Source organism: Pseudomonas sp. DF5, from assembly GCF_058148225.1.
Map to the genome: position 1 here is coordinate 1 of NZ_JBYVYM010000027.1, position 54,657 is coordinate 54,657.

Annotated in this window: 59 protein-coding genes (1 of these 59 only partly in view); 35 read left to right on the forward strand and 24 right to left on the reverse strand. The window is 58.8% G+C overall.

Annotation, left to right across the window (positions count from 1 at the left end; genetic code table 11):
- Positions 1-82 precede the first annotated feature (82 nt).
- Positions 83-1,303, reverse strand: a complete 1,221-nt coding sequence (locus AC30D7_RS22340; RefSeq protein ID WP_490135507.1) for a CaiB/BaiF CoA transferase family protein — start codon at positions 1,301-1,303, stop codon at positions 83-85.
- A gap of 13 nt (positions 1,304-1,316) precedes the next feature.
- Positions 1,317-2,498, reverse strand: coding sequence for an acyl-CoA dehydrogenase (locus AC30D7_RS22345; protein ID WP_490135508.1), 1,182 nt, complete (start codon positions 2,496-2,498; stop codon positions 1,317-1,319).
- 157 nt (positions 2,499-2,655) lie between these two features.
- Between AC30D7_RS22345 and AC30D7_RS22350 the strand changes: the two genes are divergently transcribed.
- The 10 genes from AC30D7_RS22350 (at position 2,656) to AC30D7_RS22395 (ending at position 12,511) form a co-directional block, all read left to right on the forward strand.
- Complete coding sequence (locus tag AC30D7_RS22350) at positions 2,656-3,555, forward strand: LysR family transcriptional regulator (protein ID WP_490135509.1); 900 nt, start codon at positions 2,656-2,658, stop codon at positions 3,553-3,555.
- 435 nt (positions 3,556-3,990) lie between these two features.
- Complete coding sequence (locus tag AC30D7_RS22355) at positions 3,991-5,112, forward strand: Re/Si-specific NAD(P)(+) transhydrogenase subunit alpha (protein ID WP_490135510.1); 1,122 nt, start codon at positions 3,991-3,993, stop codon at positions 5,110-5,112.
- 15 nt (positions 5,113-5,127) lie between these two features.
- Entirely contained in the window at positions 5,128-5,451 is a 324-nt protein-coding gene (locus AC30D7_RS22360) for an NAD(P) transhydrogenase subunit alpha part 2 (protein ID WP_490135511.1), read from the forward strand.
- Positions 5,451-6,899 (forward strand): NAD(P)(+) transhydrogenase (Re/Si-specific) subunit beta, encoded by a 1,449-nt coding sequence (locus tag AC30D7_RS22365; protein ID WP_490135512.1) that lies wholly within the window; start codon positions 5,451-5,453, stop codon positions 6,897-6,899. The genes AC30D7_RS22360 and AC30D7_RS22365 overlap by 1 nt, the downstream gene beginning before the upstream one ends.
- Positions 6,900-7,087: 188 nt before the next feature.
- On the forward strand, positions 7,088-8,581 hold the full coding sequence (gene scpC / locus AC30D7_RS22370) for a succinyl-CoA:acetate CoA-transferase ScpC (RefSeq protein WP_490135513.1): 1,494 nt from the start codon (positions 7,088-7,090) through the stop codon (positions 8,579-8,581).
- Between the two features lie 325 nt (positions 8,582-8,906).
- On the forward strand, positions 8,907-9,122 hold the full coding sequence (locus tag AC30D7_RS22375; RefSeq protein ID WP_007902752.1) for a DUF1127 domain-containing protein: 216 nt from the start codon (positions 8,907-8,909) through the stop codon (positions 9,120-9,122).
- Between the two features lie 340 nt (positions 9,123-9,462).
- Complete coding sequence (locus AC30D7_RS22380; protein ID WP_028940050.1) at positions 9,463-9,780, forward strand: DUF2388 domain-containing protein; 318 nt, start codon at positions 9,463-9,465, stop codon at positions 9,778-9,780.
- Between the two features lie 107 nt (positions 9,781-9,887).
- Entirely contained in the window at positions 9,888-10,205 is a 318-nt protein-coding gene (locus AC30D7_RS22385) for a DUF2388 domain-containing protein (RefSeq protein WP_018927233.1), read from the forward strand.
- Between the two features lie 27 nt (positions 10,206-10,232).
- Positions 10,233-10,553 carry a DUF2388 domain-containing protein gene (locus tag AC30D7_RS22390; RefSeq protein ID WP_018927234.1) on the forward strand — a complete coding sequence of 107 codons (321 nt, stop codon included), beginning with the start codon at positions 10,233-10,235 and terminating at the stop codon, positions 10,551-10,553.
- Entirely contained in the window at positions 10,550-12,511 is a 1,962-nt protein-coding gene (locus AC30D7_RS22395; RefSeq protein WP_019651181.1) for an Lnb N-terminal periplasmic domain-containing protein, read from the forward strand. The genes AC30D7_RS22390 and AC30D7_RS22395 overlap by 4 nt, the downstream gene beginning before the upstream one ends.
- A gap of 84 nt (positions 12,512-12,595) precedes the next feature.
- On the opposite strand, the gene trpA is transcribed toward AC30D7_RS22395, so the two are convergent.
- Positions 12,596-13,408: a tryptophan synthase subunit alpha gene (gene trpA / locus AC30D7_RS22400; RefSeq protein ID WP_258671839.1), complete on the reverse strand. Its 813-nt coding sequence runs from the start codon at positions 13,406-13,408 to the stop codon at positions 12,596-12,598.
- On the reverse strand, positions 13,408-14,643 hold the full coding sequence (gene trpB / locus AC30D7_RS22405) for a tryptophan synthase subunit beta (RefSeq protein ID WP_007940749.1): 1,236 nt from the start codon (positions 14,641-14,643) through the stop codon (positions 13,408-13,410). Before trpB ends, trpA begins: the two co-directional genes overlap by 1 nt.
- Positions 14,644-14,755: 112 nt before the next feature.
- Here trpB and AC30D7_RS22410 point away from each other — a divergent pair, with 112 nt between their 5' ends.
- Positions 14,756-15,649, forward strand: a complete 894-nt coding sequence (locus AC30D7_RS22410) for a LysR family transcriptional regulator (protein ID WP_490135514.1) — start codon at positions 14,756-14,758, stop codon at positions 15,647-15,649.
- Here AC30D7_RS22410 and AC30D7_RS22415 read toward each other — a convergent pair.
- Positions 15,646-15,972 (reverse strand): ElaB/YgaM/YqjD family protein, encoded by a 327-nt coding sequence (locus AC30D7_RS22415; protein ID WP_019651183.1) that lies wholly within the window; start codon positions 15,970-15,972, stop codon positions 15,646-15,648. The genes AC30D7_RS22410 and AC30D7_RS22415 overlap by 4 nt on opposite strands.
- A gap of 156 nt (positions 15,973-16,128) precedes the next feature.
- On the opposite strand from AC30D7_RS22415, the gene AC30D7_RS22420 reads away from it, so the two are divergent.
- Together AC30D7_RS22420 and AC30D7_RS22425 are read left to right on the forward strand one after the other, a co-directional pair.
- Positions 16,129-16,344: a dodecin gene (locus AC30D7_RS22420; protein WP_018927240.1), complete on the forward strand. Its 216-nt coding sequence runs from the start codon at positions 16,129-16,131 to the stop codon at positions 16,342-16,344.
- Between the two features lie 130 nt (positions 16,345-16,474).
- Positions 16,475-16,699: a DUF1161 domain-containing protein gene (locus tag AC30D7_RS22425; RefSeq protein WP_018927241.1), complete on the forward strand. Its 225-nt coding sequence runs from the start codon at positions 16,475-16,477 to the stop codon at positions 16,697-16,699.
- Positions 16,700-16,761: 62 nt separating this feature from the next.
- Here AC30D7_RS22425 and AC30D7_RS22430 read toward each other — a convergent pair whose 3' ends face one another.
- A complete protein-coding gene (locus AC30D7_RS22430) occupies positions 16,762-17,763 on the reverse strand; it encodes an LLM class flavin-dependent oxidoreductase (protein WP_064615703.1) in 1,002 nt (333 codons plus the stop codon).
- Between the two features lie 237 nt (positions 17,764-18,000).
- Here AC30D7_RS22430 and AC30D7_RS22435 point away from each other — a divergent pair, with 237 nt between their 5' ends.
- Positions 18,001-18,432 (forward strand): OsmC family protein, encoded by a 432-nt coding sequence (locus AC30D7_RS22435; RefSeq protein ID WP_490135515.1) that lies wholly within the window; start codon positions 18,001-18,003, stop codon positions 18,430-18,432.
- A 174-nt stretch (positions 18,433-18,606) separates the two neighbouring features.
- The gene (locus AC30D7_RS22440; RefSeq protein WP_007940741.1) at positions 18,607-18,840 is read left to right on the forward strand and encodes a DUF1161 domain-containing protein; all 234 of its coding nucleotides are present in this window, start codon (positions 18,607-18,609) and stop codon (positions 18,838-18,840) included.
- A 6-nt stretch (positions 18,841-18,846) separates the two neighbouring features.
- Here AC30D7_RS22440 and AC30D7_RS22445 read toward each other — a convergent pair whose 3' ends face one another.
- Positions 18,847-19,266 (reverse strand): PA0061/PA0062 family lipoprotein, encoded by a 420-nt coding sequence (locus AC30D7_RS22445; RefSeq protein WP_490135516.1) that lies wholly within the window; start codon positions 19,264-19,266, stop codon positions 18,847-18,849.
- Positions 19,267-19,306: 40 nt separating this feature from the next.
- The gene (locus AC30D7_RS22450) at positions 19,307-19,723 is read right to left on the reverse strand and encodes a PA0061/PA0062 family lipoprotein (RefSeq protein ID WP_490135517.1); all 417 of its coding nucleotides are present in this window, start codon (positions 19,721-19,723) and stop codon (positions 19,307-19,309) included.
- Between the two features lie 59 nt (positions 19,724-19,782).
- On the opposite strand from AC30D7_RS22450, the gene AC30D7_RS22455 reads away from it, so the two are divergent.
- Entirely contained in the window at positions 19,783-20,874 is a 1,092-nt protein-coding gene (locus AC30D7_RS22455; protein ID WP_490135518.1) for an aminopeptidase, read from the forward strand.
- Between the two features lie 87 nt (positions 20,875-20,961).
- Here AC30D7_RS22455 and AC30D7_RS22460 read toward each other — a convergent pair whose 3' ends face one another.
- Both AC30D7_RS22460 and AC30D7_RS22465 read right to left on the reverse strand, forming a co-directional pair.
- Complete coding sequence (locus AC30D7_RS22460) at positions 20,962-21,612, reverse strand: HAD family hydrolase (RefSeq protein ID WP_490135519.1); 651 nt, start codon at positions 21,610-21,612, stop codon at positions 20,962-20,964.
- Between the two features lie 45 nt (positions 21,613-21,657).
- On the reverse strand, positions 21,658-22,203 hold the full coding sequence (locus AC30D7_RS22465) for a gamma carbonic anhydrase family protein (RefSeq protein WP_007902790.1): 546 nt from the start codon (positions 22,201-22,203) through the stop codon (positions 21,658-21,660).
- Positions 22,204-22,265: 62 nt separating this feature from the next.
- On the opposite strand from AC30D7_RS22465, the gene prlC reads away from it, so the two are divergent.
- From prlC to AC30D7_RS22480, 3 genes are all read left to right on the forward strand, one after another.
- The gene (prlC, locus tag AC30D7_RS22470) at positions 22,266-24,356 is read left to right on the forward strand and encodes an oligopeptidase A (protein WP_490135520.1); all 2,091 of its coding nucleotides are present in this window, start codon (positions 22,266-22,268) and stop codon (positions 24,354-24,356) included.
- A complete protein-coding gene (locus tag AC30D7_RS22475) occupies positions 24,353-24,640 on the forward strand; it encodes a YheV family putative zinc ribbon protein (protein WP_490135521.1) in 288 nt (95 codons plus the stop codon). The genes prlC and AC30D7_RS22475 overlap by 4 nt, the downstream gene beginning before the upstream one ends.
- Positions 24,641-24,748: 108 nt before the next feature.
- A complete protein-coding gene (locus AC30D7_RS22480) occupies positions 24,749-26,797 on the forward strand; it encodes a M3 family metallopeptidase (RefSeq protein WP_490135522.1) in 2,049 nt (682 codons plus the stop codon).
- On the opposite strand, the gene AC30D7_RS22485 is transcribed toward AC30D7_RS22480, so the two are convergent.
- Both AC30D7_RS22485 and AC30D7_RS22490 read right to left on the reverse strand, forming a co-directional pair.
- Positions 26,775-27,422, reverse strand: a complete 648-nt coding sequence (locus tag AC30D7_RS22485; RefSeq protein ID WP_490135523.1) for a dual specificity protein phosphatase family protein — start codon at positions 27,420-27,422, stop codon at positions 26,775-26,777. The two genes, AC30D7_RS22480 and AC30D7_RS22485, sit on opposite strands and share 23 nt — an antisense overlap.
- Before the next feature lie 255 nt (positions 27,423-27,677).
- Entirely contained in the window at positions 27,678-27,983 is a 306-nt protein-coding gene (locus tag AC30D7_RS22490) for a hypothetical protein (protein WP_490135524.1), read from the reverse strand.
- A 241-nt stretch (positions 27,984-28,224) separates the two neighbouring features.
- On the opposite strand from AC30D7_RS22490, the gene AC30D7_RS22495 reads away from it, so the two are divergent.
- The 3 genes from AC30D7_RS22495 to AC30D7_RS22505 all read left to right on the forward strand — a co-directional run bounded on the left by AC30D7_RS22495 (position 28,225) and on the right by AC30D7_RS22505 (position 31,904).
- Positions 28,225-29,283, forward strand: coding sequence for a PA0069 family radical SAM protein (locus AC30D7_RS22495; RefSeq protein ID WP_490135525.1), 1,059 nt, complete (start codon positions 28,225-28,227; stop codon positions 29,281-29,283).
- A gap of 241 nt (positions 29,284-29,524) precedes the next feature.
- Positions 29,525-30,256 (forward strand): carbonic anhydrase, encoded by a 732-nt coding sequence (locus AC30D7_RS22500; protein ID WP_018927254.1) that lies wholly within the window; start codon positions 29,525-29,527, stop codon positions 30,254-30,256.
- Positions 30,257-30,377: 121 nt separating this feature from the next.
- Complete coding sequence (locus AC30D7_RS22505; RefSeq protein WP_490135526.1) at positions 30,378-31,904, forward strand: SulP family inorganic anion transporter; 1,527 nt, start codon at positions 30,378-30,380, stop codon at positions 31,902-31,904.
- 120 nt (positions 31,905-32,024) lie between these two features.
- On the opposite strand, the gene AC30D7_RS22510 is transcribed toward AC30D7_RS22505, so the two are convergent.
- On the reverse strand, positions 32,025-32,675 hold the full coding sequence (locus AC30D7_RS22510; RefSeq protein ID WP_490135527.1) for a hypothetical protein: 651 nt from the start codon (positions 32,673-32,675) through the stop codon (positions 32,025-32,027).
- Positions 32,676-33,047: 372 nt separating this feature from the next.
- Between AC30D7_RS22510 and coxB the strand changes: the two genes are divergently transcribed.
- From coxB to AC30D7_RS22530, 4 genes are all read left to right on the forward strand, one after another.
- Entirely contained in the window at positions 33,048-34,175 is a 1,128-nt protein-coding gene (gene coxB, locus AC30D7_RS22515) for a cytochrome c oxidase subunit II (protein WP_490135528.1), read from the forward strand.
- A gap of 82 nt (positions 34,176-34,257) precedes the next feature.
- Entirely contained in the window at positions 34,258-35,850 is a 1,593-nt protein-coding gene (ctaD, locus tag AC30D7_RS22520; RefSeq protein ID WP_064615680.1) for a cytochrome c oxidase subunit I, read from the forward strand.
- Positions 35,851-35,967: 117 nt separating this feature from the next.
- On the forward strand, positions 35,968-36,525 hold the full coding sequence (locus tag AC30D7_RS22525) for a cytochrome c oxidase assembly protein (protein WP_490135529.1): 558 nt from the start codon (positions 35,968-35,970) through the stop codon (positions 36,523-36,525).
- A gap of 33 nt (positions 36,526-36,558) precedes the next feature.
- The gene (locus tag AC30D7_RS22530; protein ID WP_490135530.1) at positions 36,559-37,446 is read left to right on the forward strand and encodes a cytochrome c oxidase subunit 3; all 888 of its coding nucleotides are present in this window, start codon (positions 36,559-36,561) and stop codon (positions 37,444-37,446) included.
- 16 nt (positions 37,447-37,462) lie between these two features.
- Here AC30D7_RS22530 and AC30D7_RS22535 read toward each other — a convergent pair whose 3' ends face one another.
- Positions 37,463-37,666 carry a twin transmembrane helix small protein gene (locus tag AC30D7_RS22535; protein WP_007940724.1) on the reverse strand — a complete coding sequence of 68 codons (204 nt, stop codon included), beginning with the start codon at positions 37,664-37,666 and terminating at the stop codon, positions 37,463-37,465.
- A 70-nt stretch (positions 37,667-37,736) separates the two neighbouring features.
- Between AC30D7_RS22535 and AC30D7_RS22540 the strand changes: the two genes are divergently transcribed.
- The 5 genes from AC30D7_RS22540 to AC30D7_RS22560 are packed head-to-tail and all read left to right on the forward strand — an operon-like array spanning position 37,737 to position 41,645.
- Entirely contained in the window at positions 37,737-38,477 is a 741-nt protein-coding gene (locus tag AC30D7_RS22540; protein ID WP_490135531.1) for an SURF1 family protein, read from the forward strand.
- Positions 38,443-39,036, forward strand: coding sequence for a hypothetical protein (locus AC30D7_RS22545; RefSeq protein ID WP_490135532.1), 594 nt, complete (start codon positions 38,443-38,445; stop codon positions 39,034-39,036). Before AC30D7_RS22540 ends, AC30D7_RS22545 begins: the two co-directional genes overlap by 35 nt.
- A 10-nt stretch (positions 39,037-39,046) precedes the next feature.
- Entirely contained in the window at positions 39,047-40,126 is a 1,080-nt protein-coding gene (locus tag AC30D7_RS22550) for a COX15/CtaA family protein (protein ID WP_018927264.1), read from the forward strand.
- Positions 40,114-41,013, forward strand: a complete 900-nt coding sequence (cyoE, locus tag AC30D7_RS22555; RefSeq protein ID WP_018927265.1) for a heme o synthase — start codon at positions 40,114-40,116, stop codon at positions 41,011-41,013. Before AC30D7_RS22550 ends, cyoE begins: the two co-directional genes overlap by 13 nt.
- Positions 41,010-41,645 (forward strand): SCO family protein, encoded by a 636-nt coding sequence (locus tag AC30D7_RS22560; protein ID WP_490135533.1) that lies wholly within the window; start codon positions 41,010-41,012, stop codon positions 41,643-41,645. The genes cyoE and AC30D7_RS22560 overlap by 4 nt, the downstream gene beginning before the upstream one ends.
- A 169-nt stretch (positions 41,646-41,814) precedes the next feature.
- Here the strand turns inward: AC30D7_RS22560 and AC30D7_RS22565 are convergent, their stop codons facing one another.
- The 7 genes from AC30D7_RS22565 to zur all read right to left on the reverse strand — a co-directional run bounded on the left by AC30D7_RS22565 (position 41,815) and on the right by zur (position 47,397).
- The gene (locus AC30D7_RS22565) at positions 41,815-42,588 is read right to left on the reverse strand and encodes a MetQ/NlpA family ABC transporter substrate-binding protein (protein ID WP_490135534.1); all 774 of its coding nucleotides are present in this window, start codon (positions 42,586-42,588) and stop codon (positions 41,815-41,817) included.
- A gap of 80 nt (positions 42,589-42,668) precedes the next feature.
- Complete coding sequence (locus tag AC30D7_RS22570) at positions 42,669-43,343, reverse strand: methionine ABC transporter permease (protein WP_018927268.1); 675 nt, start codon at positions 43,341-43,343, stop codon at positions 42,669-42,671.
- A complete protein-coding gene (locus AC30D7_RS22575) occupies positions 43,343-44,350 on the reverse strand; it encodes a methionine ABC transporter ATP-binding protein (RefSeq protein WP_490135535.1) in 1,008 nt (335 codons plus the stop codon). Before AC30D7_RS22575 ends, AC30D7_RS22570 begins: the two co-directional genes overlap by 1 nt.
- A 244-nt stretch (positions 44,351-44,594) precedes the next feature.
- The gene (locus tag AC30D7_RS22580; protein WP_490135536.1) at positions 44,595-45,311 is read right to left on the reverse strand and encodes a PA5502 family lipoprotein; all 717 of its coding nucleotides are present in this window, start codon (positions 45,309-45,311) and stop codon (positions 44,595-44,597) included.
- A 37-nt stretch (positions 45,312-45,348) separates the two neighbouring features.
- Entirely contained in the window at positions 45,349-46,137 is a 789-nt protein-coding gene (gene znuB, locus AC30D7_RS22585; protein WP_019580298.1) for a zinc ABC transporter permease subunit ZnuB, read from the reverse strand.
- Positions 46,130-46,915 (reverse strand): zinc ABC transporter ATP-binding protein ZnuC, encoded by a 786-nt coding sequence (gene znuC, locus AC30D7_RS22590; protein ID WP_490135537.1) that lies wholly within the window; start codon positions 46,913-46,915, stop codon positions 46,130-46,132. Before znuC ends, znuB begins: the two co-directional genes overlap by 8 nt.
- Positions 46,915-47,397 (reverse strand): zinc uptake transcriptional repressor Zur, encoded by a 483-nt coding sequence (zur, locus tag AC30D7_RS22595; protein ID WP_026286509.1) that lies wholly within the window; start codon positions 47,395-47,397, stop codon positions 46,915-46,917. The genes znuC and zur overlap by 1 nt, the downstream gene beginning before the upstream one ends.
- Before the next feature lie 66 nt (positions 47,398-47,463).
- Here zur and AC30D7_RS22600 point away from each other — a divergent pair, with 66 nt between their 5' ends.
- Entirely contained in the window at positions 47,464-48,384 is a 921-nt protein-coding gene (locus tag AC30D7_RS22600) for a zinc ABC transporter substrate-binding protein (protein ID WP_490135538.1), read from the forward strand.
- A gap of 93 nt (positions 48,385-48,477) precedes the next feature.
- Here the strand turns inward: AC30D7_RS22600 and AC30D7_RS22605 are convergent, their stop codons facing one another.
- Both AC30D7_RS22605 and AC30D7_RS22610 read right to left on the reverse strand, forming a co-directional pair.
- Positions 48,478-49,428 carry a homoserine kinase gene (locus tag AC30D7_RS22605; protein WP_490135539.1) on the reverse strand — a complete coding sequence of 317 codons (951 nt, stop codon included), beginning with the start codon at positions 49,426-49,428 and terminating at the stop codon, positions 48,478-48,480.
- A gap of 58 nt (positions 49,429-49,486) precedes the next feature.
- A complete protein-coding gene (locus AC30D7_RS22610; protein ID WP_111453131.1) occupies positions 49,487-49,777 on the reverse strand; it encodes a DUF2782 domain-containing protein in 291 nt (96 codons plus the stop codon).
- Between the two features lie 74 nt (positions 49,778-49,851).
- Here AC30D7_RS22610 and polA point away from each other — a divergent pair, with 74 nt between their 5' ends.
- Positions 49,852-52,620: a DNA polymerase I gene (gene polA / locus AC30D7_RS22615; RefSeq protein WP_490135540.1), complete on the forward strand. Its 2,769-nt coding sequence runs from the start codon at positions 49,852-49,854 to the stop codon at positions 52,618-52,620.
- Positions 52,621-52,918: 298 nt separating this feature from the next.
- Here polA and yihA read toward each other — a convergent pair whose 3' ends face one another.
- Positions 52,919-53,560: a ribosome biogenesis GTP-binding protein YihA/YsxC gene (gene yihA, locus AC30D7_RS22620; protein WP_007940707.1), complete on the reverse strand. Its 642-nt coding sequence runs from the start codon at positions 53,558-53,560 to the stop codon at positions 52,919-52,921.
- Positions 53,561-53,751: 191 nt separating this feature from the next.
- On the opposite strand from yihA, the gene AC30D7_RS22625 reads away from it, so the two are divergent.
- Together AC30D7_RS22625 and AC30D7_RS22630 are read left to right on the forward strand one after the other, a co-directional pair.
- The gene (locus tag AC30D7_RS22625; RefSeq protein ID WP_003196231.1) at positions 53,752-54,042 is read left to right on the forward strand and encodes a c-type cytochrome; all 291 of its coding nucleotides are present in this window, start codon (positions 53,752-53,754) and stop codon (positions 54,040-54,042) included.
- A gap of 46 nt (positions 54,043-54,088) precedes the next feature.
- Positions 54,089-54,657: the 5' portion of a c-type cytochrome gene (locus tag AC30D7_RS22630; protein ID WP_490135541.1), read on the forward strand. Its footprint extends 43 nt past the window's final position; 569 of the gene's 612 nt are visible here — the first part of the coding sequence; its start codon is at positions 54,089-54,091; its stop codon lies off the right edge, out of view.

Here is a 54,657-nt window from a genome sequence, read left to right on the forward strand (position 1 = left end):
ATAGCTTGCAGAAAGCCGGAAAAACACCCGTTTTCCTTCTATATAAGAGAGCAAAGGCACTCCCTTATATAGAAGAGGGACTTCAGAGCACCCCCGTCTCTTTGAAAGCAGCGACTGCGTCGGCATCCAGACCCAATACTCGCTGCAGCACCTCCAGCGTGTGCTCACCCAATAAAGGGGGGGCGCTACGGTACTCCACCGGCGTATCGGACAGACGTATCGGGCTCGCAACCTGCGGCACCATCCCGGCCAAAGCATGGGGCAACTCAATAGCCAACCCACGAGCCCTAACCTGAGGATCGGCAAACACCTGCGCCAGATCATTGATCGGCCCACACGGCACGCCTGCCCGCTCCAGTTGCATCACCCACTCAGCGGTGGTCTTGAACACAGTCGCCTGACGGATCAGTGGAATCAGCACCGCCCGATTTGCCACCCTTAACTTATTGGTCGCAAAACGCGGATCATCTGCCCACTGTGGCTGCCCAGCCACTTCCGCAAACTTGCGGAACTGCCCATCGTTACCCACGGTGAGGATGAAGTCGCCATCAGCCGTAGGAAAATCCTGATAAGGCACGATATTCGGGTGTGCGTTGCCCAGCCGTTTAGGCGCAACGCCTGTAGTCAGGTAGTTCATCGCCTGGTTGGCCAGACACGCCACCTGAACGTCCAGCAATGCCATATCGATATGCTGACCGCGACCGCCATGATCCCGATGTGCCAGCGCAGCCAGGATCGCCACCGTTGAATAGAGCCCAGTCAAGATATCTGTCAGCGCCACGCCGACTTTCACCGGGCCTGCACCTTCATCTCCTTCGGGGCGACCGGTCAAACTCATCAGACCGCCCAAGCCCTGGATCATGAAGTCATAACCCGCACGCTTGGCGTACGGACCGGTCTGACCGAAGCCGGTGATCGAGCAATAGATCAGCTTCGGATTGGCCACCTTGAGCGACTCATAGTCCAGCCCATAAGCCGCAAGACCACCGACCTTGAAGTTCTCGATGAGGATGTCCGACTTCGCCGCCAGCTCACGCACCAGTTGCTGCCCCTCGGGCCGCGTGAAGTCGATAGTCACCGATTGCTTGTTGCGGTTGGCGGACAAGTAATAGGCCGCCTCGCTAGTGTTTTCGCCATAGGCGTCTTTAAGGAACGGAGGCCCCCAGGCGCGCGTGTCATCACCATTGCCCGGGCGCTCGACCTTGATGACTTCGGCGCCAAGGTCCGCCAGGATCTGCCCAGCCCAAGGCCCGGCAAGCACTCGCGATAAATCCAGTACCCGTAGATGCGAAAGCGCGCCCATGGCCGTTCTCCTATTAATAGAACGCCTGGAGGCCGGTCTGCGCGCGACCGAGAATCAGCGCATGGACGTCATGCGTACCTTCATAGGTATTCACCACTTCCAGATTGACCAGGTGGCGAGCTACACCGAACTCATCGGAGATACCGTTGCCACCCAACATGTCGCGCGCCATACGGGCGATGTCGAGAGACTTGCCGCAGGAGTTGCGCTTCATCATCGAAGTGATCTCGACCGCGGCAGTACCTTCATCCTTCATACGACCCAGACGCAGGCAGCTTTGCAGCGCCAGAGTGATTTCGGTCTGCATGTCAGCCAGCTTCTTCTGGATCAACTGAGTGGCCGCCAGTGGACGACCGAACTGCTGACGATCCAGGGTGTACTGGCGAGCGGTGTGCCAGCAAAACTCGGCAGCGCCCAGCGCGCCCCAGGAAATGCCGTAACGCGCCGAGTTAAGGCAGGTAAAAGGACCCTTCAAACCACGGACATCCGGGAAGATGTTCTCTTCAGGAACAAACACGCTGTCCATGACGATCTCGCCGGTGATGGATGCACGCAGGCCAACCTTGCCGTGAATCGCCGGAGCGCTCAGACCTTTCCAGCCCTTCTCCAGCACAAAGCCACGAATATCGCCCGCATCGTCCTTGGCCCAAACCACGAATACATCAGCGATCGGGCTATTGGTGATCCACATCTTACTGCCGGTGAGGCTGTAGCCACCTTCCACCTTGCGTGCACGAGTAATCATCGCGCCCGGGTCGGAACCGTGGTTGGGCTCGGTCAGACCGAAGCAACCGATCCATTCGCCCGAGGCCAGTTTCGGCAGGTACTTCTGCTTCTGGGCTTCGGTACCGAATTCGTTGATCGGCACCATGACCAGCGAGGACTGCACACTCATCATCGAGCGATAGCCGGAGTCGACACGCTCCACCTCACGGGCAATCAGACCGTAGCTGACGTAGTTCAGGCCGCTGCCACCGTATTGCTCAGGGATGGTCGCACCCAGCAGCCCCACCTCCCCCATCTCACGGAAGATCGCCGGGTCAGTCTTCTCATGACGGAAAGCTTCGAGAACACGCGGCGCGAGCTTCTGCTGAGCGAATTGCGCAGCCGTGTCGCGAATCATGCGTTCTTCTTCAGTGAGCTGTTGATCCAGCAGCAGGGGATCGATCCAGTTGAAGCTAGCTTTACCGCCCATGAGTGAGTCCTCTCGAATCGGGTCAAATAACGTGGGTTGATCCTAGGCCGGGTTCGGCGCCCCGGCAAACGAGGATTATGCATACTGTTGTGCTAATTTCTCACTTCGAAACGTTGCAAAATCGCCTTTATACGAAGCATTAGTGAGGTTGACGTACATGCGCAGAAAGATCCCCAGCACAACAGCACTGATCAGCTTCGAAGCGGCAGCACGCCACGAGAGCTTTACCAAGGCCGCCCAGGAGCTTTCTCTCACTCAGGGAGCGATTTGCCGACAGATTGCCAGCCTTGAGGAGTTCCTCAATGTCGAACTGTTCCGACGTTCGCGGCGCGGAGTGAAACTGACAGAAACCGGGCTTTCCTACAGCCGCAGGGTAGCCACTCAACTCGACGCGGTTGAACGGGACACCTTGTCGGTGATGGGCCAACAAGGCGCCAATGCGATCGAACTGGCGGTGGTTCCGACCTTCGGCACGCAATGGCTGCTGCCACGACTCAAGGACTTCCAGCACAAACACCCGGAAGTAACGGTCAACCTCACCAACCGTACGCGCCCCTTCCTGTTTGCCGATACCGACTTCGATGCCGCCATTTATTTTGGCGACGCCGACTGGCCGGGTACCGAATCCCACAGGCTAATGGGCGAGAATCCGATGCCGGTGTGCAGCCCCACGCTGCTGGGCCAAAAAACCAACCTGAGCCCCAGTGAAATCGCCGAGTTGCCCTTGCTGCAACAGACCACCCGCCCCTATGCCTGGCGCCAATGGTTCAACTCGCAGAACCTGAATATCCCGCGAGACATGACAGGACCGCGTTACGAGCTATTCTCCATGCTCGCCCAAGCGGCAATGCATGACATGGGGATCGCGCTGATTCCTCCATTCCTGATTCAGCGCGAATTGGCGGAGAAGCGCCTGGTTATTGCCAATGCTCAAGCACTAGCAAGCATCAAGGCCTACTACCTGATGATTCCTGATCGAAAGGTCGAATCAGCCTCTTTGAAGGCATTTCGCGATTGGCTGATAAATCAGGCACACAGCTACAACCTAGAAGGATAAAGGCTCACACCAATTAACTGATCTCGTAGTCAACAAAACAAAAGCACTACAGATATAAGTATTTGTCGCATATTGACAGACTGTACCGAAAAGCAGCACAAACGTCCCACAAGCGTTTGAGTACGTGGCTTTGAGCCTCTATTGGCAAGCAATGACAACCTATTCACCGTGCGGATGTGTAAATTCTTGAATTTCGGCAAAAATCCTTAGAAGCCACGGCCTGCAAGGGACTTAACGGAAAGGTGCGACATTCGGTCACGGGGTGACTTGTAGTTAATTTTCCGTCACCCGTCATAATCCCTTGAAGGGCATAAAGTTCGCCTGCAAAATGCCGCGCCCCGCCCTGATTCGGCGGGATCGTGCTGATCGGCCGCCCCCAGTCGCACCATCCGAAGTGCCTGGGTTTACTCAATAAGATCAAGCAGGAGATTTGACGTGCACATTGGTGTTCCTCTCGAAACCCAGACGGGTGAAACACGGGTTGCTGCAACCCCGGAAACCATCAAGAAGCTGATCGGCCAGGGTCATAAGGTCACTGTACAAAGCGGTGCCGGCGTTAATGCCAGCATTGTCGACAGTGCTTATGAAGCGGCAGGCGCAACCATTGGCAGCGCCAACGACGCGTTTGGTGCCGAGCTGATTCTCAAGGTGGTCGCCCCCAGCGACAGCGAACTGGCGCTGATCAAGAGCGGCACCGTCGTGGTGGGCATGCTCAACCCGTTCAGCAATGAAACCATCGCCAAACTGGCCGAATGCGGCATTACCGCGTTTGCGCTGGAAGCTGCGCCACGTACTTCCCGCGCCCAGAGCCTGGATGTGCTGTCCTCCCAAGCGAACATCGCCGGCTATAAGTCCGTGCTGCTGGCCGCTCACTACTACCCACGCTTCATGCCGATGCTGATGACCGCCGCGGGTACCGTGAAAGCGGCGCGCGTGCTGATTCTCGGTGCCGGTGTTGCCGGTTTGCAGGCGATTGCCACGGCAAAACGTCTGGGTGCCGTGATCGAAGCGTCCGATGTGCGCCCTGCGGTGAAGGAACAAATCGAATCCCTGGGTGCGAAATTCGTCGACGTGCCGTACGAAACCGATGAAGAGCGCGAATGCGCCGTCGGTGTCGGCGGTTATGCGCGCCCCATGCCGGCCAGCTGGATGCAGCGCCAGGCCCTGGCCGTTCACGAGCGCGCCAAGCAGGCTGACATCGTCATCACCACCGCACTGATCCCGGGCCGCAAGGCGCCGACGCTGCTCAGCGCCGAAACCGTGGCGCAGATGAAGCCAGGCTCGGTGGTTATCGACCTCGCTGCAGCCCAGGGCGGCAACTGCCCGCTGACCGTGGCGGACCAGGTCGTGGTCTCGAATGGCGTGACTATTGTCGGCCCGACCAATCTGGCCGGTGCGGTGGCGGCAGACGCTTCGGCGCTGTACGCACGCAACCTGCTGGACTTCCTGAAGCTGGTCTTCAACAAGGAAGGCCAGTTCGAAGTGAACCTAGAAGACGACATCGTCGCTGCGTGCCTGATGTGCCGCGACGGCCAAGTCATCCGCAAAAACGCCTAAGCAGGGATTCAGACGATGGAAGAGCTTATCTCCCCCGGTATCTACAACCTGATCATCTTCGTGCTGGCGATTTATGTCGGTTATCACGTGGTCTGGAACGTTACACCTGCACTGCACACGCCATTGATGGCGGTGACCAACGCCATTTCGGCGATTGTGATCGTCGGCGCGATGCTGGCGGCCGCCTTGACCATAACACCATTGGGCAAAACCATGGGCACCCTGGCGGTGGCTCTGGCGGCCGTGAACGTGTTCGGTGGTTTCCTGGTCACCCGTCGCATGCTTGAGATGTTCAAGAAAAAAGCCCCGAAAGCCGTACAAGAAGAGGCGCCCAAGTAATGAGCATGAATCTGGTAACGACGCTGTACCTGATCGCGTCGATCTGCTTCATCCAGGCCCTCAAAGGCCTGTCGCACCCGACCACGTCGCGGCGCGGCAACGTGTACGGCATGCTCGGCATGGCCTTGGCGATCCTCACCACCATCGGTCTCATCTATAAGCTGGCGGCGCTCTCCATTGAGCAAGGCGGTGCTACCGCCGGCATCGGCTACGTCATCGTCGGTCTGCTGGCCGGCGGTACCGCCGGTTCGATCATGGCCAAGCGCGTTGAAATGACCAAAATGCCGGAGCTGGTCGCCTTCATGCACAGCATGATCGGTCTGGCAGCGGTGTTCATCGCCATTGCAGCCGTCGTCGAGCCGCAATCGTTGGGCATCGTTAAACATCTGGGCGATTCGATTCCGGCGGGCAACCGTCTGGAGCTGTTCCTCGGCGCGGCCATCGGTGCAATCACCTTCTCCGGTTCGGTGATCGCGTTTGGCAAGCTATCGGGCAAGTACAAGTTCCGCCTGTTCCAGGGCGCACCAGTACAGTTCAGCGGTCAGCACAAACTGAACCTGCTGCTGGGTCTGGCGACGCTGGCACTGGGTGTCACGTTCATGCTGACCGGTAACTTCAGCGCCTTTGCCCTGATGCTGATCCTGGCCTTCGTAATGGGCGTGCTGATCATCATCCCGATCGGCGGCGCCGACATGCCCGTCGTGGTGTCGATGCTCAACAGCTACTCCGGTTGGGCGGCAGCGGGTATCGGCTTCTCGCTGAACAACTCGATGCTGATCATTGCCGGCTCGCTGGTGGGCTCAAGCGGTGCGATCCTCTCGTACATCATGTGCAAGGCGATGAACCGTTCTTTCTTCAATGTGCTACTCGGCGGTTTCGGCAACACCGCGGACGCTGGCCCGGCAGGCGCCAAAGAAGCCCGTCCGGTGAAATCCGGTTCGGCGGACGATGCCACCTTCCTGCTGACCAACGCCGACACCGTAATCATCGTTCCAGGCTATGGCCTGGCGGTGGCTCGCGCGCAGCACGCCTTGAAGGAGCTGACCGAGAAGCTGAGCCACCGCGGCGTGACCGTGAAGTATGCGATTCACCCGGTTGCCGGCCGGATGCCGGGCCACATGAACGTATTACTGGCCGAGGCCGAAGTGCCTTACGACCAGGTGTTCGAGATGGAAGACATCAACTCCGAGTTCGGCCAGGCCGACGTGGTGCTGGTGCTCGGCGCCAACGACGTGGTGAACCCGGCAGCCAAGAACGACCCGAAATCGCCGATTGCCGGCATGCCGATTCTCGAAGCGTTCAAGGCCAAGACCATCATCGTCAACAAGCGCTCGATGGCCAGCGGCTATGCCGGTCTGGACAACGAGTTGTTCTATCTGGACAAGACCATGATGGTTTTCGGCGACGCCAAGAAAGTCATCGAAGACATGGTTAAAGCCGTCGAGTAAACCCCTTCGGCAACCTGAACGCCCCGACTCGTCGGGGCGTTTTTGTTTGCGTCTGTTACCGATCCTGTAAAGGTGTTTTGCCTGAAAGCACCGGAATAGACGCCCCGAATGCGACCTTGGTAGCGGGACGGGCACCGCTCGAATTCACTAGACTGCGCACCTTGCTTCCGTTGCCCGAGATAACAATCATGTACCGTGACCGTATTCGCTTGCCTTCATTGTTGGACAAGGTAATGAGCGCCGCCGACGCTGCCGCTCTGATTCAGGACGGCATGACCGTCGGCATGAGCGGCTTTACCCGAGCCGGCGAAGCCAAGGCCGTGCCTCATGCACTGGCCGAGCGCGCCAAGGTCACGCCGCTGAAAATAAGCTTGATGACCGGCGCCAGCCTGGGCAACGACCTCGACAAACAGCTGACTGAAGCCGGTGTACTGTCGCGACGCATGCCGTTCCAGGTGGACAGCACTCTGCGCAAGGCGATCAATGCCGGCGAAGTCATGTTCATCGACCAGCACCTGTCGGAAACCGTAGAGCAGCTGCGTAACCAGCAACTCAAGCTGCCGGACATCGCGGTGATCGAAGCCGTGGCGATCACCGAGCAGGGCCATATAGTGCCGACCACCTCGGTAGGCAACTCGGCCAGCTTCGCGATTTTCGCCAAACACGTGATCGTCGAGATCAATCTGGCACATAACCCTAATCTCGAAGGTCTGCACGACATCTATATCCCCACCTACCGGCCGACCCGCACGCCGATTCCACTGGTAAAGGTCGACGATCGCATTGGCAGCACCGCCATTCCTATCCCACCGGAAAAAATCGTCGCGATCGTGATCACTAATCAATCCGACTCGCCATCGACTGTGCTGCCGCCAGACGTGGATACCCAGGCCATTGCCGACCACCTGATCGACTTCTTCAAGCAAGAAGTCGCTGCCGGGCGCATGACCAACAAACTCGGCCCGCTGCAAGCTGGTATCGGCAGTATCGCCAATGCAGTGATGTGCGGATTGATCGACTCACCGTTCGAAGAACTGACCATGTACTCCGAGGTGCTGCAGGATTCGACTTTCGATTTGATCGACGCCGGCAAGCTGAGCTTTGCTTCGGGTAGTTCGATCACCCTGTCGAGCCGGCGCAATGCCGATGTGTTCGGGAATCTGGAGCACTATAAGGACAAGCTGGTGCTGCGCCCCCAGGAAATCTCCAATCACCCCGAAGTGGTGCGGCGCCTGGGCATCATCGGCATCAACACCGCGCTGGAGTTCGATCTGTACGGCAACGTCAACTCCACTCACGTTTGCGGCACGCGGATGATGAATGGCATCGGCGGATCGGGCGACTTCGCGCGCAATGCGCACCTGGCGATCTTTGTCACCAAGTCGATCGCCAAGGGCGGCGCGATTTCCAGCGTGGTCCCCATGGTCAGCCACGTCGATCACACAGAACATGATGTCGACATTCTCGTGACCGAGATCGGCCTGGCCGACCTCCGTGGCCTGGCGCCACGTGAGCGGGCCCGCGTCATCATCGACAACTGTGTTCACCCGGACTATCGCCCGGCCCTGAATGACTACTTCACTGCTGCTTGCGCGGTCGGCGGGCACACCCCGCATATCCTGCGTGACGCACTGAGCTGGCACATGAACCTGGAAGAAACCGGGCGCATGCTGGCGGTGTAATTGATACAGATAGCAGCTGACGCAAACACAGTTTCGTCAGCTCGCTGTTGCAGCATTCTTTTCAATCAAAAACTGTACTGCTGTACCGGTCTTTTCCTACCGTAATTGCCTACCTTTTCCAGCCTAATCCCTATAAACGCACCATAATGATGCAGATAGGTACAGTTGCCTCAATTTAGACCAGTACACCACCGTTTAACAGTTAACTGGTCTCTCACAATACAGGTGAACTGTATCTACAGAGACTGGCCAAACGAGAGGATCATTGGCATCAGTCAAAGTTAAACCACTACCTAATCCCGCCATAAGCGGAAGGATGTCAACCATGGAACGTACACTCAGTTCCGAGCTGTTCTTCGAAGACACTGCTGCAAAAACCCAGGCTTCCATGCCTTTGCGCGTTATCGCCAACCTGATGCTGTGGCAGCGCCGCATCTCCAGCCGCCATCAACTGGCTCGTCTGGATTCGCGTCTGCTGGCTGACGCCGGGATTAGCGAAGCACAACGCTACGAAGAGCTGAGCAAGCCGTTCTGGCGCTAAGTTAGCGTCGCTGGCTCTGACCCACCGGGTCCACCGCCAGCAACCCGAATTGAACAAACAGAACCCGTCGTGGGAAACCACGACGGGTTTTGTCGTTTTAGGGCTTCATATTGGGGGCGTACAGAAGAGAAAATCACCGACAGTGACAGTTTTTAAATATATAAAAACAACCAGTACAGTTTATTCTAAGCGTGTCTGCGCTCGCCTGCATGAACAAGCGGGACTGTTCTAACCGATGTACGCAGGCCTAATATCTGTATAAACCGTGGCGAACGCTTTAAGACGACAGGCGTCTGATCCTTTGCCACCTCACTATCGGTCTATCCAAAGGAGCTACCTCATGTCCCCCCTTCGCCTGCTCAGCGCTGCAGCCCTGCTTGCCATGACTGCCAATGCCCACGCCTCCAGTTTTATCGTGACCACCGACTCCATCGTTAATGGCCTGAAGGCTTCCTCCGACGCGACTTCGGATGTCTCGTCCTCCTTTCGCGACAACAAAATCGTCCGTGCTGCCCGTGACGATGCCGCCAGCTTCGTTGCCAGTGAAGGTGCCATCCGTGGCGTGAAACTGGAAAGCGCGCTCAACCATATCCGCCAACAGGCTCCACAACTGAATGCGACCGACGCACAGCTGGCCCAGGCCATCCTGACGATCTAGGCAACTGCGCTGAACCGGGGCACGCCCGTCGTGTCCCAATGTTTCGGCGCTGGCTCTAGCCCGGGCATTGCGCTAGCCTTGGGGCTCGCTTTCAGCTATCGAGCCTCATGCGTTTTCTTTCAAGTCTGTTGATCACTCCGGTTTTTCTCGCGGCCTGCTGGTCGGGTTCAGCCCATGCCTTCGACGCTTTCAACCTGTCAACACAAGGCACCGTAGCCAGTGGTTACGCCACCAGCATGGTGACCTCCGCGCCCTTCGACCATAAAATGCTGATCGCCGCCCGGGATGACGCTGCAGCGTTCATCGCCAGTGACGGCCAACTGCGAGGAGCACAACTGGAATCGGCCTTGATCTACCTGCGCCGGACCCAGCCAAAACTTCATGCCAGCGACCTTGAACTGGCGCAGGCAATTCTCGTCCAATAGTTATCCTTGTTTCTCCGGAGTCACTCCATGCGTAGCCCGCTGATTGCTGCCACCCTTGGCCTGCTGTTGTTGGCCGACGTGGCCCAGGCCCACACCCTGGTAGCCACCAGTAACATGATCATTCGTGCCTCCCAGCGCACGCTTGATTTCACTTCCGATACCACCACGTCCATCCGTGATTCGAAGATCGTCCGTGAAGCCCACGACGATGCGGCCAGTTTCGTCGCCAGCGAGGGTGAAATCCGTGGTGCACACCTGGAAGCGGCCTTCGACACCTTGCGCACCCGCGTACCGGAAGCCCGCGACGCCAGTGATCAGGTTCTCGCCGAAGCCATCCTCGCACTGTGAAATCACTAAGCGCCTGGCTGCTGGCCGGGGTTGTGTTGCTGCTTGGCAACACGGCCCAGGCCGGCCTGCAATTACGGCTCAAGACCGACGGCCTGAGCCCCGCGCAACAGCAGGCCAGTCAGGCGCTGCTCGATGAAGCCATGCAGGCGTTACCGCCACGCTTCATCGAGCAGCTGGACCGGCACATCGATGTCGGCTGGACCGACAACATGCCGAGCAATGCCTATGGCCAGGCATCGCTGGTGTCCGAGCTCGACCTGAATCGCAACCTGCTCGCCAGCCTCACCGACGGCAGCGCCGCGACCAAAAAAACCTATCGTCCCCACGGCACCGTGCGCCAGGAAATGCTCGCCACGGTGTTGCACGAACTCACCCACATCTACGACCGCGCACGCCTGTGGCCGGACGCCGAGCGCACACTGATCCAGCGCTGCACACAACGTAACAGCAGCTCTGGACTGATCGGCATCCCGGATCAGTGCCGCGGACAGACCGACCGACGCTGGACCCTCAGCGACGACCCTCGCCTGCTCGATCTGGCCGGCTGGCCGCAATACGTCGGTCGGCGCGGTGAGCGCGAACAGCACAACCGGCAGATTGCCCGCAGCCCGGACATCTACGAGACGAGCAGCCCGAAGGAGTTCGTCGCGGTCAACATGGAGTACTTCCTCCTCGACCCAAGCTATGCCTGCCGTCGCCCTGCGCTGTATCGCTACTACAAAGAACACTTCGGCTGGGCGCCCGCCGCCAAAGACACCTGCGCCCGATCATTCGCCTTCCTCAATGCGGGTAACGATTTCGCCAAACAGCCCTTGGGCCAGGTCGATCCGGAACGGGTGTATGCCGTCGACTATCTGCTGGCAGAAGCCAACCAGAACTGGGTCAGCCGCTGGGGTCACAGCATGCTGCGACTGGTGATCTGCGCGCCCGGTCGGCCTCGCGGGCCGGATTGCCGCCTCGATCTGGATCAACATCTGGTGCTGTCCTACCGCGCCTTCGTCGGCGACGTACAGTTGTCGAGTTGGGATGGGCTGGTGGGCAAATACCCATCGCGCCTGTTTGTGTTGCCGCTGGCCCAGGTGATCGACGAATACACCAAGACCGAACTGCGCAGCCTGGCCTCGGTGCCGCTGAACCTGTCGCGCAGCGAGATCGAAGACGTGGTGGAACACGCCGCCGAGATGCACTGGAGTTACGACGGCAATTACTTCTTCCTGTCCAACAACTGCGCCGTGGAAAGCCTGAAACTGCTGCGCAGCGGCAGCAATAACGCCCAGTTGACAGGGCTCGACAGCATCATGCCCAACGGCTTGCTGGAAGTACTCAAGAGCCGCGGACTGGCGGATACCAGCGTGCTCGACGACCCTCGCGAAGCGTTACGCCTGGGCTATCGCTTCGACTCCTTCCGCGAGCGTTATCAAGCGATGTTCGAGGTGCTGAAAAAGCATTTGCCGATCAAGCAGGAAAAGGTCGAAGACTGGCTGGCATTGAAAGCTGATGAGCGCCGCAAATGGATTGACCAGGCGGACCTGCGCACCAGCGCGGCATTGCTGTTACTGGAGCAGGCGAGCTTCCGCCAACAATTAGTGTTGGCTCAGGACGAAGTCAAACAGCGCTACCTGGGCGCTCGGGAATTGAACAACGGCGGCATGGATAAAGCCAACGCGACCTTGCAGCAGATTCTCGCCAATAGCGGCTTCCTCAGCCGTCCGGCCGAACTGCTCGGCACTGGTGGCTATGGCTTGCCGCAGCCGAACGAGTGGACACGCCTGGAGTCGGAAAGCAATCTGCGTCAGAAGCAGCTTCAAGTGCTGACCGGGGACCTCGACAAGGAAGTGCGAGCGCTGCTCGAGCCGAGCCGCGCTGCTGAAATGGCCGCCAACGAAGAGAACCTGAAACAGGTTGGCGAACATTTGAGGAAGTTGCACAAGGCTGCGGGTGGGTTGGAGTTGCCCTGAAAGCAAAAAGGGCTTCAGAACGCAGTCCTGAAGCCCTTTTTGCTGTATGTGCTGTGCCGCGAGGCACTAATTCCTCTCTTACTTTCAGCTGACCCGCGCTTTACGCACGCCCTCGGACAAGGCCGCGCACAGACTGAGAACACCCTCCACAGCCTGATCCGGGGTCGAGGCGTTGGCGATGTGATCGATCAGCGCCGATCCCACCACCACACCATCGGCCAGACGCGCGATGGCCGCTGCCTGTTCCGGTGTGCGAATACCGAAGCCGATACTGATCGGCAGATCGGTATGGCGACGCAGACGGGTGACGGCCTCTTCGACATGTTCCAGAGTCGCCGCACCCGCACCGGTCACACCCGCTACCGACACGTAGTAAACAAATCCGGAACTGCCATTCAGAACGGTCGGCAGACGCCCATCGTCAGTCGTCGGAGTGGTCAGACGGATGAAGTCCAGGCCCGCCGCCTGTGCCGGGTCGCACAATTCAGCGTTATGTTCTGGCGGCATGTCGACCACGATCAGGCCATCGACACCGGCTTCTTTGGCTTCAGCGATGAAACGCGGCACGCCGTACATGTGAATCGGGTTGAAGTAACCCATCAACACCAGCGGAGTCTCGCTGTTGCCTTCGCGGAACTCGCGAACCATTTGTAGGGTTTTCGCCAGGTTCTGTTTGGCGCCCAGAGCACGGATGTTGGCCAGCTGGATCGCCGGGCCGTCGGCCATCGGATCGGTGAAGGGCATGCCCAACTCGATCACATCAGCACCAGCACCGGGCAAACCTTTGAGGATCGCCAGGGACGTGTCATAGCTCGGATCGCCGGCGGTCACGAAGGTCACCAGGGCGGCGCGGTTCTGTTCCTTGAGTTCGGCAAAACGCGTTTGCAGGCGGCTCATCAGTGTTTCTCCTGCTTGGACTGCACTTGTTGAGAGTTTTCCATGTGGTGCATCACGGTTTGCATGTCTTTGTCGCCACGGCCGGACAGGTTGACCACCATCAGGTGATCTTTCGGCAGGGTCGGTGCGCGCTTGAACACTTCGGCCAGGGCATGGGCGCTTTCCAGTGCAGGAATAATCCCTTCCAGGCGGCAGCACTTATGGAATGCGTCGAGGGCTTCGTCATCGGTCACCGAGGTGTACTGGACGCGGCCGATGTCATGCAACCAGGCGTGTTCAGGGCCGATGCCTGGATAGTCGAGACCGGCTGAAATCGAGTGCGCGTCAATGATCTGGCCATCATCGTCCTGCAACAGGAACGTACGGTTACCGTGCAGCACGCCTGGTACGCCGCCGTTCAGGCTGGCCGCGTGCTTGCCGGTTTCGATGCCGTAGCCGGCCGCTTCGACGCCGATGATCTCGACGCTCTTGTCATCGAGGAACGGGTGGAACAGGCCCATGGCATTGGAACCACCGCCGATGCACGCCACCAGGCTGTCTGGCAGACGACCTTCCTGGGCTTGCAACTGCTCGCGGGTTTCCTTGCCGATGACGGCCTGGAAGTCGCGAACCATGGCCGGGTACGGGTGCGGACCGGCCACGGTGCCGATCAGGTAGAAAGTGCTGTCGACGTTGGTCACCCAGTCACGCAGGGCTTCGTTCATCGCGTCTTTGAGGGTGCCGGTGCCCGCGACTACCGGGATCACTTCGGCGCCCAGCAGCTTCATGCGAAACACGTTGGCTTGCTGACGTTCGATGTCAGTGGTACCCATGTAGATCACGCAATCGAGGCCGAAACGCGCGGCCACGGTGGCGGTCGCCACGCCGTGCATGCCGGCGCCGGTCTCGGCGATGATGCGTTTTTTGCCCATGCGCCGCGCCAGCAGGATCTGGCCGATGCAGTTGTTGATCTTGTGCGCGCCGGTGTGGTTCAGCTCTTCGCGCTTGAGGTAAATCTTCGCGCCACCGCAAAACTCTGTCAGGCGCTCGGCGAAATACAGTGGGCTTGGGCGTCCGACGTAATCACGCTGAAAGTAGGCCAATTCTTCTTTGAATGCCGGATCTTCCTTGGCTGCTTCGTATTCGCGGGCCAGATCGAGGATCAACGGCATCAGGGTTTCGGCGACGTAACGGCCACCGAACGCGCCAAACAGGCCGTTGGCGTCGGGGCCGTTGCGCAGATTAGTCTGGGTCATGGGTCGCTCCAGTTGTATTCGAGAGGTGACGATGGGGTTCACTCTACCCCTGACATCCCACGCTGAAAACCGATAAGATCGCCGCAACCTGTCAGAAAAACTCACAGATCCCATGAGCCATGACCTCCCCCCGCTGAACGCGCTTCGCGCCTTCGAAGCCACTGCCCGCCTGAACAGCGTCAGTCAGGCTGCCGAACAGCTGCACGTCACCCATGGCGCGGTCAGCCGGCAACTCAAGGTACTGGAGGAACACCTCGGCGTGAGCCTGTTCATCAAGGATGGACGCGGCCTTAAACTCACAGATGCCGGCGTACGTTTGCGCGATGCCAGCGGCGAAGCCTTCGAGCGTTTGCGCAGCGTTTGCGCCGAGCTGACCCAAAGCACCGCCGATGCGCCGTTCGTGCTCGGCTGCTCGGGCAGTCTTTTGGCGCGCTGGTTCATTCCGCGTTTGGGGCGCCTGAATGCGGACCTGCCGGATCTGCGCTTGCACCTGTCGGCTGGCGAAGGCGATCTCGATCCACGACGACCCGGTCTGGATGCCCTGCTGGTGTTTGCCGAGCCGCCATGGCCGGCAGATATGCAGGTCTACGAGTTAGTGAGCGAACGAATCGGCCCGGTCATGAGCCCGCGATTTGCCGGTTACGAAAGGCTACGAGACGCACCGGCAAGTACACTGTTGAGCGAACCCTTGCTGCACACCACCTCACGCCCACAAGCCTGGCCAATCTGGGCACAGCAAAGCGGCCTCGATGACAAGGCGCTGAAGTACGGTCAGGGCTTCGAGCATTTGTATTATTTACTGGAAGCGGCAGTGGCCGGGCTGGGCGTAGCCATCGCGCCCGAGCCGCTGGTGGCCGAAGACGTGAAGGCCGGCCGCCTGGTTGCGCCATGGGGCTTCCGTGAAACCCCGGCGCAACTGGCGTTGTGGCTCCCCAAGCGCGCCGCGGACGGGCGCGCTCGGCAGTTGGCGCAGTGGCTTAAAAACGAACTGCGCCAGACACCTTAATGACCGCGCTTGAACAATAAGTAGGCCGCGAGCAATCCCAGCGCACCAACGGCAACACCGGCTGTAGTCCAAGGGTGTTCCTGGGCGTAGTCACGTGTCGCGATCCCGGTTTCACGGGTTTTGACCTTGACCTCTTCATAGGCATCGGCAAGCAGATGGCGCGAGTGTTTCAGCGCGTTCTCAGCGTTGCTTTTCAACGTCTTGAGAGTTTTACGCGACTCGTCCGAGGCGTCGTCCTTCAAGCTTTCCAACGATTTCAACAGACTCTCGATCTCGGCTTCCATGCTTTGCAATGAGGCGTTGCGTAACGACGTGTTGGCCATGATGGCTCTCCTGCATTGTTGATGAGTGACGTGTGTTGGTTGGGACTTCAGGGGTTCGAGAAAGTGCAGTAAATCTGAACGTCACTACGGATTGGTCGACAGAAGAAATCAGAAAAATCACTGCTAGGCTGTATTTCACACCTCAAGGAGAACGCCATGTCTGACCATCACACCTACAAGAAAGTCGAACTGGTTGGCTCGTCCACCAGCAGCATTGAAGACGCCATCAACAACGCCCTGGCCGAAGCCAACAAAAGCCTCAAGTACATGGAATGGTTTGAAGTGACCGAAACCCGCGGGCATATCAAGGACGGCAAAGCTGCACACTTCCAGGTGACACTCAAAGTCGGGTTCCGGATTGCCAGCAGCTGAGTTTGAGCCAGCCGTCTGAACTTGCGCGCCGACTGAATGCCATAGGAAACAGCAAAGCGCTACAGGGTGAGCGCATCCAGTCGGTAGCTGGATGCCCTCCCTCTATTGATCCGACCAAGGAGTGCAATCCATGAAGAAGTTTATTCTGGCGGTAGGTTTGTTGAGCCTTGCGGGAACAGCCTTTGCCCAGGTCAAGTCGTGTGAAGAGCTGAAAGCCGAAATCGCTGCAAAACTGGACGCCAAGGGTGTTTCCAATTACACGCTGGAGATCGTCGACAAAGGCACTGCTGCCGGTGGAAAAGTCGTCGGGAAATGTGAGAAGGGCTCCAAGGTAATCGTTTACAAACAGGGCTGACTTCCCTCAATAACAAAAAGCCGACGCCATGGCGTCGGCTTTTTGTGGATGCCGTTTAAGTGTCAGCCCTTCATGACCTGCGCCAACAGTTCATAGGAGTGCACGCGATCGGCATGTTCGTACAGATCACAGGTGAAAATCAGTTCATCCGCCTGAGTCTGTTCGATCAGCACCTCAAGCTTGGCGCGGATTTTCTGCGGGCTGCCGACCATCGCCAGCCCCAGGAAATCACCGACCGCTTCTTTCTCATGGGGCAGCCACAGGCCGTCCATGGTCTTCACGGGGGGGCGTTGCACCAGGCTCTGGCCACGCATCAACGCAAGAATCCGCTGGTACACCGAAGTGGCCAGGTAATCGGCCTGCTCGTCGGTGTCTGCCGCCACCAGCGGCACACCGAGCATCACGTAAGGCTTATCCAACACCGCTGATGGCTTGAAGTGATTGCGGTAGACGCGAATCGCTTCATGCATGAAGCGCGGTGCGAAATGTGAAGCGAAGGCGTATGGCAATCCGCGCTCACCGGCCAGCTGCGCACTGAACAGGCTCGAACCCAACAACCAGACCGGGACATTGGTGCCGGTACCCGGCATGGCAATGATCCGCTGATCCGGCGTGCGTGGGCCGAGGTAGCGCATCAACTCGGCCACGTCTTCCGGGAAATCGTCGGCGCTGCCGGAACGCTCGCGACGCAAAGCGCGGGCGGTCATTTGATCGGAGCCGGGCGCGCGCCCCAGGCCCAGGTCAATCCGGCCTGGATACAGGCTTTCAAGAGTGCCGAACTGCTCGGCGATCACCAGCGGCGCATGGTTGGGCAACATCACGCCCCCTGAACCGACACGAATGGTCGAAGTGCCACCGGCCAGATAGCCCAGCAGGACCGAGGTCGCCGAACTGGCTATCCCGTCCATATTGTGGTGTTCGGCGACCCAAAAGCGGTTGTAGCCGAATTTTTCAACGTGCTGCGCCAGGTCCAGGGAATTGCGCAGAGACTGGGCCGCACTGCCGTTCTCGCGCACGGGCACCAGGTCGAGGGTCGAAAACTTTATCTCAGACAGTCGTTTCATAAACCTGCTTCTCCAATGGGTAAGCAGGTTTTTCACCAACGAAAACCTGCCGAGTCTATAAGCGTGTTCTCTGCAATGAGGGCATATACCCGAGTTTCAATAGAAGAGACAAAATTCCTGTGCAATTAGAGGACTGATCAGATGAGGTGAACTTTGCCCGACGGTCTATCCTCAGAACCCTGGTAACCGAAAACCACGAAGGCGTGACAGTTCGCGCCGGATCTTGAGGAGGCAGACATGGCTATCACAAAGAAAGCATCGGCTCATTGGGAAGGTGATCTGAAGACCGGCATCGGCACGATTTCCACGGAAACCGGTGTACTCAGAGAAGCGCCCTACGGCTTCAAGGCCCGTTTCGAAGGCGGTAAAGGCACCAATCCCGAGGAGTTGATCGGCGCAGCTCACGCCGGCTGTTTCTCCATGGCGTTTTCAATGATTCTCGGTGAAGCCGGCCTCAAGGCCGACAGCATCGACACCAACGCCGAAGTTACCCTGGACCAGGTGGACGGCGGTTTTGCGATCACCGCGGTGAAACTGATCCTCGAGGCGAAAATCCCCGGGGCGACCCAGGCGCAGTTCGAGGAACTGAGCAACAAGGCCAAAGAGGGCTGCCCGGTGTCCAAGGTGCTGAATGCGAAAATCAGCCTGGATGCGACATTGGTCAGCTAAACCGATAAAAGATCGCAGTCTTCGGCAGCGCCTACATTGATCGACCGGCAGGAGCTGCCGAAGGCTGCGATCTTTTTTGCGTTGAAACAAAACCTGGCTGGCGTAATTGTGGTCGAATAAATGACAGCAGCTTTAGCGCATCACCGTGCGCGCTGCCTCAAGGGAGCTTCAACCATGAAACGTTTTGCCTTGGCGGTTATCTGTTGCACGCTGGCCACATCGGCCCTCGCTCAACAGAAACCCTGTGAGGAACTCAAGGCCGAGATCGAAGCCAAGATCCAGGCCAATAACGTCTCGTCCTACACCCTGGAAATTGTCACCAACGACGAAGTGCACGATCAGAACATGGTGGTCGGCACGTGCGAAAACGGCACGAAGAAAATCATCTACCAAAAAAATGACAGTTGATTCGCCTCACATGAGGCAGTAGCTCTCGCGATCTTCGGCGACAATCTCCCGCTTGGCGTTATACAGCCGGGCGCTAGGGGTGAAGGCTATGGAGCGAGCTTCCAGCAGATAACGCTGGCCAGCTTCGAAATGGTCGTAATTGATGGTCAGGTAGCATATTCGCTCCAGAGGAGTGTTCAGCAAACCCGGCCCACCACCAAACACTTCAAAGTCGAAACGCACTCTCAGCTCATGGCTACCCGGTGTGACCTGAAAGTAACGGCCATCGCTCAACCGCTGGTTGTCCAGACGATCAGCCATCAGCAGTTTCCCGCCGGGAACTGGCGTAGCGAAGTCGACCCAGGCCATCTGCGGATTGACCGCCGGCAACGGACTCGTGCAGCCGACAAAGGCACTTGCAGCGAGCAACAGCAACAACCTGCGCATGATGAATATCCCAAGGACTGGTCATTCAGCATAGCGCCGATCAGGTGCGTTGGCAGCCCGCTGGCTTACCCTGTCCAATCACTTTTCGCTGCTGATCATAAAGCTTTGCCCACGGCCGAAAGCCGATATTCCCCGCTTGCAGCTGATACCGCTGCCCGGCGTTGAAGTCCTTGAATTTCACATTCAACTGGCAGTCGCGCCACAACGGCTCGGCATCGGGGCCAATGTTGGTCGGCTGGACCGCGAACAAGTAGCGAACCTTCAGCTCATGGCTGCCGGGCTGCACCTGGAAGTAGCGCTTGTCGATGGACACCTTGTTATCGACTTCCAGCGCTTGCAACGCGGTGTCTTCCTGCCCTGAATCCAGATCGATCCAGGCCTGCGAAGGATCAGGGGTAGGCAATCCGGCACAGCCAGCCAGCACCAGCAGGCCTGCCGTCAGCATCAATTTGCGCATAGCGGAGCTCCAATAGGCGGGATAGTCTGGCGGGCAGACTTTCCAGGGGATTTTTTATTTTGATCAGGCCGCGTCCAAGCCTTGGGTTACTTGATCGCGTTTTACGCATTTTGTTTCCGGGCGTGATTCTTTTGTTGCTCAACGGCTGCGCGAGCATCAGCTATTACGGCCAATTGGCCAGTGGTCAGCTGCACTTGCTGCGGGCTCGGGAGCCGGTTGCCAAGGTGATTGCCGATCCCGACCGCGATCGGCAATTGCGTGCGCATCTAGCTCAATCACAAAAGGCCCGAACGTTCGCCAGCCAACACCTGCATCTGCCGGACAACCAGAGCTACCGTTTGTACGCCGACATCGGCCGACCGTATGTAGTCTGGAATGTCTTCGCCACGCCGGAGTTTTCGCTCAAGCCGCAGAACCATTGCTTCCCCGTCGCCGGCTGCGTCGCTTATCGCGGTTTTTACAGTCAGAGCGCTGCTCGCGGTGAGGCCGCCTTGCAACGCCTGCAAGGTATGGACGTGTCGATCGGCGGCGTCGAGGCCTATTCGACGCTCGGTTGGTTCAACGATCCGATTATTAGCTCGATGATGGCGTGGGGCGACGAACGGTTGGCCACGCTGATATTCCACGAACTCGCGCACCAACGTTTTTATGTGAAAGACGACACCGAGTTCAACGAGTCCTTCGCCACGTTCGTCGAACAGGAAGGCACTCGCCAATGGCGCGCATTCCGAGACATGCCGCCGGATAATGGATCGTTGGTACGCCAACGCGACCAGTTCATCCAATTGATTCTGGACACCCGCACCCGGCTTGAACGGCTTTACGCCCTGCCGCTGCCGACCGACCAAATGCGTGAGCGAAAAGCGGCCGAGTTCGAACAACTGCGCCGTGAGTACAGGACCCTGCGCGACAGCCAATGGGCTGGCAACAATCGCTACGATGCATGGATCAACGCCCCGATGAACAACGCCCGATTATTGCCGTTTGGTTTGTATGACCAGTGGGTGCCAGCGTTTACCGCACTGTTCAGGCAGGTCGATGGGGATTGGGTGAGGTTTTATGCGGCAGTGGAGAAGGTGGGCGCGTTGCCGGTTGGGGAGCGCAAGGCGGCGTTGAGGGCGTTGGCAGGATCAGCGAATTCCGGTGGCTGAACGTGCCCCTTCGCGGGCAAGCCTCACTCCTACGGATTTGGAGGCAAGCCCCTGTAGGAGCGAGGCTTGCCCGCGAAGGCATACTAATCAGCGCTGCAGAAACGCCTGATGCAACTCATCCAGCGTCTCGAAGTGATACGCCGGTGCTTCGGCGCTCAGCTCCTCCCGGCTGCCAAACCCATAACCCACTGCCGCCGCGTCCAGTCCATTGCTGCGAGCACCGATCAAGTCATGCTTACGGTCGCCGATCATCACGGTATTGGCCGGGTCGAGGCCTTCTTCAGCCATCAAGTGCGCAATCAGCTCGACCTTGTTGGTCCGCGTGCCATCCAGCTCACTGCCGTAAATCACCTTGAAGTGTTTGGCGAAGTCGAAGTGCCGGGCAATTTCCCGGGCGAAAACCCATGGCTTGGAGGTCGCGATGTACAGCTGCCGCCCTTGGCCACCGAGGGTTTCCAGTAGAGGCGTGACGCCGTCGAACACGCGGTTTTCATACAGGCCGGTGACCTTGAAGCGTTCACGATAGAAGTTCACTGCCTCCCAGGCCTTGGGTTCGTCGAAGTCATAGAACTGCATGAACGCCTGCAACAATGGCGGGCCAATGAAATGTTCGAGCCTGGTCAGGTCCGGTTCATCGATACCCAGTTTGCTCAGGGCGAACTGGATGGAGCGGGTGATGCCTTCGCGCGGGTCGGTCAGCGTGCCATCGAGGTCGAACAATACGGTTTGGTAATGCATGGAAATTCCTGAGCAATAGCGAGACGCTTTCCGTTATCAAGAGGCTTAGAGCTGGTCGTAGCCTTCGGCCAGATGCAGGTCCTTGAGCTTCACGTAATTCGCTGCACTGTAGGTGAAAAAGGCTTTTTCCTTGTCCGTCAGCGGCCGGATCTGCTTCACCGGGCTACCAACATAAAGGAAACCGCTTTCCAGGCGCTTACCCGGTGGCACCAGGCTACCGGCGCCGATTATCACATCGTCCTCGACCACCGCACCGTCCATGACGATGCTGCCCATGCCGATCAGAATCCGGTTGCCCACGGCGCAACCATGAAGCATGACTTTATGCGCGATGGTCACATCGTCACCGATCAGTAACGGAAAGCCATCGGGGTTGAATGGCCCTGCATGGGTGATGTGCAACACGCAGCCATCCTGCACGCTGGTGCGCGCACCGATCCGGATGCGATGCATGTCGCCGCGGATCACCGTCAGCGGCCAGACGGAGCTGTCTTCGCCGATTTCGACGTCGCCGATCACCACTGCCGAACCGTCGACAAAAGCGCCTTTACCCAGCAGTGGCGTGTGATTCTGATACTTGCGAAGGGTCACGATAGGGTTTCTCTCTGTTGCCGATAGCTGCGGTGAGCGTCGATTGTAATTAAGATGGGCGCATGTTTCTTCCCGCATGTTTTCCAGCCAAGGTGCCAACCGTGAGCGTGAACAACCCTCTTCTGCAGTCCTACGACCTGCCGCCGTTCTCGGCGATCCGTGCCGAACACGTGCAACCGGCCATTGAAAAGATCCTGGCTGACAACCGCGCCGCCATTGTGGAAATCCTCAAGACCCAAGGCAAACAACCAACCTGGGCCGGCCTGGTGCTGGCGATGGACGAACTCAATGATCGTCTGGGCGCCGCCTGGAGCCCGGTCAGCCACCTCAATGCCGTGTGCAACAGCGCTGAGTTGCGCGAGGCTTACGAGTCCTGCCTGCCGGCCCTGAGCGCCTACGCCACCGAGCTGGGCCAGAACCGTGAACTGTTTCAGGCCTATGAAGCGCTGGCGAACAGTCCTGAGGCCGCCGGTTTCGACGTGGCGCAGAAAACCATCCTGGAGCACGCCCTGCGTGACTTCCGCCTGTCGGGTATCGACCTGCCTGAAGCCGAACAAAAGCGTTATGCCGACGTGCAGAGCAAACTGTCGGAGCTGGGCAGTCGCTTCTCCAACCAGTTGCTCGACGCCACTCAGGCCTGGACCAAGCACATCACTGACGAAGCCGCCCTCGCCGGCCTGACCGATTCGGCCAAGGCGCAGATGGCCGCCGCCGCGCAAGCCAAAGACCTCGACGGCTGGCTGATCACCCTGGAATTCCCGAGTTACTACGCGGTGATGACCTACGCCCAGGACCGCGCCCTGCGCGAAGAAGTCTACGCCGCCTACTGCACCCGTGCGTCGGACCAAGGCCCGAATGCCGGTCAGAACGATAACGGCCCGGTCATGGAAGAAATCCTCGACCTGCGTCAGGAACTGGCAAAACTATTGGGTTTCACCAGCTTCTCAGAGCTGAGCCTGGCGACCAAAATGGCCGAATCCAGCGATCAGGTTCTCAGCTTCCTGCGCGACCTGGCCAAGCGCAGCAAGCCGTTCGCCGTCCGGGATCTGGAGCAGCTCAAGGCCTACGCCGCCGAACAGGGTTGCCCGGACCTGCAAAGCTGGGACAGCGGTTTCTACGGTGAAAAACTTCGCGAGCAGCGCTACAGCGTTGCCCAGGAAACCCTTCGCGCGTACTTCCCGATCGACAAGGTTCTGGGTGGGCTGTTCGCCATCGTCCAGCGCCTGTACGGCATTGAGATCGCCGAGCTGAAAGGCTTCGATACCTGGCACCCAGATGTTCGCCTGTTCGAAATCAAGGAAAACGGCCAGCACGTCGGCCGCTTCTTCTTCGACCTCTATGCCCGCGCCAACAAGCGTGGCGGTGCCTGGATGGACGGCGCCCGCGATCACCGCCGCACAATCAATGGTGTGCTGCAAAGCCCGGTGGCGAACCTGGTGTGCAATTTCACCCCAGCCGACAGCGGTAAACCAGCCCTGCTGACTCACGACGAAGTGACCACCCTGTTCCATGAATTCGGTCACGGCCTGCATCACCTGCTGACCCGCGTCGAGCACGCTGGTGTGTCCGGCATCAACGGCGTGGCCTGGGATGCGGTCGAGCTGCCAAGCCAGTTCATGGAAAACTGGTGCTGGGAGCCGGAAGGTCTGGCACTGATTTCCGGTCACTACGAAACCGGCGAACCGTTGCCTCAGGATCTGCTGGAGAAAATGCTCGCGGCGAAGAACTTCCAGTCCGGCCTGATGATGGTCCGCCAACTGGAGTTCTCGCTGTTCGACTTCGAGCTGCACGCCACCCACGGCGACGGCCGCAGCGTGCTGCAAGTGCTCGAAGGGGTGCGTGATGAGGTTTCGGTCATGCGTCCACCGGCCTACAACCGTTTCCCCAACAGCTTCGCCCACATCTTCGCCGGTGGTTACGCAGCGGGTTACTACAGCTATAAATGGGCAGAAGTATTGTCGGCCGATGCCTTCTCGAAGTTCGAAGAAGACGGCGTGCTCAATGCCCAGACCGGTCGTGCCTTCCGCGAAGCGATCCTGGCACGAGGTGGTTCCCAGGAACCGATGGTGCTGTTCGTCGACTTCCGTGGCCGTGCGCCATCGATTGACGCACTCTTGCGCCACAGCGGCCTGACCGAGGACGCGGCAGCATGAGTGAGGGACCTGTGATTACCAAAAAACGCTTTATCGCCGGGGCGGTCTGCCCGGCTTGCAGCGAGCCGGACAAGTTGATGATGTGGAGCGAAGATACTGTTCCGCACCGCGAGTGCGTGGCCTGCGGTTATTCCGACACGCTGAATGAACAAGGTCTGTCGGTGCCCAAGGAATTGGGCACCCGGGTCAATACCCCGGCACTCAAGGTGCCGGACGCCAAGGTTCAGGCAGTGCAGTTTTTTCCGAACCCAAAGTTGAAGAAAAAACCCGACGAGCAACACTGACTGGAACACCACCTTTCACTCCCGTGAAAGGTGGTATCTATCTACCACCTTTCTCCGGCGCTTCCTTATTAGGCTGACCACATTCAGCCTCCAGTCAAGGAAGACACCATGCCAGATACCAATCCGCTTCTACAGCACTGGAACCTGCCGCCCTATTCGGATGTTCGCGCCGAGCATCTCGTGCCGGCCATCGAAAGAATCATCAGCGACAACCGTCAGGCCATTCCCGCGATCATCGCCACCCAATCAGCATTCCCGACCTGGGACGACCTTGTGCTGGCAGTCGATGACACCGATGCACGTCTGGATGAAGCCATGGGCATCATCGAAACCCTCGCCATGGTGAAGCACGACGGTGACACCTGGGAGCTGGCAATCGATGCATGTCGTGATGCCGTGGCGCAGTACAAAACCGAAAAAATGAGCAATCAGGCACTGTTCCGGGCCTATCAAAAGCTCGCGCAAAGCCCGATCGCCACAAGTTTCGATGAATCTCGCAAAGCTGTGCTGAACAAGATTCTGCGCAGGTTTCATTTCTCCGGGATCGAATTGCCCCTCGATCAACAGCAGCAGCTTGCTCGCCTGAGTCGCGAAATCAGCGCGCTCGAGAGCCTGTTCCTGAAACACCTGGAGAACGCTGGCTCGGCTTGGGACAAGCGCATCGACACAGTCGCTCAACTCAACGGTTTACCCGTGGCGACCCAAGATCGTCTGGCACTCAACGCACGGCAGGCTGGGCACGCAGGCTGGCTGATAACCCTGGATCAGGACACCTACAATCAAGTCATGGTCCATGCCGAAGATCGCTCCCTGCGTGAAGAGTATTTCATTGCCTTCAACACTCGAGCCTCCGATCAGGGCTCCCATGCCGGGCAATTCGATAATGGTCCGGTATTGGAATCGCTGTTGGCCAAGCGTCATCTCAAAGCCCAACTGCTGGGGTATGAAAACTTTGCCCAACTGAGCCTGACGAACCGGATGGCAGGCTCAACCGCACAGGTCAGCGGATTCCTGCGTCGACAAGTGGCACTGAAAACACCGAGTTTCGAGGAGGATGCGCAGGCGCTCAAGGAGTTCGCGGCGGGACAGGGCATTGCTGAGGTACAGCCCTGGGACCACGAGTTTCTAGCCGAAAAGCTGCGTCAGCAATATCTCGATACGCCCCTGAAAAACCTGCGCGATTATTTTCCCCTGGACGCAACCCTGCGCCGAATCTGCCTGTTCAGCGAGCGCATGTTCGGGGTCCAGATCGTTGAGCAATCGAAGTTCAGTCGCTGGCATGACAACGTCCGTCTATTTGAAGTCAGCGAGCATGGGCAGGTGATCGGACACATTTACCTCGACCCGTTCCATCGCAAGGAGGCTCCTGACTTTCCATGGACCGCAACACCGCGCAATCGGCGAGTAGACGCCGAAGGCCGATTGACTCTGCCAATAGCCGTTATTCACGCCAACTTCACTGAGACTCTTGCTGATCAGCCTTGTCTGCTGACTCATCTGGACCTGCGGGTGCTTTTCCATGAATTTGGCCACTGCCTGCACCACACACTGACTCGTTCACCGCATTACACTCTTTCAGGCATCTCCCAGCTGGGACGCGACACGGCGGAGTTTGCCGGGCAACTATTCGAACGCTGGTGCTTTTCTCGAGAATTTCTACTGTGGCTGGCGACCCACTACCGCACCGGTGAACGCTTGACCGAGGCTCAAATCGATAAAGCACTGACATCGATTCAAACCCATGGCAGCTGGCAGACAGCCAGATTGCTGATGGCTGGCTGGTTTGATTTCCAACTGCACCGCTCACAAGGCGATGGTCGTAGCGTTCGGCAAGTGTTCGAAGACGTACAGCAGGAATTTCCTCACCTGAAATTGTCTTCCTACAGCCGACTCGCCAACAGTTTCGATTATATGGTGACCGGTTACGGCGCGTCGGTTTACGCCTACAACTGGTCAGATGTGCTGGCCACCGAAGCCTTCAAACGCTTTGAGCGGGATTGGGTTTTCAATGCCAAAACAGGTAAAGCTTTCCGCGAAGCCATTTTTTCACCCGGGGATTCGCGCTCTCTATTGTCATCTGTAGAGGCATTTCTGGAGCGCTCGCTTGCCGAGGATCTTTTCCCGGCGACAGCGGTTACTCAATGTGGGCCGATTTGAACCAGTTCTTCATTGAACAGCTGGCAAATGGGCTGGTACTGCAATCACCATTGGCCAGCGCCGTACGAAGTTTGTCGACATCAGCCTGCATCATGTAGCGAATGCCGTCCTTGAAGTGGGTGCTGTCGCCAAAACCGCCCTGGGTCATTTCACTCAGCGCGTCTTCCTTGCTCCAGCCCTGCACCACCACCCGGTACATCGCGGCCATCAAGCCGGTGCGATCCGAGCCGTGCTTGCAGTGCATAAGCACAGGGCCTTTGGCTTCAGCGGTCTGAATCGCGCGAATGGCCTTGAGCACATCACTGTCATCTACGTGATTGGTCCGGTAGGGCAGCTGTATCTGGGTGATTCCGGGTGCGGACAACCAACTTGAGTCTGGCTCAGGCAGGAAGTTGATAACGGTGGCGACCTTGAGTTTTTCCAGCAACGGCACCGCTCCCTTGTCCGGCAATGCACTGCGATAGAGGGTCGGGGACATCTGATAGAGGTTGTACTGAACCTCCACCGATTGAGCCCAGCCCGCAGGCCGAGGTGGAGCAGCGTCGTCAGCGTGGGCCAGCGTCAGGTTGAACAGTGCGGCCAGCGACAAAAGAATCGTCGCAGGTAGAAGGCGCAGTAGGGACATGCTCAGGCGACCGTGAAGTGATGGATAAGTGATCGACAGCCTGAACTCGGGACAGTCAAAGACCTGTGAGGCCGCTGTCAAAGAATCGTGAATAGAACAGCAAATGCCCGAGGCTGGTTGTCATTCGGGTCAGCCGGACTGTCCGACATCGCTAGTTGACTGAGAGACACTATCCGGCAAGACCTCGAGTTAATAGACACCGATAAAACCAGGCCTGCATGGAGTTTCATGCAGACCTGGCAACAACTATCAACTTCAGGGATTTACGATACTGGAATAAGCCTTGGCCAAGGCCAGCAGTTTTGCCTTGTCGTCACCATCGATATCGCCATCACCGTCCACATCGCTGTTAATGGTCTTGATCGTGAAGGACTGACCACCATCGCTGGAAACCGCTGTCACATAGACGGAATCGACCAGTGCCTCTGTCTGCACTTCATTTACCGCATCCCATCCCAGCTCTTTACGGGCAAGCTGCATCGATACTTGTGCTTCGCGAGGATTGGTTATGCTGGGCACCAACAGTTGCAAAAAAATACCACGCTGATTAAAAAACGACATGACTAAATCCTTTTAATTAATAATTCACGACAACTTCGTGTGACGAGAATGGTACTAACAGCCTTTGTAATTGCGCTACTTGATATATATTTCCGGTGATGACAGTTGCGCGATGCGTTTGATCCATAAACTTGTCTTGTTAGTTCCTTTATATAATCTCCGACATTCACTCGCCGAACGGCACTGGCTTGTCGCTTGCCCTCTTGATACTGTATGCACATACAGTCAATGGGTTTTATCGATGAACACGCCTCTGCCACCCCGCGGTCGCGGCACCGCCACCAACCCGCACAACCGTTTCGCACCGAACCGTTCGGTGGCCGAGGATGACGGCTGGTATCAGGAAGCGCCGATCACCCAAGGCACCGAGGTGCGCATCGAGACGGCGAAGACCATCATTACCCGCAACAACTCGCCGGACTTGCCCTTCGACCGCTCGATCAATCCCTATCGTGGCTGCGAGCATGGCTGTATCTATTGCTACGCACGGCCCAGCCACGCCTACTGGGACATGTCGCCAGGGCTGGATTTCGAAACCAGGCTGATCGCCAAGACCAACGCCGCCGATGTGCTGGAAGAACAACTGTGCAAACGCGGCTATCAATGCGCGCCGATCAACCTGGGCTCCAACACCGATCCTTATCAGCCCATCGAGCGTGAACACAGAATCACCCGCAAGATCCTCGAGGTGCTGCTGCGCTACCGCCATCCGGTGACCATCATCACCAAGGGCTCGCTGATCCTGCGCGATCTGGATCTGCTGGCCGAACTCGCCGAACAAAGGCTGGTGGCAGTAATGATCAGCCTCACCACTCTGGACGATGAGCTCAAACGCATCCTCGAGCCCCGTACGGCTGCGCCCAAGGCACGACTGCGGGCGATCCGGGTGATGCGTGAAGCGGGGATTCCGGTGGGCGTCTTGTGTTCACCGATGATTCCGATGATCAACGACAGCGAACTCGAAAGCCTGCTGACTGAAGCCCATGCGGCCGGAGCACAAACTGCGGCTTACATGATGTTGCGCCTGCCGCTGGAAGTGGCGCCGCTGTTCGAAGAGTGGCTGGCCGCCCACTATCCTCAGCGTGCAGCTCATGTGTTGAGCCTGATCCGCCAGAGCCGTGGCGGCGAGCTTTACGACAGTCGGTTTGGTGCCCGTATGCGCGGTGAAGGACCATTTGCCGATCTGCTGGCGCAGCGTTTTGCCAAAACCATCAAGCGCCTGGGGCTCAACCGTCGGGAAGGTTTCGATCTGGACTGCAAAGCCTTTTGTCCGCCGGGTCGCCAGATGTCATTGATTTAAGGACAATCGGACCTATGGTGGAGTAGTGAAAAAAGCACGTCGCGTTCGCTGGTCATATTTTTCATGACCTGGAACGTACGTTCTAGAGCGTTTGATTCAGTTTGAGTTAAGCTTCGGCCGCTACCTTGTTCATCGAGTGACTGACGGGTCTGCTTTTCGACCTGGATGTTTTTTATACAGCCACTGGCTTCACATCGGACAAAACGGGAAAATTCCCTGACTCCGCCAAAGAGGATGAATCATGAGTGACAAGGATAAACAGCCTTTGGCTGCGTCGGCTTCAGCCCAACCGGAGGCGGAAACCGCCGATGCAGCGCTGCAGCATATTGTTGACGGCTTTTTGCATTTTCATCACGAGATCTTTCCGCAGCAGGAAGAACTCTTCAAAAAACTCGCCACGGCCCAGCGGCCTCGGGCGATGTTCATCGCATGCGCCGATTCGCGCATTGTTCCCGAGCTGATCACCCAAAGCGCCCCCGGCGACCTGTTCGTCACCCGTAACGTCGGCAACGTCGTGCCGCCTTATGGGCAAATGAACGGTGGTGTTTCCACAGCCATCGAATACGCAGTGCTGGCGCTCGGCGTGCAGCACATCATCATCTGCGGTCACTCCGACTGTGGCGCCATGCGCGCGGTACTCAACCCGCAGAGCCTGGAAAAGATGCCGACGGTCAAAGCCTGGCTACGCCATGCGGAAGTGGCGAAAACCATGGTTCAGGACAACTGCCATTGCTCGAATGAAAGCGAGAGCATGCACATCCTTACCGAAGAGAATGTGATCGCTCAGTTGCAACATTTGCGCACGCACCCGTCGGTGGCCTCGCGCATGGCCAACGGTCAGCTGTTTATCCATGGTTGGGTGTACAACATCGAAACCAGCGAAATCCAGGCTTACGACGCGGATCAGGGTTGTTTCCTGCCGCTCGATGGCAGCCATCCGATTCCGGTGGCGACGCCCAAAGCGCGCTTCTAAATCCTCTTCGTGGCCTGTCTCTTTGCGAGACAGGCCACGAGATCCTTGTGTGGTTTAGCCGAGGCTGCTGATCAGGCAGCTTGGCTTTGCCATGCCTGAAGAAAACTTCGGGAGAGTCACCATGCGTGCCGCTCAATTAAAAGCTGTTCTGCCACGGGAGCTGCTGGCTTCGGTGGTTGTGTTTCTGGTTGCCCTGCCTTTGTGCATGGGCATCGCTATCGCCTCCGGGCTGCCACCGGCCAAAGGCCTGATCACCGGCATCATCGGTGGGCTGGTAGTTGGCTGGCTTGCCGGTTCACCGCTGCAAGTCAGCGGTCCGGCGGCAGGCCTGGCGGTATTGGTGTTCGAACTGGTGCGCCAGCATGGTATCGCCATGCTCGGGCCGATCCTGCTACTGGCGGGTTTTCTGCAATTGGTAGCCGGGCGTTTGAAACTGGGTTGCTGGTTTCGGGTCACGGCGCCGGCTGTGGTGTACGGCATGCTCGCCGGCATCGGTGTGTTGATCGTGCTGTCGCAAGTGCACGTGATGCTCGATGCCGTGCCCAAGCCCTCCGGGCTGGATAACCTGGCGGCCTTCCCTGCTGCAGTGATTCAGGCTTTGCCTTCGTTTGGCTGGCAGGCGGGTTTGCTCGGGCTGTCGACCATTGCCGTGATGTGGCTGTGGGAGAAATTCCGCCCGCATTCCCTGCGTTTCGTTCCCGGTGCATTGCTCGGGGTCGGTCTGGCAACGATCGCCAGCCTGGCGCTCGCCTTGCAGGTCAAACGTGTGGAGGTTCCGGCGAACCTGGCGGAGGCGATCGATTGGCTGCGCCCGGCAGACTTGCTCAACCTCGCCGATCCGACCCTGCTGATTGCCGCCTTCGCCGTGGCCTTTATCGCCAGCGCCGAAACCTTGCTGTCCGCCGCCGCTGTGGACCGTATGCACAACGGCCAGCGCTCGGATTTCGACCGTGAGCTATCGGCGCAAGGTGTGGGCAACATGTTGTGTGGTCTGCTCGGCGCGCTGCCGATGACCGGAGTGATCGTGCGTAGCTCGGCCAACGTTCAGGCCGGCGCCACTACCCGCCTGTCGACGGTGTTTCATGGCCTGTGGTTGCTGGCTTTCGTGTTGCTGCTATCGAGCGTGCTGCAAAGCATTCCGGTGGCGAGCCTGGCGGGCGTGCTGGTTTACACCGGTTTCAAACTGGTGGACCTCAAAGCCTTTCGCGGCCTGGGCCGTTATGGCCGGATGCCGATGTTTACCTATGCGGCGACTGCACTGGCAATCATCTTCACAGACCTGCTGACGGGCGTGCTGATCGGCTTTGGCCTGACGCTGGCCAAACTGGCCTGGAAGGCTTCGCGCCTGAAAATCAGCCTGATCGATCTACCGGCGGACGGCGAGATGGAACTGCGACTGGTGGGGGCGGCGACTTTCCTCAAGGTGCCGGCGTTGACCCAGGTGCTGGGGAGCATTCCCGCAGGCGCGACGGTACATGTGCCGCTCAATAACCTGAGCTACATCGATCACTCCTGCCTTGAGTTGCTGGAGGAATGGGGCCGGGCCAATGCGGCCAAGGGTTCGAAGCTGTTGATTGAAGCGCGGGGGTTGAAACGCAGGCTTGAAGGGCGGTTGCGTACTACAACCGGAGTGGGTTCAGCCGTTTAGATAACGCTGTGGGAGCTGGCTTGCTCGCGATAGTGATGGGTCATCCAACATTGATGTCGATTGATACAACGCTATCGCGAGCAGGCTCGCTCCCACAGGTGTTCGGTTCTTACCGTTGGATCAAGCCGCTGGCTGATCCAGCTCCAGCTCCACGCCCAATTGGCGCGACAGGCACGGCCAGCGCTTCCACGCGGCGCCGGTGTCCGGGCTGTTGAGTTTCTCGCGGTAGGCTTCCACTGACTCCAGCGCGAAACTTTCATCGTCTAGCATCTCGTCCACGGCGTGATGCACGGCCTCATCCAGTTGGTTGGCAAATTCCTCGCCAATCAATTGGTGGGCAATCAGGTTGGCGACAGTCATGTCCAAGGGGATCAATGGCTGGCCAAAATGCTTGATGTACAGGTCGTTGACCTCTTCGACCAGGCGGTGCGCCAGATAAGCTTCGTCCAGCAGACTGTCCAGGCCAACGTGACCGGCCATGATCGCCGGCGGCTGGAGGAAGAACTGCTCGGCGATCGTCAGTACCGGCTTGATCTGCGATTCGATACCCGCTTCCCTGGCGACTTCATTGGCCGCATCCAGCAGGTCTGGCACTTGTTCTATATACGCGGCCACAAAACGCGTCATCACGCCGTTGGCATCGACATCCGGCAATTGGATGGCGGAGTGAAGGTGTGGCAGTTGGGTTTCCAGCTGACGAGTCAGCAGGCCGGTCTCGGCTTCATGTTGTTGGGCTTTTTGGATCTGCTCGCGCAATGCGGCGGTGTTCATGAAAACTCCAGGAAACAAAGGCAATGAAATAGGGAAGAGATAACTTAGCTGGCTTGGGAAAAAGGCTAAGACGCATTTGTCATAATTATTTCATCCTTGAGACGCCTGCGTTATATCGATTTGCCACCACTCGTCTGCATCCTTCTCCATTCGTGACCTAGAACGCAAGTCCAACCTGTTTCAGCTGATTTACCCCATCGCGTTGCGAGGTGGCAGTCGCTGTCTATACTCGGTTCTGAATGGAGTTAGCTGATGACACCCGACTGCATATGCAGCAAGGCTCGGCGATTCAAGTTCGTGGTCTGAAAAAGCCGCTCCCTTGCCGCAGGCGTTACGCCTACGGGATAACAAGAACGATAAGGGGAACCCGCAATGATGCGACATCCACATGTCTGGATGGGCCTCCTGTTGTGGTCGATTTTCAGTCAGGCGCAAGCGGCCTGGACTGTCAATATGGCGCCTGGAGCGACTGAGATCAGTCACGCAGTATTCGATCTGCACATGACCATTTTCTGGATCTGTGTGGTGATCGGCATCATCGTCTTCGGCGCCATGTTCTGGTCGATGATGATCCACCGCCGCTCGACCGGGCAGGTGGCCGCAAAATTTCATGAAAGCACCACCGTTGAAATCCTCTGGACCATCGTGCCCCTGCTTATCCTGGTGGCCATGGCGGTCCCCGCAACCGCCACACTGATCAGGATGTACGACAACACCGAGTCGGATATCGATATCCAGGTCACCGGCTATCAGTGGAAGTGGCATTACAAATACCTGGGTCAGGACGTCGAATTTTTCAGCAACCTGACCACCCCCGCCGATCAGATCCACAACAAGGAAGCCAAGGGCGAGCATTACTTGCTGGAGGTCGACAAGCCGCTGGTGCTGCCGATCGGTGCCAAGGTGCGCTTTCTGGTGACCTCCGCCGACGTCATCCACTCCTGGTGGGTGCCGGCCTTCGCGGTCAAGCGCGATGCGATTCCGGGCTTCGTCAATGAATCCTGGACCCGTGTCGACAAACCCGGCATCTACCGTGGCCAGTGCGCCGAGCTGTGCGGCAAGGATCACGGCTTCATGCCGATCGTGGTCGAGGTCAAGGAAAAGGCCGACTACGAAAAATGGCTGAGCGAGCGCAAGGCGGAAGCCGCGCAACTCAAAGAGCTGACCAGCAAGGAATGGACCCTCGACGAGCTCAAGGAGCGCGGCGACAAGATTTATCACACCACTTGCGTGGCCTGTCACCAGGCCGAAGGCCAGGGCCTGCCGCCGATGTTCCCGGCACTCAAGGGCTCGAAAATCGCCACTGGCCCGATCAAGGACCATCTGAGCCTGGTCTTCCACGGCAAGCCCGGCACCGCGATGGCGGCGTTCGGCAAGCAGCTCTCGGAAGTCGATATCGCGGCGGTCGTGACCTACGAACGTAACGCCTGGGGCAACAACAAAGGCGACATGGTCACCCCTAAAGAAGTGCTGGAGCTGAAACAGGCGGAAAGCAAATGACCCGGTCTATTGCGTACTCAAGGAATCGGTCGGGGCATGACGTCCCGGTTCGCCCAGCCCAGCCGTTTGCAGGAGACAGGACATGACTGTTGTAGTCGATGACCATGTTCATACCGATACCGCCCACGCCCACGGCCCTGCCAAAGGCCTGATGCGTTGGGTGTTGACTACCAACCACAAGGATATCGGCACGCTGTACCTGTGGTTTGCATTCACCATGTTTCTGCTCGGCGGCTCGTTCGCCATGGTAATTCGCGCCGAGCTGTTCCAGCCAGGGCTGCAAATCGTCGAACCGGCGTTCTTCAACCAGATGACCACCATGCACGGCCTGGTGATGGTCTTCGGTGCCGTGATGCCGGCTTTCGTCGGCCTCGCCAACTGGATGATCCCGTTGATGATCGGCGCGCCAGACATGGCCCTGCCACGGATGAACAACTTCAGTTTCTGGCTGTTGCCGGCGGCGTTCATTCTGCTGGTATCGACTTTGTTCACTCCTGGCGGCGGGCCGAACTTCGGCTGGACCTTCTACGCACCGCTGTCGACGACCTACGCGCCGGAAAGCGTGACGTTTTTCATCTTCGCCATTCACTTGATGGGGATCAGTTCGATCATGGGCGCGATCAACGTGATCGCGACCATCCTCAACCTGCGCGCCCCCGGCATGACGTTGATGAAAATGCCGCTGTTCGTCTGGACCTGGCTGATCACCGCGTTCCTGCTGATCGCGGTGATGCCGGTGCTGGCCGGCTGCGTGACCATGATGCTGATGGACATCCACTTCGGCACCAGTTTCTTCAGTGCCGCCGGTGGCGGTGATCCGGTGCTGTTCCAGCATGTGTTCTGGTTCTTCGGGCACCCCGAGGTGTACATCATGATCCTGCCGGCCTTCGGTGCCGTCAGCTCGATCATTCCGGCGTTCTCGCGCAAGCCGCTGTTTGGCTACACCTCGATGGTCTATGCCACGGCCAGTATTGCGTTCCTGTCATTCATCGTCTGGGCGCACCACATGTTCGTGGTCGGCATTCCGCTGGTGGGCGAGTTGTTCTTCATGTACGCCACGCTGCTGATCGCGGTGCCGACTGGCGTGAAGGTGTTCAACTGGGCCAGCACCATGTGGCAAGGCTCGCTGACCTTCGAAACACCGATGCTGTTCGCCGTGGCGTTCGTGATCCTGTTCTCCATTGGCGGATTCTCCGGGTTGATGCTGGCCATCGCCCCGGCGGACTTCCAGTACCAGGACACCTACTTCGTGGTCGCGCATTTTCACTACGTGCTGGTACCGGGGGCGATCTTCGGGATCTTCGCCTCGGCGTATTTCTGGCTGCCGAAGTGGACCGGCCACATGTACGACGAAACCCTCGGCAAGCTGCACTTCTGGCTGTCTTTCATCGGCATGAACATGGCGTTCTTCCCGATGCACTTCGTGGGCCTGGCGGGCATGCCGCGGCGGATTCCGGACTACAACCTGCAATTCGCCGACTTCAACATGGTGTCGTCGATCGGCGCGTTCATGTTTGGTGCCACGCAGATCTTCTTCCTGTTCATCGTGATCAAGACCATTCGCGGCGGCGAGCCGGCACCGGCCAAGCCGTGGGATGGTGCCGAAGGCCTGGAATGGAGCATTCCATCGCCCGCGCCGTATCACACCTTCACCACACCGCCGGAAGTGAAATGAAACGCCTCGGTCCTGTAGGAGCCGGCTTGCTGGCGATGAACGCAGCGCGGTGTGTCAGACACTCCGCCTTCGCTGGCAAGCCAGCTCCTACAGGATATGGCGTAGAGGCTGGAAATAATGGCTGACTCGATCTCGATGAAGAAGCTGGTCACCCGGCTGTTGCTGGTGGTGGTGGCGATGTTTGTCTTCGGCTTTGCCCTGGTGCCGATCTACGACGTGATGTGCAAGGCATTCGGCATCAATGGCAAAACCGCCGGGCAATATGAAGGCGAGCAAACTGTCGACGCCTCGCGGCAGGTTCGCGTGCAGTTTCTGTCGACCAACGCCGCTGACATGCCCTGGGATTTCTATCCCAAGGCCGGTGAGCTGACCGCGCACCCCGGGGCAGTGAACGAGATGATTTTTATCGCCCACAACCCCACCGACCGGCCGATGAGCGCCCAGGCGGTGCCGAGTATCGCGCCGAGTGCAGCCGCGGCGTACTTCCACAAGACCGAATGTTTCTGCTTTACCCAGCAAGTGCTGCAGCCCGGTCAACGCATCGAGATGCCAGTACGGTTCATCGTTGACCGCGACATGCCCAAGGATGTGAAGCACCTGACGCTTTCCTACACGCTGTTCGATATCACCGCACGTCATCCGCCCGTGGCTGTTGCAGCAAGCACTGGCGGCTAGGCGTTAAAGCGTGCCCGATAAGGAGAACAATAAATGGCAACTCATGAGCATTACTACGTTCCAGCCCAGAGCAAATGGCCGATCATCGCCACGATCGGCATGCTGGTCACGGTGTTCGGCCTGGGCACCTGGTTCAACGACCTGAAAGCTGCACGGCCGGAATCCCACGGCCCGCTGATCTTTTTCGTCGGCGGACTGCTGCTGGCCTACATGCTGTTCGGCTGGTTCGGAACGGTGGTCAAGGAAAGTCGCGCGGGGTTGTACAGCCCGCAACTCGACCGCTCGTTCCGCTGGGGCATGAGCTGGTTCATTTTCTCGGAGGTGATGTTCTTCCTCGCCTTTTTCGGTGCGCTGTTTTATGTGCGCAACATCGCGGGCCCGGCACTGGGCGGTGAAGGCACCAAAGGCATCGCCCACATGCTGTGGCCGACATTCGAGTTCGCCTGGCCACTGCTGAACAACCCGGACCCGAAACTTTTCCCTCCGCCCAAGGAAGTCATCGGTCCCTGGGGCCTGCCGCTGCTCAACACCGTGATTTTGGTGAGCTCCAGCGTCACCATCACTATTGCTCACCACGCCTTGAAGAAAGGCCATCGCGGCACACTGAAAATCTGGCTCGCGCTGACCGTGTTACTCGGCTGCACATTCCTCGGTTTTCAGGCCAAAGAATACCTGCACGCCTACCACGAACTGGGCCTGACCCTGGGTTCCGGCATCTACGGCGCAACGTTCTTCATGCTCACCGGTTTCCACGGCGCCCACGTAACCATCGGCACCATCATCCTGTTCGTGATGCTGATGCGCATCCTGCGCGGGCACTTCGATGCCGACCACCATTTCGGCTTCGAGGCAGCGGCTTGGTACTGGCATTTCGTGGACGTGGTGTGGATTGGTCTGTTCGTTTTCGTCTACGTGATTTGAACCCTGGCTCGCATGACTACCAAGGCACGTGAGACACCAACTGGCCGCTGAAAAAGCCCCAGGCGATCAAGCCGACAGTGGCAGCGGCCAGCGCAACACGAACACTCAAGGCGATGACCAGGCGATTCGAGCTGCTGTCGTCCTTGACCAGAAAAAACAGGCCGCTGAACAGGCTGACAACCGTGGCAATCAGCATCAGGACGATGGCTGCTTTGAGCATGGTGACACTCCGGGGGACAGGCGATGCATGTGAGTATAGCTATCGCGATGACCGACTTTCTGGCGACGCCATGAAGCGCTTCCGGCTGGGCCTCGTGCCGACTCTGGTGGTCGCAGTGCTGCTGCCCTTGCTGGTGTCACTCGGCTTCTGGCAGTTGAGCCGGGGGGCGGAGAAAAGCGCGCTGCTGCAAAATTACGCCGAGCGCCGGGCGGCCGAACCGATGGCCAGCACCGAACTGCAACACACCGAAGATCCGGCCTTCCGCCGGGTTCGCCTGCACGGCCAGTTCGATGCCGAACACAGCCTGCTGCTGGATAACCGGCAGCGCGACGGCAAAGTCGGGGTCGAGCTGTTGCAACCGTTTCAGGATCAGGCCACCGGGCTCTGGTTGCTGGTCAATCGCGGCTGGCTGCCGTGGCCGGATCGGCGCACACCGCCGTCATTCACCACACCGACTGAGGTGTTGAGCCTCGACGCCTGGGTCTATGTCTCCCCCGGCGCAACGTTCCAGTTGCACGCCGACCCCAACGCCACGACCTGGCCACAACTGATCACCGCCGTTGAACCGGCCAGGCTGTGGACGGCGCTTGAGCGTGATGGTTTCGCCTACGAATTACGCGCACAAAGCGGCCCCGCGACCTACCGCGCCGATTGGCCGGTGGTGGCCATGGGGCCGGAAAAGCATCTGGCTTATGCCGTGCAGTGGTTCGCCTTGGCGATCGCGCTGTTCGGCCTTTATCTCTATCTCGGATGGCACAACGCAAAGGAGAACAATAATGGGAGTGGTCATGAATCCACCCGGCATGTCTGAGGCGAAAACACCGGTAAATCGGCGGCGCGGACGCTTGCAGTTGCTGCTGATCCTATTGGGGGTGATCGGTCCGATGATCCTCGCCACCGGCATGTACAAGTTGCAGTTCTGGGTGCCCGAAGGCCGCAGTTATCACGGTGAACTGATCGGCAACGGCCAGACCCGCGCCGACATCGGCGTACAGGCGCAGGAAGAACGCTGGCAGTTGCTGGTGACAGCGCCGAAGGACTGTTCGGTGGACTGCCAGCAGCTGGTTTATCTGGCGCGGCAGATCCAGATCGGCCTCGGTCGCGATGCTGCCCGTGCCAGCCATGCACTGGCCATCGCGCAGCCGCTGAACAGCGATTACGAGACTAAACTTCAACGCGAGTACCCACAGTTGCAACGCTATTCATTGGACCTGCCGTCCTACATCAAAGGCGCGCAGAGCAATGACACGCCGCACCTGTGGATCATCGACCCTCACGGCAATCTGGTGCTGCGTTACGACCCGACGGTGAAGGGCAAGGACCTGCTCAACGACCTGCGCCACCTGCTGAAACTGTCGAACATCGGATAAGGGCATCGTCATGGCCAAACCTGGATTTCGCCTCGCGCTGTTTGCCACCTTGCTGGCACTGATTGTGGTGTTGCTCGGCGCTTACACACGCCTGACCCACGCCGGCCTCGGCTGCCCGGACTGGCCCGGCTGCTACGGTTTTATCAGCGTGCCGCAAAGCGAAGCCCAGCTGGCTCATGCCGAACTGCATTTTCCAGACACCCCGGTGGAAGCCCACAAGGGCTGGAACGAAATGGTCCATCGCTACTTCGCCGGCACGCTGGGGCTGCTGATCGCGGTTCTGGCGGGCCGCGCCTGGGTCCATCGTCATCATCCGGGGCAGCCGGTGAAGTTGCCGCTGTTCCTGCTGGCGTTGGTCATTGGCCAAGCGGCTTTCGGCATGTGGACGGTGACGCTCAAGCTTTGGCCGCAAGTGGTCACCGGACATTTGCTCGGTGGTTTTGCGACCTTGAGCCTGTTGTTTCTGCTGACCTTGCGCCTGTCCGGCGTATTGCCGGCGCTTACCGTGCCTCGACGTTTGCAATACTGGGCAACCGCCGGCTTGCTGTTGGTGATCCTGCAAATTGCTCTCGGTGGCTGGGTCAGCTCCAATTACGCGGCGGTAGCCTGCATCGACTTTCCGACCTGCCACGGCCAATGGCTGCCACCGGCTGATTTCGCCAACGGCTTTCACCTGACCCAACACATCGGCCCGAATTATCTGGGCGGGCAGCTGGACAGCGATGCCCGCACCGCGATTCACCTGACTCACCGCATCGGCGCATTACTGGTCACCTTTGTTCTGCTCGGTCTGGCCTGGCAACTGAAGGTCGTCGGCATGACGCGCCTGGCTGTCATGGTGCTGATCGCCCTTGCCGCACAAATCACCCTGGGCATCAGCAACGTGGTGTTCCACTTGCCGCTGCCGGTGGCCGTCGCCCACAACGCCGGCGGTGCGGCGCTGTTGCTGACGATGGTGCTGGTCAATTATCACGCGCGAACCAGCCTGGTTCGGGTCAAGCATCAGCCCCCTCGGCGCTGGCGACTACGCCTGCGTAAACACTCGGCCGGGCCCATAACAATAAAAGGAGAGATGCCATGGCGACTCTGATCGGCGAACGTCACAGTCAGGCCATCTGGCGAGACTACCTGGAACTGACCAAGCCGAAAGTGGTGGTGCTGATGCTCATCACCTCGCTGGTCGGCATGTTTCTCGCGACCCGCGCCGGGGTGCCATGGACGGTGCTGGTATTCGGCAATCTGGGGATCGCCCTGTGTGCCGGCGGTGCCGCGGCGGTCAATCATGTGGTGGACCGGCGCATCGACGCGGTCATGGCCCGGACCCACAAACGGCCCCTGGCCGAAGGCCGGGTGTCTCCAGCCGCTGCGCTGACCTTCGCCCTGATACTGGCAATGCTCGGTCAGGCCTTGTTGCTGACTTTCACCAACCCGCTGACAGCATGGCTGACCCTCGCCTCCTTGCTCGGTTATGCCGTGGTCTATACCGGTTTCCTGAAACGCGCGACGCCGCAGAACATCGTCATCGGCGGCCTCGCCGGAGCTGCCCCGCCACTGCTCGGCTGGACCGCCGCCACCGGTCATGTCGGCGCCGAACCATTGTTGCTGGTGCTGATCATCTTCGCCTGGACCCCGCCGCACTTCTGGGCGCTGGCGATTCACCGCAAGGAGGAATACGCCAAGGCTGACATTCCGATGCTGCCGGTAACCCATGGCGAGCATTACACCAAAGTCCACATCCTGCTTTATACCTTTGCGCTGCTGGCCGTCAGCCTGATGCCCTACGTGATCCACATGAGCGGCGTGCTCTACCTGATGTGTGCCCTCTTACTGGGCGCCAGGTTTCTGCAATGGGCCGTGGTGCTGTACCGTGGCACTCGGCCGCACGCGGCGATCAACACGTTCAAGTACTCTATTTACTACTTGTTCCTGCTGTTCATCGCGCTGCTCGTAGACCACTACTTACTGTTGATCCTATGACCCGAACCCAGAAAACCGTCTTCATCCTCGTTGCCCTGATCGCGCTGATCCTGGGCCTGACCGTCAATAAAGTACTGACCGGGAAGAACCAGGGCGACCCGACGGCGCTGATCGATGCAGGGATCATCTTGCTGCCCCAAAGCCGCAATCTGCCGGACCTGAAGATGACCGATCAGGACGGCAAGCCAGTGGCGGTCAACGAACTGAAAGGCAAGTGGAGTCTGCTGTTCTTCGGCTACACCTTCTGCCCGGACATCTGCCCGACCACCCTCGCCCAGCTGCGGCAGATCAAGAGCGAACTGCCGGCGGATGCGCTGGATAAATTGCAGGTCATCCTGGTCAGCGTCGACCCGAACCGCGATACGCCCAAGCAACTCAAGCAGTACCTGGGCTACTTCGATCCGCAATTCATCGGGCTGACCGCAGCCTCGGTCGAAGACCTTCAGAAAATGGCCAACGCGGTGAGCATTCCGTTCATTCCGGCGGACACCAGCAAACCGAACTACACCGTCGACCACAGCGGCAACCTGGCGGTGATCGGACCGGACGGGACTCAACGCGGGTTCATTCGTGCACCGCTGAATAACCAGAAACTGGTGGCGCAGTTGCCGGTGATGCTCAAGCGCGAATAGCCGACACGAAACCTGTGGGAGCGGGCTTGCCCGCGAAGGGGCCATAACATCCAACATCAATGTTGGATGTGACACCGCTTTCGCGGGCAAGCCCGCTCCCACAGGTACGGTGTTTCAGGCAAAAAAATGGGGCGCATACAATGCGCCCCATTTTCGTTACATCAACTGATCAGAACGCCGGCAATACCGCGCCTTTGTACTTCTCGAGAATGAAGGCTTTCACTTCCGGGCTGTGCAGGGCAGCAACCAGTTTCTGCATTGCCGCGCTGTCCTTGTCGTCCGGACGGGCAACGAGGATGTTCACGTACGGCGAGTCGCTGCCTTCGATGACCAGCGCGTCCTTGGACGGATCGAGCTTGGCTTCCAGCGCGTAGTTGGTGTTGATCAGCGCCAGGTCGACCTGAGTCAGCACGCGGGGGATGGTCGCGGCTTCCAGTTCACGGAATTTCAGATCCTTGGTGTTCTCGGTGATGTCCTTCACGGTCGACAGGATATTTTTCGAATCCTTCAACTTGATCAGGCCAGCCTTCTCCAGCAGCAACAGCGCACGGCCGCCGTTGGTGGCGTCGTTCGGGATCACCACGTTGGCGCCGCCCGGCAGCTCTTCCAGTTTCTCGTACTTGCTGGAGTAAGCGCCCAGCGGCTCCAGGTGCACACCGGCAACGCTGACGAGGTTAGTGCCCTTGGCCTTGTTGAATTCATCCAGGTACGGTTGGTGCTGGAAGAAGTTGGCGTCCAGACGCTTCTCGGCCACCTGTACGTTTGGCTGGATGTAGTCGGTGAAGACTTTGACTTTCAGGTCCACGCCTTCTTTGGCCAGGGCTGGTTTAACGAACTCGAGGATTTCCGCGTGGGGCACCGGGGTGGCCGCAACGGTCAAGGTGTCGGCAGCGTGGGCGGAAAAGGCTGCAATGGCAGCGAATGCGACGAGTAGTTTTTTCATTCAGCTAACTCCTTGTGAGGCGCCAGTCTTCGGCGCCTGCCAGCGAATGGCCGGCTCATGTCTTAAGTGACGAAAACTGTTTATTTGCGGGAGAAATGAACCACCAGCTTGTCGCCGACGGTTTGCAGCACTTGAACCAGCACCAGCAGCAAGACCACGGTGACCACCATCACGTCGGTCTGGAAACGCTGGTAACCGAAACGGATCGCCAGGTCGCCCAAGCCGCCAGCGCCGACCACACCGGCCATTGCTGTGTAGGACACCAGTGTAATCGCTGTCACCGTAATCGCTGCGAAGATGCCCGGACGGGCTTCCGGCAGCAAGGCGTTGGTGATGATCTGACGGGTCGTCGCGCCCATCGCCTGGGTCGCTTCGATGATGCCGCGATCCACTTCACGCAGGGCGGTTTCCACCAGTCGCGCGAAGAACGGCGTAGCGCCCACCACCAACGGTGGGATCGCACCGGCGACACCGAGGGAAGTGCCGGTAATCAATACGGTGAACGGAATCATCACGATCAGCAGAATGATGAACGGCAGCGAACGCAGAATGTTCACCACCAGCGACAGCATCGCGTAAACGCCTTTGGCTTCCAACAACTGGCGCGGGCTGCACAAGAACAACAGCACGCCCAACGGCAACCCCAGCAGCACGGTGAACAACAGCGAACCGCCAAGCATCAGCAGGGTGTCGCCCGTGGCCAGCCAGATTTCGTACCAGTCGATATTGGAAAAGAAACTCATCAGGACTTCCATCAGCGCAGCACCTCCATGTGGACATCAGCTGCGGTGAAGTGAGCAAACGCCGCTTCCATGTCGCCACCGGTGACGGCCAGGGTCAATTGGCCGTAGGGAACCTCTTTGATGCGATCGATACGACCGGCCAGGATGCTGTAGTCCACGCCCGTTTCCCGGGCGACGGTACCCAGCAATGGTGCGTAGGTCGCTTCGCCCTGGAAGGTCAGGCGTACGATGCGGCCCGGTACGTGAGCGAAGTCGTCGCGCTGTTCGTTCTCGTCGATCTGCTCGTCTTCCTGGACGAAGCGCTTGGTGGTCGGGTGCTTGGGATGCAGGAACACCTCGGCCACCGAACCTTGCTCGACGATCACACCGGCATCCATCACCGCCACCTGATCGCAGACTCGACGGATCACATCCATCTCGTGGGTGATCAGGACGATGGTCAGCTTCAGCTCGCGATTGATCTCGGCCAGCAATTGCAAAACCGACGCCGTGGTCTGCGGGTCGAGGGCACTGGTGGCTTCGTCGCACAGCAAAATTTTCGGCTTGGTTGCCAGGGCGCGGGCGATGCCGACACGCTGCTTCTGACCACCGGACAGTTGCGCCGGGTATTTTTTCGCATGGTCGGCCAGGCCAACCCGTGCCAGCAATTGCGCCACACGCTGGTCGATTTCGCTACGCGACAGCTCACCGGCGAGGGTCAGCGGCAGCGCGACGTTGTCGGCCACGGTCTTGGACGCCAGCAAGTTGAAGTGCTGGAAAATCATCCCGACCTGCTGACGGAAACGTCGCAGGCCGTTGGCATCCAGCGCTGTGACTTCTTCGCCATCGACGATGATCTTGCCGCCACTGGAGTTTTCCAGGCGATTGATCAGGCGCAGCAGGGTACTTTTTCCCGCACCGGAATGGCCGATCAGGCCAAAGACCTGACCGTTCTCAATCGTCAGACTGGTCGGATGCAGGGCGGTAATATCCTTACCGGCGACGCGGTAAGTTTTGTGGACGTTTTGAAACTCGATCACGTAGCGAACCTTGTGGGGCGCGTTAGAAAAGGATCAGCGGTTAGCCGGGCGCGCATTTTAGCCTGTCCGTATAGAGGTTCTTAGCATTTATTTCGCCTTCAACCAGCGATTTGGCAATAAGGCGATCAAAGGTAGGAACCTGGGACCAAGGCAATTGCGGCCTGATGCATCTAGAAAAGCAAAAGATCGCAGCCTGCGCTAACTCCTACACGGTCCGGAGCTGCTGCAGGCTGCGATCTTTTCTTTATGGCTTGCGAGGACTCAAAACCATCTGCGCCGGAATATTGCGCAGAATCTGTTTCTCCAGCTTCAGATCAAACCCCGAATCCAGCTTCTTCACCCGTTTGGTCAGCAAGGTGGCCAACCATGGGTAATCCTGGGTACGGGGAACCTGAATGCTCACGTCGCACTGATAATTCACCACATCAGCGGCGATAGCATCGAGTTGACGACGAAGTTTGCTCATATCGGTGAGGTTCAATGCCACCGTCGTGCTTTCAGCCGTTGGGTCGATCACTTTGGCCTGCGGTTTGGCTTCGGCAGCCTTGAGGGCCGCTTCGGCTTTATCCAGTTCAGCCTTGCGTGCATGAACGATGGCATTGTTAACGCCACCGGTCAGCGCCGGGGCCTTGGGCATCAATACCCGGGCACGGCTGAGGGCAGTGGCCGCAGCATTCACATCACCTTTTTGCAACACGATCTGGCTGCGCAGCAAATAGGCTTCGGCCAATTGCCGCTGGTATTGCTCAAGGGATTGATCGTTGGGCGACTCGGCCTGCAAGGCCGCCAATTGATCCTCGGCGGTGGCCAGCTCACTGCTGGCCAGGCTTTGTTCCAGTTGTGCAATAGCCGTGGCCCGCGCATCGGGGGTCTCGGTGGCCGCCGGCGGCGTGCTTTGGCAAGCACCCAGTAGCAGCGAAAATGCGACAAGGAGCAGATAACGGGAGGCGAACGGCTTCATTCCTGCGACTCTCTATTTGCGCAAAAAACGAGCAAGTCTACACCCCTCGACGGGGCAGGACAAAACTCAGCAGAAACAGCGCGGCGGCCGCCACCACAATCGACGGGCCAGCCGGGGTGTCCTTGAACCAGGACAACGCCAGCCCGCCACACACCGCGAGCATGCCCAGCAGGCTCGCGCCCAGTGCCATCTGCTCCGGCGAGCGGGCGTGACGCTGTGCCGCAGCCGCCGGAATAATCAGTAACGAAGTAATCAGCAACACGCCGACGATTTTCATCGCCACCGCGATCACCACGGCGATCAGCAACATCAGGACCAGACGCAACGCCGCCACCGGCAAACCTTCCACCCTGGCCAACTCTTCGTGCACGGTGATCGCCAGCAAGGGTCGCCACAGCGTGACAAGCAATACCAGCACCGCCGCGCTGCCGCCGAGGATCCAGGCCAGATCGGTCGGGCTGATCGCCAGCAGATCGCCGAACAGATAGGCCATCAGGTCGATCCGGACTTCATGCATGAAGCTTAGTACCACCAGGCCCAGGGAGAGCGTGCTCGGTGCGAGAATTCCCAACAGTGTGTCAGACGCCAATGGCTGCCGCTGTTGCAGCGTCACCAGCAACACTGCCAGCAACAGGCAGCCTACGGTGACAGCCACGGTCGGGCTGACATCCAGCAGAAAGCCCAGCGCCACACCCAGCAGCGCGGCGTGGGACAGGGTGTCGCCGAAATAAGCCATGCGCCGCCAGACCACGAACGAACCCAGCGGGCCCGCGACCAGAGCCAGGGCCAGGCCTGCAAGCAGGGCGAAGAGCAGAAAATCAGCCATGCTTGCAGCTATCTCCATGAACGTGGGAATGGGCCGACGGGGTCGCTACGACCACCGAGCCATGCAGGTCGTGAGCGTGGTCGTGATGGTGGTGATAAATCGCCAGGCTTTGTGCGTTCTTTCCGAACAATTCGACAAACGCGGGATCGCCGCTGACCTGCTCGGGATGCCCGGAGCAGCAGACGTGGCGATTCAGGCACACCACCTGATCGGTGGTGCTCATCACCAGATGCAAATCGTGAGAGACCATCAATACGCCGCAGCCATGACGGTCGCGCAGACGTGTGATCAGGCTATAGAGCTCGGCTTGACCGGCCACGTCGACGCCTTGTACCGGCTCATCGAGCACCAGCAACTCCGGCTCGCGCAGCAATGCCCGGGCCAGCAGTACTCGCTGCATTTCGCCACCGGAAACACTTTGCACCGGGCTGTCGATCACCTGCTCGGCGCCGACTTCCTTGAGGGCGGCCAAGGCCCGAGCGCGGTCCACGCCAGGGACCAGACGCAAGAAACGCAGCACTGATAGCGGCAGGGTTGGATCGACATGGAGTTTTTGCGGCATGTAACCGACGCGCAACTTCGGCTTGCGCCAGACGCTGCCGCTGTCCGGTTTCAACAGACCGAGCACCGCGCGCACCAGTGTGGTTTTGCCGGCGCCATTAGGGCCGATCAGGGTGACGATCTGCCCCGGCTCGACGCTCAGTTCGATGTTATCCAGCACGTTTTGCCCGGCAAAAGTGACGGCCACCTGCTCAAGACGGATCAGCGCATTGCTCATCAAGCCCCCTGGCAACCCGAGCAGAGACCGATGACTTCAACGGTCTGGGCCTCGACAATAAATCCGACGTCCCTGGCGCTACCGACGATCGCGTCGCTGATGGACTTCTGTTCAAGCTCGATGGCGGCGTGGCATTGGCGGCAAATCAGGAACTGGCCTTGGTGAGCATGTTCCGGGTGATTGCAGCCGACGAAGGCGTTCAGCGAGGAGATGCGATGCACCAGGCCGTTTTCCAACAGAAAATCCAGCGCACGGTACACGGTCGGTGGCGCAGCACGGCGGCCGTCCTGCTCGCTGAGCACTGCCAGAATGTCGTAGGCACCCAGCGGCTTATGGCTTTGCCACACCAGTTCCAGCACCCGCCGGCGCAAGGCAGTCAGGCGCAACCCCTGACGCGCGCACAAGGCATCGGCCTCAGACAATGCGCTATGGACGCAATGAGAGTGGTCGTGGGGACGGCTGGCAATCGGTGTTTTAGGCATGAGCGGCGACGAGTGTTGTGAGAGACGTTATTATGTTACCCGTTCTCGCCTCTTCGAGTGGTCATCGTGTCCCGACTTTTTTCTATCTTTGTCGCATTTGTCGCAAGTTTTCTGCTGATCGGTTCAGCCCAGGCTGAAGTCAAAGTGCTTACCAGCATCAAGCCGCTACAGCTGATCGCCGCTGCGGTGCAGGACGGCGTGGCGATTCCGGAAGTGCTGCTGCCCCCCGGAGCCTCCCCGCATAACTACGCCTTGCGCCCATCCGACGTACGGAAGGTGCAGTCGGTGGACCTGGTTTACTGGATCGGTCCGGACATGGAAGGTTTCCTGCCTCGCGTACTGAAAGGTCGTACGCTGCCCAGCGTCGCGGTACAGGATTTGCCGGGCCTGAAACTGCGACATTTCGCCGAAGATAGCCACTCCCACGCTGAAGAAGCCGATGAGCATGACCACGATCATCGCCCCGGCAGCCTGGATGCGCACTTGTGGTTGTCGCCGATCAACGCCCGAGTGATCGCCAGCAAAATGGCTGCCGATCTGATCGCAGCCGATCCGGCTAACGCAGCGCGCTATCAGAGCAACCTCAAAGCCTTCGATGAGCGCCTGGATGCCTTGGACCTGCGCCTGAAGGCTCGCCTGGCAGGCATCGCGAACAAACCTTACTTTGTGTTCCACGAAGCCTTTGACTACTTCGAAGACGCCTACGGCCTCAAGCATGCCGGCGTGTTCAGTGTCGCAGCCGAAGTGCAACCCGGTGCCCAGCACGTCGCGGCGATGCGCACGCGGTTGCAGGAAGTCGGCAAAACTTGCGTGTTCAGCGAACCGCCGCTGCGCCCGCGCCTGGCAGAAACCCTGGTGGCCGGGCTGCCGGTAACACTGGCGGAGCTGGATGCATTGGGCGGATACACACCAGCGACTGCCCAAGGGTATGAGCAGGTGCTGGAAAAGTTGGGGAATGATTTGGCCGGGTGCCTGGAGTCGTTGTAAGCGGGAAGTTTGGTGGTGAATCGTTCGCGGGCAAGCCTCGCTCCTACAGGGATCGCGCACATCCTGTAGGAGCGAGGCTTGCCCGCGAAGCTTTTAGAGGGCGAAAGGCAACGGCGTGTCGACCTTTTGCCGCTGTGCCAAGCGCAGCTGAAACTCCATCGGATCGTGAATCAACACGTCCTGCCCGGCGAAAGACTCCGCCGCAATCAACCGCGACAACCAGAACCGCACGCACGCCACACGCAACATGGTCGGCCACAGCTCAGCTTCGGCAGCGGTGAACGGCCGCAGCGCGGCATAAGCGCCCAGCAACGCCCGCGCCCGTACGCCATCGATCTGCCCTTGCTCGTCCGAACACCAATCGTTCAACGCAATTGCCACGTCATAAAGCATCGGCCCTGAACAGGCATTGTAGAAGTCGATCAACCCGGTCAGGTGCGTGCCTTCGAACATCGCGTTGTCGCGGAACAGATCCGCATGGATGTTGGCCCGCGGCAGCGCCAGAATTTTCGTCTTTTGCTGGGTGATTTCTTCCAGGGCCCGTTGCAGCAAATCGCTTTGCTCGGCGTTCAAGTGCGAAAGAAACTGCGTGCCCTCTTCCAGCATCCAGTCCAGGCCGCGATCGGTTTTGCGCTTGATCATGTTGGCCTGGGTCGCCAGGTGCAGATGGGCCAGCAGCTCGCCGACCTGAGCGCAATGCTGCGCGTTGGCGTCCTTGATGTGCTTGCCCGCCAGACGTGGCTGCAACAGCGCGGGTTTACCGGCCAGTTCGCGCAAAGCGACGCCGTCGGTGGTGCGCAGGGCATAAGGCACCGGCAGGTCGGCGTCGTGCAGGACGTCGAGCAGTTCGATGAAGAACGGCATCTCCTGCACTGGCCCGCGCTCAACCAGGGTCAGAACAAACTCGCCCTGCTCCAGGCTGATAAAGAAATTGGTGTTTTCGCTACCGGCGGCGATCCCCTGGAAATCAAGCAGGCGGCCGAGCCCGTAAGGGGCGAGAAAGGTTTCCAGCTCGGGCCGAGCCAGGGGGGTGAACACAGACATGGTTAAAACTGCCAGTACGGGCGCTGCGGTTGAGCCAGCGCCGATTGAAATTAAGAAACTACTTCCACTCAAAGATTTTCCACGAGGGAATCAGCATATCCGGCTGATCCGAGCGGATATAGTTTGCATCTGTTCCGTCCGCACGTATCAGAAAGTACGGTTTTCCGACCTTCGGGGTGACCTTGATCGCATACACAAAGCCGTTCTGGCGATACTCCTGAATGGTTTTATCGCCTTCCGTGCGGATCGTTACTTCCGGGTCCGCCGAGGGCTTGTCATCCGCCGCCATGACAGCCAATGGAGTGATTGCAAAGAAGCCAGCCAGCAACAAGCGATTTAGTGTGCGCATGATAACCTTGTCCCTTTGTCGTCAACGGTCCCGCTATTCTAGCGCCGGACCCGCCGAAAAGGTTGATCCTGCTCATGAGCCAAGCACCCCTCGTCCTGGTGGACGGTTCTTCTTACCTGTACCGCGCTTTTCATGCGCTGCCACCGCTGACCACGTCCAAAGGCCTGCCGACCGGAGCGGTCAAAGGCGTGTTGAACATGCTCAAGAGTCTGCGCAAGCAGTACCCGGAGAGCCCGTTCGCCGTGGTGTTCGACGCCAAGGGCGGGACATTCCGCGACGAGATGTTCGCCGAATACAAGGCCAACCGTCCCAGCATGCCTGACGACATGCGCGTCCAGATCGAGCCGCTGCACGCCAGCGTCAAGGCCTTGGGCTTTCCATTGCTGTGCGTGGACAACGTCGAAGCTGACGACGTGATCGGCACCCTGGCCCGCAGCAGTGCAGCCGCCGATCGGCCGGTGATTATCTCCACCGGCGACAAGGACATGGCGCAGTTGGTCGACGGGCACATTACCTTGGTCAATACGATGACTGGTAGCACGCTGGACGTGGAAGGCGTGAAGGAGAAATTCGGCGTCGCTCCCGAGCAGATCATCGATTATCTGGCCCTGATGGGCGATTCGTCCGACAACATTCCAGGCGTTCCGGGTATCGGCCCGAAAACTGCGTCCGGCCTGCTGGTCGGTGTGAACGGCGGCCTGACCGAGCTCTATGCAAAGCTCGATATCGTCCCGACCCTGCCGATCCGCGGCGCCAAAACCTTGCCGGCCAAGCTCGAAGAGCATAAGGAAATGGCCTTTCTTTCTTATCGATTGGCAACCATCAAGATCGACGTACCGCTGGACTTCGGCCTCGACGACCTGCATATGGGACCACCGGATCACGACAAACTTGCCGAGCTGTATTCCCTGCTGGAATTCAAAAGCTGGTTCGAAGAGAACCAGCGCGATGCCAAGCGCTCGGGCCAGGACATCGTCGAGGTTGTCCAAGAGCAGCCGGGTGCCGCCGAAGCGAAATACGAAACCATCCTCGACCAGAAGCGCTTCGAGGCCTGGCTGGACAAGCTCGAAAAGGCGCCGCTGATCGCCTTGGTCACCGAAACCAACGGCAACGACCCCCAACACGCGCAACTGGTAGGCCTGTCGTTTTCCGTCGCGATCAACGAAGCAGCCTACATTCCGCTGACCCACTCCTACATGGGCGTGCCGGAGCAGCTGGATCGCGACACCGTGCTGCTGGCGCTGAAACCGCTGCTGGAAAACCCGAATAAACTGAAAGTCGGCCAGCATGCGAAGTTCGACACCAATATCCTCGCCAATTGCGCCATCGGTGGTGATCAGAGCAACGGGATTACCGTTCAGGGAATTGCCTACGACACGATGCTCGAGTCTTACGTACTGGATTCGACGGCCACCCGCCACGACATGGACAGCCTGGCGCTCAAGTATCTGGGCCAAAGCAAGACCGACATCCAGGAGATTGCGGGCAAAGGCGTCAAACAGCTGACCTTCGACCAGATTTCACTTGAGCTGGCGGGTCCCTATGCCGCTGAAGATGCCGATGTCACCTTCCGCCTGCATCTGGCGTTGCAGGAAAAACTGGCCGCGACGCCAAGCCTGGTCAAAGTGCTCAACGAGATTGAAATGCCACTGATGCCGGTTCTGGCCCGTATCGAGCGACAGGGCGCGCTCGTGGACGCCAACCTGCTGGGTATCCAGAGCGTCGAACTGGGCGAGAAACTGGTCGCCCTCGAGCGTGAGGCCTTTGCCATTGCCGGGGAAGAATTCAACCTCGGCTCGCCGAAGCAACTGGGCGTGATCCTCTACGAAAAGCTCGGTTTGCCCGTACTCAGCAAAACCGCCAAGGGTCAGGCTTCGACTGCCGAAGCCGTGTTGGCCGAGTTGGCCGAGCAGGACTACCCGCTGCCCAAGGTGCTGATGCAATACCGCTCGCTGAGCAAGCTCAAAAGCACCTACACCGACCGTTTGCCAGAGCAGATCAACGCTCGCACCGGGCGCATTCATACGTCTTACCAGCAGGCAGTCGCAGCCACCGGGCGCTTGTCGTCCATCGACCCGAATCTGCAGAACATTCCGATTCGCACCGCCGAAGGTCGCCGGATTCGTCAGGCGTTCGTCGCGCCGAAAGGCTACAAACTGCTGGCCGCGGATTACTCGCAAATCGAACTGCGGATCATGGCGCACCTGGCCAAGGACGAAGGCTTGCTGCATGCCTTCCGCAACAACCTCGATGTCCACCGGGCCACGGCAGCAGAAGTGTTCGGCGTCGAGCTGGATGCGGTCACCAACGATCAGCGTCGAAGTGCAAAAGCCATCAACTTCGGCTTGATCTACGGCATGAGCGCGTTTGGTCTGGCCAAGCAGATTGGCGTTGACCGCAAACAGTCCCAGGCCTACATCGACCGTTATTTCGCTCGTTATCCCGGCGTGCTGCAGTACATGGAACGCACGCGCGCCCAGGCCGCCGAGCAAGGCTTCGTCGAAACCATCTTTGGTCGTCGCCTGTACTTGCCGGAAATCAACGCGAAAAACCAGGCCCTGCGCAAAGCTGCCGAGCGCACGGCGATCAACGCCCCGATGCAAGGCACCGCGGCGGACATCATCAAGAAAGCCATGGTGGCGGTGGACAACTGGCTGGCATCGTCAGGCCTCGACGCCAAAGTCATCCTGCAGGTACATGATGAATTGGTGCTCGAGGTGCGTGAGGACCTGGTCGACCTGGTACGCGAGGAGATTCGCGTGCACATGAGCAACGCCGCACAACTGGACGTACCGCTTCTGGTCGAGGTCGGCGTAGGCAACAACTGGGATGAGGCGCACTGAGCCGCCTGAAAAGACGTATGTACTGCGGCCTGGCGCCGCAGCACATGACGAAGGGCTATAGAGCGAAAAACGACAGTGATTATTTCCAAAGGATTTTGAAAATAGTCTGAACTAAATCCGCGAACCGCCACTCAGAGATACTGAATGGCTGGTGAAGCCCTTCGATGCTCCTATGTTGTGTTAAGTGTTGGCAGATATCTGGACCCCGCCCTAGCGGTCCGGAACTTGAACCCCGGAACTTCTCCCTCCCCATACGAAGTCCGGGGTTTTTTTTGCCTGCCGATTGGTCTCGAGAGCCTTACTCGGCAGCCTCGGCACCCTTGTCCGCCAACTCCATCCAGTCCGCCAGTACGGTGTAGGCTTCTTCCAGCCCCATGCGTTTGGGGGCCGAAAACAGCTGGATAGTGATCGTATCGCCCCAACCCTTGCGGATTTCCGATTGAACCTTGAGCAGCGTGTTTTTTGCCGCGCCGTAGGTCAGTTTGTCGGCCTTGGTCAGCAGAATATGCATCGGCATGCCGCTGGCGACGGCCCAATCGAGCATCAACAGGTCGAAGTCGGTCATTGGATGACGGATGTCCATCATCAGAATCAAACCTTTCAAACTCTCACGGCCACCCAGATAGGCTTCCAGGTGACGCTGCCAGTGCATCTTCAACGGGATCGGTACTTTTGCATAACCGTACCCCGGCAGGTCGACCAGACGGCGTTCATCGTCTAGCTTGAAGAAGTTCAACAGCTGCGTGCGACCCGGTGTTTTCGAGGTTCGCGCCAGGCTGGCGTGGGTCAGAGTATTCAACGCGCTGGACTTGCCGGCATTGGAACGCCCGGCGAAGGCCACTTCAAAGCCTTCGTCGTCGGGACATTGGTCGACTTTGGCGGCGCTGAGCATAAAGGTGGACTGTTGGCACAGGCCGAGGATGGGATTCTTGAGTTGCATGGGATTTCCGATGTGGGCGGCGCCGGGAATGGACGCGGCAAGCAGTGTCGTTTCCGTTTCAGTGACGCCAGTATATAATGCCGCAGATTTTGTGTGCGCTTTGTCCCAGCGTAGGATGAAGTTCACGAGAGCGATTGACCTTGATTGCGCATTAGAACGCAGCACGCTCTCAACCCTGAAAAGGTCGTTTTATGACGAAATGGCTGCTAGCTGCCGGTGTCTTGATGCCGCTTTACAGCGCTCAGGCTACACAGGATCCGGAAGCTGTGTACAACCGTGTTTGTGGTGCCTGTCATTCCGGCCAACTACCCATGGCGCCCCGCAAGGGCGATCAGGAAGCTTGGACGCCGAGGTTGGCGAAAGGTATGGAGACGCTGGTGCAACACGTGACCCAGGGTTTCAAGGCGATGCCGCCGCGTGGTTTGTGCATGGACTGCAGTGCCGAGGATTACCGAGCCATCATCCAGTGGATGAGCGAGTAAACCCGGTCCATAACTCTTTAACCCTTAGCCGTAGTTGGATTAGCTGATGAACAAATTGATCGTGAGTCTGCTGTTGACCGTGGGGATCTCCGGTATAGCCCATGCTGCAGGTGATGCGACTGCTGGTCAGGCGAAAGCCGCAGTATGTGGCGCCTGTCATGGCCCGGATGGCAATAGCATGGCGCCTAACTTTCCGAAACTGGCAGGCCAGGGCGAGCGTTATCTGAACAAGCAGCTGCACGACATCAAGTCCGGCAAACGCACGGTACTGGAAATGACCGGCCTGCTGACCAACCTCAGCGATCAGGACCTGGCCGATATCTCCGCCTACTTCGCCAACCAGAAAGGCAGTGTCGGTGCCGCCGACCCAAAAATCGTGGCACGCGGTGAAGCACTGTTCCGTGGCGGCGACCTGGCCAAAGGGCTGCCAGCCTGCACCGGCTGCCACTCGCCCAATGGCGCAGGCAACGCAGCTGCCGGCTTCCCGCACCTGGGCGGCCAGCATGCTCAGTACGTCGGCAAGCAACTGACCGAATTCAGAAAAGAAGAAGGTGGCCGGACCAACGACGGCGACACCAAACCAATGCAAAGCATCGCCAAAAAGCTGAGCGACGA

What these genes read in the sequence shown, in the direction of transcription:
- AC30D7_RS22340 (WP_490135507.1), bottom strand. Translation starts at nt 1,303, where the DNA reads ATGGGCGCGCTTTCGCATCTACGGGTACTGGATTTATCGCGAGTGCTT.
- AC30D7_RS22345 (WP_490135508.1), bottom strand. Translation starts at nt 2,498, where the DNA reads ATGGGCGGTAAAGCTAGCTTCAACTGGATCGATCCCCTGCTGCTGGAT.
- AC30D7_RS22350 (WP_490135509.1), top strand. Translation starts at nt 2,656, where the DNA reads ATGCGCAGAAAGATCCCCAGCACAACAGCACTGATCAGCTTCGAAGCG.
- AC30D7_RS22360 (WP_490135511.1), top strand. Translation starts at nt 5,128, where the DNA reads ATGGAAGAGCTTATCTCCCCCGGTATCTACAACCTGATCATCTTCGTG.
- AC30D7_RS22365 (WP_490135512.1), top strand. Translation starts at nt 5,451, where the DNA reads ATGAGCATGAATCTGGTAACGACGCTGTACCTGATCGCGTCGATCTGC.
- scpC (WP_490135513.1), top strand. Translation starts at nt 7,088, where the DNA reads ATGTACCGTGACCGTATTCGCTTGCCTTCATTGTTGGACAAGGTAATG.
- AC30D7_RS22375 (WP_007902752.1), top strand. Translation starts at nt 8,907, where the DNA reads ATGGAACGTACACTCAGTTCCGAGCTGTTCTTCGAAGACACTGCTGCA.
- AC30D7_RS22380 (WP_028940050.1), top strand. Translation starts at nt 9,463, where the DNA reads ATGTCCCCCCTTCGCCTGCTCAGCGCTGCAGCCCTGCTTGCCATGACT.
- AC30D7_RS22385 (WP_018927233.1), top strand. Translation starts at nt 9,888, where the DNA reads ATGCGTTTTCTTTCAAGTCTGTTGATCACTCCGGTTTTTCTCGCGGCC.
- AC30D7_RS22390 (WP_018927234.1), top strand. Translation starts at nt 10,233, where the DNA reads ATGCGTAGCCCGCTGATTGCTGCCACCCTTGGCCTGCTGTTGTTGGCC.
- trpA (WP_258671839.1), bottom strand. Translation starts at nt 13,408, where the DNA reads ATGAGCCGCCTGCAAACGCGTTTTGCCGAACTCAAGGAACAGAACCGC.
- trpB (WP_007940749.1), bottom strand. Translation starts at nt 14,643, where the DNA reads ATGACCCAGACTAATCTGCGCAACGGCCCCGACGCCAACGGCCTGTTT.
- AC30D7_RS22410 (WP_490135514.1), top strand. Translation starts at nt 14,756, where the DNA reads ATGAGCCATGACCTCCCCCCGCTGAACGCGCTTCGCGCCTTCGAAGCC.
- AC30D7_RS22415 (WP_019651183.1), bottom strand. Translation starts at nt 15,972, where the DNA reads ATGGCCAACACGTCGTTACGCAACGCCTCATTGCAAAGCATGGAAGCC.
- AC30D7_RS22420 (WP_018927240.1), top strand. Translation starts at nt 16,129, where the DNA reads ATGTCTGACCATCACACCTACAAGAAAGTCGAACTGGTTGGCTCGTCC.
- AC30D7_RS22425 (WP_018927241.1), top strand. Translation starts at nt 16,475, where the DNA reads ATGAAGAAGTTTATTCTGGCGGTAGGTTTGTTGAGCCTTGCGGGAACA.
- AC30D7_RS22430 (WP_064615703.1), bottom strand. Translation starts at nt 17,763, where the DNA reads ATGAAACGACTGTCTGAGATAAAGTTTTCGACCCTCGACCTGGTGCCC.
- AC30D7_RS22435 (WP_490135515.1), top strand. Translation starts at nt 18,001, where the DNA reads ATGGCTATCACAAAGAAAGCATCGGCTCATTGGGAAGGTGATCTGAAG.
- AC30D7_RS22440 (WP_007940741.1), top strand. Translation starts at nt 18,607, where the DNA reads ATGAAACGTTTTGCCTTGGCGGTTATCTGTTGCACGCTGGCCACATCG.
- AC30D7_RS22445 (WP_490135516.1), bottom strand. Translation starts at nt 19,266, where the DNA reads ATGCGCAGGTTGTTGCTGTTGCTCGCTGCAAGTGCCTTTGTCGGCTGC.
- AC30D7_RS22450 (WP_490135517.1), bottom strand. Translation starts at nt 19,723, where the DNA reads ATGCGCAAATTGATGCTGACGGCAGGCCTGCTGGTGCTGGCTGGCTGT.
- AC30D7_RS22460 (WP_490135519.1), bottom strand. Translation starts at nt 21,612, where the DNA reads ATGCATTACCAAACCGTATTGTTCGACCTCGATGGCACGCTGACCGAC.
- prlC (WP_490135520.1), top strand. Translation starts at nt 22,266, where the DNA reads ATGTTTCTTCCCGCATGTTTTCCAGCCAAGGTGCCAACCGTGAGCGTG.
- AC30D7_RS22475 (WP_490135521.1), top strand. Translation starts at nt 24,353, where the DNA reads ATGAGTGAGGGACCTGTGATTACCAAAAAACGCTTTATCGCCGGGGCG.
- AC30D7_RS22480 (WP_490135522.1), top strand. Translation starts at nt 24,749, where the DNA reads ATGCCAGATACCAATCCGCTTCTACAGCACTGGAACCTGCCGCCCTAT.
- AC30D7_RS22485 (WP_490135523.1), bottom strand. Translation starts at nt 27,422, where the DNA reads ATGTCCCTACTGCGCCTTCTACCTGCGACGATTCTTTTGTCGCTGGCC.
- AC30D7_RS22490 (WP_490135524.1), bottom strand. Translation starts at nt 27,983, where the DNA reads ATGTCGTTTTTTAATCAGCGTGGTATTTTTTTGCAACTGTTGGTGCCC.
- AC30D7_RS22495 (WP_490135525.1), top strand. Translation starts at nt 28,225, where the DNA reads ATGAACACGCCTCTGCCACCCCGCGGTCGCGGCACCGCCACCAACCCG.
- AC30D7_RS22500 (WP_018927254.1), top strand. Translation starts at nt 29,525, where the DNA reads ATGAGTGACAAGGATAAACAGCCTTTGGCTGCGTCGGCTTCAGCCCAA.
- AC30D7_RS22505 (WP_490135526.1), top strand. Translation starts at nt 30,378, where the DNA reads ATGCGTGCCGCTCAATTAAAAGCTGTTCTGCCACGGGAGCTGCTGGCT.
- AC30D7_RS22510 (WP_490135527.1), bottom strand. Translation starts at nt 32,675, where the DNA reads ATGAACACCGCCGCATTGCGCGAGCAGATCCAAAAAGCCCAACAACAT.
- coxB (WP_490135528.1), top strand. Translation starts at nt 33,048, where the DNA reads ATGATGCGACATCCACATGTCTGGATGGGCCTCCTGTTGTGGTCGATT.
- ctaD (WP_064615680.1), top strand. Translation starts at nt 34,258, where the DNA reads ATGACTGTTGTAGTCGATGACCATGTTCATACCGATACCGCCCACGCC.
- AC30D7_RS22525 (WP_490135529.1), top strand. Translation starts at nt 35,968, where the DNA reads ATGGCTGACTCGATCTCGATGAAGAAGCTGGTCACCCGGCTGTTGCTG.
- AC30D7_RS22530 (WP_490135530.1), top strand. Translation starts at nt 36,559, where the DNA reads ATGGCAACTCATGAGCATTACTACGTTCCAGCCCAGAGCAAATGGCCG.
- AC30D7_RS22535 (WP_007940724.1), bottom strand. Translation starts at nt 37,666, where the DNA reads ATGCTCAAAGCAGCCATCGTCCTGATGCTGATTGCCACGGTTGTCAGC.
- AC30D7_RS22540 (WP_490135531.1), top strand. Translation starts at nt 37,737, where the DNA reads ATGAAGCGCTTCCGGCTGGGCCTCGTGCCGACTCTGGTGGTCGCAGTG.
- AC30D7_RS22545 (WP_490135532.1), top strand. Translation starts at nt 38,443, where the DNA reads ATGGGAGTGGTCATGAATCCACCCGGCATGTCTGAGGCGAAAACACCG.
- AC30D7_RS22550 (WP_018927264.1), top strand. Translation starts at nt 39,047, where the DNA reads ATGGCCAAACCTGGATTTCGCCTCGCGCTGTTTGCCACCTTGCTGGCA.
- cyoE (WP_018927265.1), top strand. Translation starts at nt 40,114, where the DNA reads ATGGCGACTCTGATCGGCGAACGTCACAGTCAGGCCATCTGGCGAGAC.
- AC30D7_RS22560 (WP_490135533.1), top strand. Translation starts at nt 41,010, where the DNA reads ATGACCCGAACCCAGAAAACCGTCTTCATCCTCGTTGCCCTGATCGCG.
- AC30D7_RS22565 (WP_490135534.1), bottom strand. Translation starts at nt 42,588, where the DNA reads ATGAAAAAACTACTCGTCGCATTCGCTGCCATTGCAGCCTTTTCCGCC.
- AC30D7_RS22570 (WP_018927268.1), bottom strand. Translation starts at nt 43,343, where the DNA reads ATGGAAGTCCTGATGAGTTTCTTTTCCAATATCGACTGGTACGAAATC.
- AC30D7_RS22580 (WP_490135536.1), bottom strand. Translation starts at nt 45,311, where the DNA reads ATGAAGCCGTTCGCCTCCCGTTATCTGCTCCTTGTCGCATTTTCGCTG.
- znuB (WP_019580298.1), bottom strand. Translation starts at nt 46,137, where the DNA reads ATGGCTGATTTTCTGCTCTTCGCCCTGCTTGCAGGCCTGGCCCTGGCT.
- znuC (WP_490135537.1), bottom strand. Translation starts at nt 46,915, where the DNA reads ATGAGCAATGCGCTGATCCGTCTTGAGCAGGTGGCCGTCACTTTTGCC.
- zur (WP_026286509.1), bottom strand. Translation starts at nt 47,397, where the DNA reads ATGCCTAAAACACCGATTGCCAGCCGTCCCCACGACCACTCTCATTGC.
- AC30D7_RS22605 (WP_490135539.1), bottom strand. Translation starts at nt 49,428, where the DNA reads ATGTCTGTGTTCACCCCCCTGGCTCGGCCCGAGCTGGAAACCTTTCTC.
- AC30D7_RS22610 (WP_111453131.1), bottom strand. Translation starts at nt 49,777, where the DNA reads ATGCGCACACTAAATCGCTTGTTGCTGGCTGGCTTCTTTGCAATCACT.
- polA (WP_490135540.1), top strand. Translation starts at nt 49,852, where the DNA reads ATGAGCCAAGCACCCCTCGTCCTGGTGGACGGTTCTTCTTACCTGTAC.
- yihA (WP_007940707.1), bottom strand. Translation starts at nt 53,560, where the DNA reads ATGCAACTCAAGAATCCCATCCTCGGCCTGTGCCAACAGTCCACCTTT.
- AC30D7_RS22625 (WP_003196231.1), top strand. Translation starts at nt 53,752, where the DNA reads ATGACGAAATGGCTGCTAGCTGCCGGTGTCTTGATGCCGCTTTACAGC.